Here is a 56461-nt window from a genome sequence, read left to right on the forward strand (position 1 = left end):
GGGCCCAGCCCCGCAGGTCGGCGGCGAGCTTCCAGCCGAGGTTGGCGGCGTCCTGGAATCCGGCCGTCATCCGTCGCCCTTCATCCGTCGCCCGCCGTCCGCCGGCGCCCCACTGGTCCGCCGCCGCCCCGTTCCTCCACTCGTGGGAGAGTGGTAGGCAGCGAAGGGAGCGCGAACGTGCTGATAGACAAGGTGGCGGAGATACTCGCCGAGGCGTCGGCCGAGGCGGTTGAGCCGCGCTTCCGGGCGCTGGCCGCCGGCGAGGTGATGGAGAAGGCGCCCGGCGAGCTCGTGACGGTCGCCGACCGTGAGGCCGAGGCGATCATCGCCCGCCGACTGCACGAGCTGCTCCCCGTCCCCGTGGTGGGCGAGGAGGCCGTCGCCGCCGACCCGGCACTCGCCATGGCGCTCCACGACGAGCCCGCCGCCTGGCTGGTCGACCCGGTGGACGGCACCGCCAACTTCGTGGCCGGCAGACCCGAGTACGCCGTGATGTGCTCCCTGGTCCGCTCCGGCCGGACCGTCGCCTCCTGGATCTGGCAGCCCGCCACCGCCACCGCCTACTGCGCCGAACTGGGCTCCGGCGCCTGGCGCGACGGCGTCCGTCTGAGTCGCCCTCCGGCACCGAAGGACGTCTCGAAGCTGCGCGGCTCGGTGAAGAGCCGCTACCTCGACGCCGAGCACCGCCGCCGGCTCCAGGACAACGTGGCGTCCTTCGGCGAGATCTCCGCCGGTCGGCACGCCGCCGGGATCGAGTACCCGGACGTCGTCGACGGCCGCTCCGACTTCGTCCTCTACTGGCGCACTCTCCCCTGGGACCACGCCCCGGGCTCCCTCCTGGTCACCGAGGCCGGCGGCGTCTCCGCCCGCCCGGACGGCACCCCGTACCGCCCGGAGGCCCCCGGCTGCGAGGACGGCCTCCTGGTCGCCGCCGACCCCGAGACCTGGGAGCTCACCAGGTCGATCCTGCTGGCCGGCTGACCCCGGCCCCGGCCGCCCGGACTCCCCGGCCCGAGCACCCCCACGCCGAGCACCCCGGCACGCGCACCCGCGGCCGGCGAGCACCGGCCCCCCGGTCGCCCTACCCCGCCCGCTCTCCCGCCACCTCGCGGCCGGCGCCCACCACGTCCCGCAGCAGCGCGCCGACCTCACCCACCGTGGTGTGCGGATTCAGCAGCGTGAGCTTCAGCCGGACCCGGCCCGGCCCGTCGCCCGGCAGTTCGGTGCGGCCGACCACCGCCCGGCCGGTGCGCAGCAGCAGCCGCCGCAGCCGGCCGTTCAGCTCGTCCAGCGCCGCCTCGTCCGTCACACCGGGCGGCCGGTAGCGGAAGAGGACGGCGGTGAGCACGGGCTCGGTGTGGAGTTCGAGCGCCGGCTCGGCGCGCACGGCGTCGGCGGCGGCCCGGGCGAGGTCGTGGCAGGTGTCGACCAGCCGGCCGAGCCCGTCGCGGCCGAGGGTGCGCAGGGTGACGGCGAGTTTGAAGGCGTCGGCCCGGCGGGTGGTGCGCAGCGAGCGGCCGAGCAGGCTGGGGTAACCGGCCTGCTCGTCGTCGACCGGGTTGAGGTACTCGGCGCGCCGCGCGAGCGACACGTAGGTCTCGGCGCGGCGCACCAGGAACACCCCGGCCGCGGCCGGCTGCCAGCCGAGCTTGTGCCAGTCGAGGGAGACCGAGTCGGCGCGGGCGATGCCGTCGAGCAGCGGGGCGAGCCGGTCGGAGAGCAGCGCGCCGCCGCCGTACGCGGCGTCCACGTGCAGCCAGGCACCGTAGCGGCCGGCGAGGTCGGCCGCGGCGGCCAGCGGGTCGACGGCTCCGGTGTCGGTGGTGCCCGCGGTGGCGACCACGGCGATCGGGGTCCGTCCGGCCCAGCCGGCCTCGGCCATCGCCCGCTCCAGTTCGTCGGCCCGCATCCGCAGCCCGCGGTCGACCGGGACGGGGATGACGGCCCGCTCGCCGAGGCCGAGCAGGGCGGCGGCGCGCTGGACGGAGAAGTGCGCGGCCTCGGAGGCGAGGATGCACGGCCGGGGCCCGACCGGGATGCCGTCCAACTCCACGATGCCGTCGAGCTTCTGGTCGCGCGCCAGCATGAGCCCCATGAGGTTGGACTCGGTGCCGCCGGAGGTGAGGACGCCGGCGGAGCGCTGCGGGTCGTAGCCGACCAGTGCGGCGAGCTCGGCGAGCAGGGCGCTCTCCAGGGCGGTGGCGGCGGGGGCCTGGTCCCAGGAGTCCTGGGAGGGGTTGAGGGCGCTGACCGCGAGGTCCGCCGCGACGGCGACGGCCAGCGGCGGGCAGTGCAGGTGGGCGGCGCAGGCCGGGTCGGCGGGGTCGGCGGCGCCGTGGGCGAGGAGCTCGGTGAGCCGGGCGAGGGCTCCGGGGCCGTCGGCGGCGGCCAGCGCCTCGTCGACGAGTGCGGCGAGTTCGGCGGGGCTGCCGGCCGGCAGCGGTCCGGAGCGCGTGGCGGCGCCGGTCTCCAGGGCGTCGAGGACGGTGGCCAGCAGCGGGGCGAGGGCGCCCGGTCCGGACGCGCCGCCCGCGAGGGCGTTCGCGGCGGGGCCGTTGCCGGGAAGGCCAGCGGGTTCGTTCCCGGGGAGGCCGGCGGCGCCGGGCCCGCTCACCGGTTCCCCCGCACGGTCCGCGCACCCGCCGGGCCGCGCTCCGGCGCGCTCGCCACCCCGCCGCCCGGTCCGCCGCCCGGTCCGTCCGGTCCGCCCGGTCCGCCCGCGGAGGCCACCGCGATCGCCTCCGCCAGCCGGTCCAGCACCGCCGCCACCTGCTCGTCCGTGATGGTGAGCGGCGGGAGCAGCCGCAGCACCGCGTCGTGGCGCCCGCCGAGTTCGACGATCAGCCCCCGCGCCAGGCAGGCTTCCCGGACCCGGACTGCGAGCGCCGGGTCGGCCGGCCGGGCGCCGCACGCGTCGGGCTCGGCGGCCGGGTCGACCAGTTCGACGCCGAGCATCAGCCCGCGGCCGCGCACGTCGCCGATCATCGGCAGTTCGACCGCGAGTTCGCGCAGCCGGGCGGCCATCCGCTCGCCGACCACGCCGGCCCGCTCGGCCAGCCCGTTCGCCGCGACGTGGCGCAGCGTGGCGGCCCCGGCGGCCATGGCCAGGGTGTTGCCGCGGAAGGTGCCGGTGTGGGCGCCGGGCCGCCAGCCGTCGTAGTCCTCGCGGTACACGACGACGGCGAGCGGGAGGCTGCCGCCGATGGCCTTGGAGAGGACCATCGCGTCCGGGACGATGCCGCTGTGCTCGATCGCCCACATCGCGCCGGTGCGGCCGACTCCGGTCTGCACCTCGTCGACGATCATCGGGATGCCTCGCTCGGCGGTGATCCGGCGCATCGCGCGCAGCCAGCCGTCGGGCGCGGGGACGACCCCGCCCTCGCCCTGGACGGCTTCCAGGATCATCGCGGCGGGCGCCACCACGCCGCCCGAGGGGTCGTCCAGCAGCCGTTCCACGTAGGTCTCGGCGAGGTCGGTGCCCGCCGCGCCACCGACCCCGAACGGGCAGCGGTAGCCGTACGGGTAGGGCAGCCGGGCGACCTCACCGCCGCTCGGCAGCGGTTCCTTGACGGCGACGTTGCCGGTGAGCGCCAGGGCGCCGGCGGTCATTCCGTGGTAGGCGCCGGTGAAGGCCAGCGCGCCGGACCGGCCGGTGGCGGTCTGCATCAGCTTGAGCGCGGCCTCGACGGCGTCCGTGCCGGCCGGTCCGCAGAAGTGCACCCGGGCCCGGGCGGCGAACTCGGCCGGCAGGCTCTCGAACAGCGCGCTGGTGAAGTCGTCCTTCTCGGCGGTGGCGAGGTCGAGCAGGTGCAGGGGGGCGCCGCTGTCGAGGGTGCGGCGGATCGCCTCCAGCACCACCGGGTGGTTGTGGCCGAGGGCGAGCGTGCCGGCGCCGGAGAGGCAGTCCAGGTAGCGCCGTCCGTCGGCGCCCTCGACGGTCATGCCGTGGGCGCGGACCGGGACGATCGGGAAGGAGCGGGCGTAGGTTCTGGCGGCGGACTCGCGGACGCGCTGACGGCGCAGGATGGCCTCACCGGCTGCCGGGGCTCCGGAGGCGGCCTGGACGGGTACGGCTGCGAGCGACACGAGAAACCCCCAGGGGAAGTTAGGTTAGCCTAACTTTACTGCCCTTGACCTGCTGGAACGCCCCGGGGGTCGCAGAACCACCCGGGCGAGTGAACCTCCCCCGGTTCCGCCAACGAGCGTCGCGCGAAAAGGTAACGGCCCGGTCCCCGAAACCCCTCAGGACCGGCCCCTCCACCGATAACAGAGCTCCGGCCGTCCGACGCTCCCGTACTGCGGCTCCCGCACCGCGCACCCCGTCTCCACCAGGTGCTCCAGGTAGCGCCGCGCGGTGATCCGCGAGACCCCGGCCGCCGCCCCCGCGGCCGCCGCCGACAGCCCGGTGGCCGCCTCCCGCAGGACCGAGGCGACGGTGTCCAGGGTGGGCGCGCTCAGCCCCTTGGGCAGGGTGCTGCGCTCCGGTGTGCGAAGCAGGGCGAGCGCCTGGTCGACCTCCTCCTGGCCGGTCGCCTCGCCGGTGCGCCCGAGGCTGTCGCGGTAGCGGGCGTACCGCTCCAGGCGGTCGTGCAGGGCGGCCGCGCTGAACGGCTTCAGCAGGTACTGCACGACACCCGCCGACACCGCCTGCCGGACCATGGCGAGGTCGCGCGCCGAGGTCACCGCGATGACGTCGGTCCCGTGGCCGGCCGCGCGCAGCGTGCGGCAGAGCTGGAGCCCGTGGCCGTCCGGCAGGTAGAGGTCGAGCAGGGTGAGGTCGACGGGCGTCCCGGCGGCGCGGGCCCGGTCCAGGAAGCGGAGCGCTTCGGCACAGCTGTGGACCGTCCCGGCGACGCGGAAGCCGGGCTCCCGCCCGACGTACAGGGTGTGCGCGGCCGCGGCCACCGGGTCGTCCTCGACCACCAGGACGGCGATGCCCGCACCGGCGGCGGTGTCGGCGGCGCCGCTCACAGCCCGGCCCCTTCCCGCTCTCGACCGGCGGACCCGCCGGGACGGCCGGCGGGTCCGCCCGGCTCTGCCGCCCCTGCCGATCCTCCCGGCTCACCGGGCTCACCGCCGGGCCCTCCCGGCCGCCCTGCCAGCGGCAGCCGCACCGTGAGCACCGCCCCGCGGTCGCGTCCGACCTCGACGGTGCCGCCGTGGCGCCGGGCGGCCTGGGCGACCAGTGCCAGCCCGAGCCCGTGCCCGCGGCCGTCCCGCTTGGTGCTCCAGCCGCGCCGGAACACGTCCTCGACCGCGCCCGGGTCTATCCCCGCGCCGGTGTCGGCGACCCGCAGCAGCAGGCAGTCGCCGGACGGCCCCGCGGCGCCGCCGTCAGGGCGGCCCCGGCCGTCGGCGTCCCGGCCCCCGGCGTCCCGGTCGTCCGCGATCCTCGCCGTGACGGTGACCTCCGGCGGGACGGGGCTCTCGGCCGCGCCGGCGATGGCGGCGTCCACGGCGTTGTCGATCAGGTTGCCGAGCACAGTGATCAGGTCGCGGGAGCCGAGCCCGGGCGGCAGCACCCCGTCGTCGATCCGGCTGTCCTCGGTGAGCGTCAACTCCACGCCCCGTTCGGCGGCTTGGGCCGCCTTGCCGAGCAGCAGCGCGGCCAGCACCGGCTCGCTCACCGCCGCGACCACCCGGTCGGTGAGCTGCTGGGCGAGTTCGAGCTCGGCGGTGGCGAACTCCACCGCCTGTTCGTGGCGGCCGAGTTCGATCAGCGAGACCACCGCGTGCAACCGGTTGGCGGCCTCGTGCGCCTGCGCGCCGAGCGCCTCGGTGAAGCCGCGGACCGAGTCCAACTCGCCGCTCAGCGACTGGAGTTCGGTATGGTCACGAAGGGTGATCACCCGGCCGAGACCGGTACCGGTTCCGATGGTGGAGGTGTTCAGCACCACGACCCGTTCGGCGGTCAGGTGCACCTCGTCCCGGACCGGGTCCGCCCGCAGAACGGCCGCCACCAGCGCCTCCGGAAGGTCGAGCTCCGCCACCGGGCGACCATCCAAGTCGCCTTCCAGGCCGAGCAGTTCACGGGCGGCATCGTTGCACAGCACCACCCGGTGCGAGCGGTCCAGCAGGACCAGCCCCTCGCGCACCGCGTGCAGGGTCGCCTGGTGGTACTCGTAGAGGTGGCTCAGCTCGTCCGGCCCCATCCCGTGGGTGTGCCGCCGCAGCCGGGAGTTGGCGAGGTAGGTGCCGACGCCACCGAGCGCGAGCGCGGCGACCGCCACCCCGACCAGGGCGAGCAGCGGACCGCTCAGCTGCGCGGAGATCGACTGCACCGTGAGGCCCGCGCTGACCAGCGCCACCACCCGGTGCCGGTCGTCCAGGACGGGGGTGACCACCCGCACCGAGGGGCCGAGCGTGCCGGTGTACGTCTCGCTGCGGGTCTGCCCGGCGAGCGCCCAGTCGATGTGGCCGAGGTAGAGCCGGCCGATCTGCTCGGGCAGCGGATGGGTCCAGCGCACGCCCTCGGTGTCCATGACGGTGATGAAGGAGACCCCGGTGTCGGCCCGCACCTGCTCGACGTACGGCTGGAGCACCGCGGTCGGGTCCGGGTCGCCGACGGCCGCCCGCACGGACGGCGAGTCCGCGACGGCGTGCGCGACTGCGGTGACCTGGCGGCGGGCGGAGTCCTCGGCGCGGTCGGCGGTGAAGAGGTACGCGAGCACCGCGCCGCCGGCGACCACGGCGGCGACGATCACCACCTGGACGACGAACAGCTGCCCGGCCAGGCTGCGGACCAGCCGCCGGGGCAGGCGTCGAGGCAGGCCTCGGGCCGGGCGCCCGGGCCCGCGGCCCGTCGGCCGGTGCGAACGGCGGCGCGGGGCGGTGGGGGCGGTGCGCTCGGACATGCCTGCCAGTGTGCACCACGCTCCGGGACACCCCCGGGGCCCGTCCGGCCACCGCCTCCGGGGCCCGTCCGGCCCGCACCGCCGGCCCGCACTGTTCGCGGGCCGGGCATCGGGGCCGCCCGCACGGTTCATGAACTCTATGAACGCAAACGTGACCTGCGTCACCTCCGGGCCCATAGTCGGAGCGGCCCATCCCCCGGGGCCACCCAGGACTGCACGGCAAGGGAGCCGCAGATGTCGATCGCTGGAGCCGCCGCGGCGGCGGGACCCAGACGCAAGGACCGGACCCACTACCTCTACATCGCCGTGATCGCCGCGGTGGTCGCGGGTGTGGTGGTCGGCCTGGCCGCCCCCGGTTTCGCCGTGGAGCTGAAGCCGGTCGGCACGGGCTTCGTCAATCTGATCAAGATGATGATCAGCCCGGTAATCTTCTGCACCATCGTCCTGGGCATCGGCTCGGTGACCAAGGCCGCGAAGGTCGGCAAGGTCGGCGGCCTCGCCATCGGCTACTTCCTCGCCATGTCGACCGTCGCCCTGGCCATCGGCATGGTCGTCGGCAACCTCCTGGAGCCCGGCGGCGGCCTGCACCTGACCGCCGCGCTCGCCAAGTCCGGCCACGCCCAGGCGGCCGCCGGCGGCGCCCAGTCGACCACCGACTTCCTGCTCGGGATGATCCCCGAGACCCTGTTCTCCGCCCTTACCCAGGGCAAGGTGCTCCAGACCCTCCTGGTCGCCCTGCTCGCCGGCTTCGCGCTCCAGGCGATGGGCCCGGCCGGCACGCCGGTGCTGCGCGGGATCGAGCACCTCCAGCGGCTGGTCTTCCGGGTCATGTCGATGATCATGTGGGTCGCGCCGATCGGCGCCTTCGGGGCGATGGCCGCCGTGGTCGGCGCCACCGGCACCGCCGCGCTGAAGAGCCTGGCCGTCATCATGATCGGCTTCTACGTCACCTGCGCGCTGTTCGTCGTCGTGGTGCTGGGCGCGCTGCTGCGCCTGGTCGCCGGGGTCAACGTGTTCGCGCTGCTGAAGTACCTCGGCCGCGAGTTCCTGCTGATCCTCTCCACCTCCTCCTCGGAGAGCGCGCTGCCCCGCCTGATCGCCAAGATGGAGCACCTGGGCGTCAGCCGCCCGGTCGTCGGCATCACCGTGCCGACCGGCTACAGCTTCAACCTCGACGGCACCGCCATCTACCTGACCATGGCCTCGATCTTCATCTCCGAGGCGATGGACAAGCCGATGTCGCTCGGCGAGCAGCTCTCGCTGCTGGTCTTCATGGTGATCGCGAGCAAGGGCGCGGCCGGGGTCACCGGCGCCGGACTGGCCACCCTCGCGGGCGGGCTCCAGTCCCACAAGCCCGCGCTGGTGGACGGGGTCGGCCTGATCGTCGGCATCGACCGCTTCATGTCCGAGGCCCGCGCGCTCACCAACTTCGCGGGCAATGCCGTCGCGACCGTGCTGATCGGGCACTGGACCGGCGAGATCGACGCCGAGCGCGCCCGACGGGTGCTGGCCGGCGAGCTGCCGTTCGACGAGCTGACGCTGGTCGACACCCACGCCGCGTCGGACGGCCCCACCGCGTCGGACGGCCCCACCGCGCCGGACGGCCCCACCGCCGACGCGCCCCAGGCCGTCCCCGCCCAGGGCACCGCCCCCGCCGGGGTCTGAGCCCGGCAGCACCCCCGCACTCCCCCGGTTCGGCGCCTCCCACCAACCCCCGGAAACGGCGCCGGACCGGGGGTCTTCGCGTCCTCGCGCTCAGGCCCGGGCGGCGTTCCCGGCCGTCCGACGTTCCCGGGCGTCCGGCGTTCCCGGCCGACCGACGCGCCCGGCCCGGAGGCCCCGGGTCGGCTCGCGCGTCACAGCTCCTGCGAACCGCTGAGCACCCAGGCCACCCCGTCGGCCGGATCCTCCAGCGCGACGTGCAGGTGGTGCAGTCCGGCCGAGGGCTCCTGCCAGGTGAAGCAGCGCATCCGGGCCACCAGCGCGTTCACCTCGCCCCGCTCGACCCCGCCGACCCCCACCGGGCCCTCCGGGCTCTCCGGACCGTCCGGCCCACCGTCCGCCCCGGCCATCGCGGCCAGCGCCCGCCACAGCCCCAGCCTGCCGTGCGCAGAGCCCTGCGCCCGCCCCACCGCCGCGGACCGCACCAGCGCCGGGTAGACCAGCGTGAACGGCAGGTACCCGCCGACCACCCGCCGGTCGCGGGCCAGCAGGGCCGCCGCCGCGGGGGCCTGACCTCGGACGCAGGCCGTCGCCGCCCACGGCGCCAGCTCGCCCAGCCCCGTCAGCGCCCGGACGACCCGGGGCCCGTCCGGCCGACCGACCGACGGCGCCACCGGAGGCAGTTCCACCTCCCCCAGGCCCTCCCGGCTGGCGGGCAGGGTCAGCAGCGCGCTGCGCGCTCCCCCACCCGGCAGGTACTCGCGCACCCGGCCCGCCTCCTCCCATCCCGCCGCCTCCCACGGTTCCAGGCGCATCGGCACGCCCTCCGGGTCGGGCTCGGCCCCGAACGGGAGGTCCTCGCCGAGCAGCGCCCGGGTGTGTGCGACCAGCCGCCGCACCGGGCCCGGGCCGAGCAGCGGGGCCAGCCGCAGCCAGGAGTGCCGGGTCGCCAGCACCTCCCAGAGCGGGCCGGCGTCGTGGTCGTCCACGCCCGCGGCCGTCCCCGCGCCGCCGTCCCGGTCGAACAGCCGGACGGCCAGCTCGGGTGGCGCCGCGTAGGCGATCAGGTGGCCGAGCGGCGCCGTCAGCGCGGCCGCGGCCTCCTCGCCCGCCTCCGCGCTCGCGGCCGCCCGGCCCAGCCGGTAGGCGGCGAGCAGCTCGGACCAGCGGCCGTCCTCGGCCAGCGCGCGCAGGCGGTCGTCCCCGTACGTGATCACGTTTCGCAGGGTACGGGCCGGGGCGGCGCAGCAGCCGACTTGCCGTCGGTTCGGTGCGTCGGGGCGGCGGGCGTGCGCCCGCCTCCGCCGCCGCCGGTCCGCCCGCGCCCCTGGTCACGCCCCCTTTCGCACCTGCCACCCCGTCGCTCCGTCGAGCCCCTCCTCCCACGCGCGCTCCCGCTCCCATCCGTGTTCGCGGTCGCATTCCCGGTCGTGCCCCCTTTCGCGCTCCCGTTCGCGCTCCTGCTGGAGGACGGCGCGCAGCCGGCCGTGGGCGCGGCGCCGGGTGACGGCCAGGGTGCTGCGGTGCAGGCCGAGCAGTTCGGCGGCCTCGTCGATGCTGTAGCCGTCGAGGTCCACCAGCACCACGGCACGGGCCTGCTTGGCGGTCAGGAAGCCCAGCAGGCGGAGCACCTCCCAGCGCGCCTGCAGCTCGGCCATCCCGCCGGCCCTGGGGTCGAGCGCCCCCCGGTCCCGCTCCCCGGCCTCGCCCGCCTCCGGCACCTCGGGCATCGGCACCCGCCGGCGCTCCCGGCGCCACTGGTCGCGCAGGATGTTCACCATGGTGGTGAACGCGTAGGCGTACGGCTGCGGATGGCCGAGGAAGCGCTCCGGCCGACGGGCGATCCGGAGGTACGCGTCGTGGACGACGTCCCCGGCGCCGAGGGGACCACCGGCGAGGGCAGCCGCCGCCTGCTGGAGTCTGGGTAGAAGATCCGTGAACACCCGGTTGAATTCGGCCGATTGATCGTCGCTCCCGCTCGGATCGAATCCCCTTCCCCGTCCGCCGCCCGCACTTCGACCGCTGCGATCCGCCATGCCGCTCTCCCCGGAATCGGCACTCCGAGCACCCGGTTCGCGCTGGCCACACGGGGCGCGGGCCAACCGGATGACTTGTGACACAGGTCACATCATAGTTCGTCGTCTCACCCTGCGCAGTCAATCGTGTGCAACACGTCACCGACCGCGCGGGAGGCGGGAATTCACACCACACGGACATCCCGGCGGCCGGAGCACCGCGCTCGACGAGAACCACTCAGCAAGGAGAACCACCGTGCGAGGCTGCATCACCAGGAAGATCGCCACGTTCGGACTGGCCGCCACGGCCGCCCTGGGCGTGCTCGGGACCACCGCCCCGCCGGCCGCCGCGGCGACGGTCCGGACCCGGACCGCCACTCCGGAGTCCACCGAGACCTGGAACACCGTCGCGTCCGCGACCTACCACTGCGTCATCACCGCCAACTACGGCTGGCGGTGGGAGGGCCACTGCAACGTCTACTCCGGGCGACTGCGCACCATTACCTACTGCGCCAACGGCACGTCCACCACCGGGCTGTGGATCGGCGCGCGACCGGAGGCCTGGGCGGTCTGGGGCAACTGCTCGGGATCCACCTGGACGCGGATCGTGTTCCAGTGGCACAGCTGAACCGCCGACCGCCTGACCGCTCGACCGCCGCCAGGAGCGCCGGAACCGCCGCCACGAGGGCCGCCAGGAGCGCCGCCAGGTCCTGACAGCTGACAGCTGACAGATTTCGAAATCTGTCAGCTGTCAGCTGTCATTTGCACACTGTCCGTCCGCCGGCGCCGCCCGCACGCCTCTTTCTCGGCCCACCACCGCGACCCGCCCACCTCAGCCCACCGGCGCGACGTCCGCGAGCAGGCGGGCGGCGTGCACCCGGCCCGCGTGCTCAACCAGGTTGATCAGCACCTCCTTGCCCGAGGCCCGGCGGCGCGCGTCGCACAGCAGCACCGGCGTGCCCGCGTCCAGGTCCAGTGCGCGGGCGACCTCCTCCGGGCCGAACTCCCGCGTCCCGGAGAAGCGGTTCACCGCGACCACGAACGGGATGCCCCGGTGCTCGAAGAAGTCGACGGCCGGGAAACAGTCGGTCAACCTGCGGGTGTCGGCGAGCACCACCGCACCGAGCGCCCCCTGCGCCAGCTCGTCCCACAGGAACCAGAACCGGTCCTGCCCCGGCGTGCCGAACAGGTAGACCGCCAGCCCCTCGCGAATGGTGATCCGGCCGAAGTCCATCGCCACCGTGGTGGTGGACTTCCGCTCCACACCGTCCAGGTCGTCCGTCCCGCGCCCGGCCTCGGTCAGCCGCTCCTCGGTGCGCAGCGGGCGGATCTCACTGACCGCGCCGACCAGCGTCGTCTTGCCGACTCCGAAGCCGCCCGCCACCAGGATCTTGAGCGAGAGCACGGTGCCGTCGGGATCCTCGGCGCCGAAGGGGTCCGGGCCGCCGGACGGGTCGCGGGCGTCGTACCGGTCGGCCGGGTCCGGCCCGGTGGACGGGTCCGGCCCGGTGGACGGGTCGAGGGGTTCGGACGGGTGGTCAGAGTGCGCGGAGTCCACGGATGACCTCCTGGAGGATGCGCTCGTCGGGGAGCAGGGCGGGCGGGACGGGACGGCGGACCCGGATGAGCCCGGCCGCCAGCAGATCGCCGAGCAGCACCCGCACGACGCCCACCGGCAGGTCGAGGTCGGCGGCCAGCTCGGCCACGGACAGGGGGTTGCCCCGGCACAGCGCGAGGATGTGCGCCTGCTCCGGGCCGACCGGCGGCTCCGGCACGTCCGGCGCGAGCGTCGGGTCGGGCAGCTCGGTGACCACCACGGCGATCAGGTCGAACTGTCGCTCCCCGGCCCCGGTGCGCCCGCGGGTCATCGCGTACGGGCGGACCAGCGGACCGGCCTCGTCGTCGTACCAGCGGGCCCGGTGGGCGGCCGCGAGCGGGTTGCGGGGCTGTCCGTCGGGTGCGGCCCTCGGGTGCTCGGGATGTCGCCCCCGGTGCGGGCGGGGCACCGGGCTCACCGGCCGCCCACCGCCCGTGGCGGGGCACTCAGATGCTCGCCGACCCGGCGGACCAGCCGGGCCATCTCGTAGGCGACCAGGCCGAGGTCGGCCCGGGCGGTGGCGAACACGGCGAGGCAGGTGCCCTCGCCGGCCGCCGCGACCAGCAGGTAGCCGCCCTCCAACTCGACCATGGTCTGGCGGACTTCACCCGCGCCGAAGTGCCGGCCGGCGCCCTTGGCCAGGCTGTGGAAGCCGGAGGCGACGGCCGCCAGGTGCTCTCCGTCCTCCCGCGCCAGGCCGGCCGAGGTGCCCATGGCCAGGCCGTCGGCGGAGAGCATCACGGCGAAGCGGAGCTCGGGGGCGCGCTGGACCAGTTCGTCGAGGAGCCAGTTCAGCTCCCCCGCGCGGTGGGTGGTGGCGATCACGGACGCTCTCCTTCGGGTCGGGACGGGTGTTGGGGGTGACGCGCCCGCGGCGGCTGCGGAGGGTCGGCGGGCTGCCCGTCCCGCCGACGCTCCGGGGTCAGGCCGCGCGCCCATCCGCTCTGGAAGGCGGACATCGCCGCCCGGGCCTCCTCCGGGCTGCGGCCCGCGACACCGAGGCCGTCACCGGAGCCGGGCCCGGCCGGGGCGACGGCCGCCGCAGCCGCAGCCGTACGGCGGTGACCGTGCGCGGACGGGCGGGCCGGGGCCTCGCGCAGCTGCGGCATGAGGCTCGCCTGGCGAGTCCGGCGCGGCAACTCCTCGGGGCCCGGGTCGCCCCGGTGACCGCCGGGCCCGTGGCCCTCCGAGTCCGGTCCGGGCACCGGCTCCGATGGACGTTCCGTCCGGTGCGGCGCCGCGCCGTACGGCTGCGCCGGCCCGGACCGCGGACGGGCGGCCGCACCCGCGCCCCCGTCCGCAGCCGGGCCGGCCGCCCGGGCCGCGGAGGCCCGGAAGGGCGTGCGTCGTACCGGCCCGGGGGCACTGCCCCGGACACCGAACGGCAGCAACGCCCCACCCTCCGGCGGCGGCCCACCCACCGCCGGAAACCCCTCACCCGCTCCGCCGCGCGGGTGCTCCCGGTGGCTCGGGTCACCGGTCGGATCACCGGTCGGGGTGCCGCCCGAGACACCCGCCGGCTCCTGCGCGTGGCCGTGCACCGGCGCGAACTCCCGCTCCGGGCCGCCGTACCGCACCCCCTCGGCGGTCCCGGACCCGGCCCAGGCCCCTGACTCGGTCCCGGACGCGGTCCCGGACGCGGCGGACAGGGGTGCGACCGGCTCGCGGCCGTACCACACGCCCTCCTCCTCCAGCCCGGCCTCCGTCCCCAACTCCGCGTCCAGCCCCGCCTCCGACGCCGCCGTCTCGTCGGCCAGCAGCGTGGTCGGCAGCAGGACCACCGCCGTGGTGCCGCCGTACGCGGAGGTCACCAGCGAGACCTTGACGTCCTGCCGCCGGGCGAGCCGGCTGACCACGAACAGGCCGAGCCGGTCGCTGTCGAAGAGGTCGCTCTGTTCGGCGGCAGAGATCCGGCGGTTGGCCGAGTCCAGCACCTCCGGCCCCATGCCGAGGCCGCGGTCCTCGACCTCCAACGCGAAGCCGTTGCCGACCCGTTCGCCCCGGATGTGCACCCGGGTGTGCGGCGGGGAGAACCCGGTCGCGTTCTCGACCAGTTCGGCCACCAGGTGGGTGAGGTCGGCGACGGCGTGGCCGACCACCGCGGCGCGCGGCAGCGGGTGGACCTCGACCCGGGCGTACTCCTCGACCTCGGAGACGGCCGCGCGCACCACGTCCACCAGCGGGACGGGCCGACGCCAACCCCGCCCGGGGGCGGCTCCGGAGAGGATGATCAAGCCCTCGGCGTGGCGGCGCATCCGGGTGGTGAGGTGGTCCAGCCGGAACAGGTCCGCCAGCTCGGACGGGTCCTCGGTGCGGCGCTCCATCGCGTCCAGCAAGGTGAGTTGGCGGTGTACCAGGACCTGGCTGCGGCGCGCGAGGTTGACGAACACGCCGGAGACGCCGGAGAGCACCTCGGCCCGCTCGACCGCCGCCGTGACGGCCGCCCGCCGCACGGTGCCCAGCGCCCGGTGCACCTGGCCGATCTCGTCCCCCCGCTCGACCGGCAGGGGCGCCTCGGCCTCGATGTCCACCTCCTCGCCCGCCCGCAACTTCCGCATGGTGGAGGGAAGTTTGCGACCGGCCAGGTCAAGTGCCGAGTTGCGCAGGCCGATCAGCTCGGTGACCAACCCGCGCCCGATCTGCACCGAGATCACCAGCGAGGCCACCACACCGATCAGGCCGAGCAGCACGGCCATCCCGGCCGGGGTGAACAGGCCGAGGGCGTACGGGTCCTGACGCTCGGCGGCGAGCCGTCCGGCCCGGTCCTCGACGGCCCGCAGGGCACCCGCCGTGTTGCCCGCGACCATCGCCCAGCGGTCGGCCGGCACCGCAGCGACCGCCGTCCGGCCGTCGGCGGCAGCCCGTACCCGGTCCTCGTACCCGGCCAGTTCACGGTGGTCCGGTCCGCCGGTGACGGCGAGCAGCGCCTCCCGGTCGGCGGGACGCAGGTCGGCGGCGGCGCCCTGCTCGAACTCGCGCCGGGCGAAGGCCGCGCCGGAGAACTCCCGCAGCTGGTCGTCGGCGAGCCCGCCGGACAGCTGGGCGGCGCGCAGCAGGGCGTCCTCCCGGGCGAGCAGTTCGCGGGACCGGGCCAGCTCAAGCAGCACCCGCGCGTCGGAGGCCTCCCGAGGGGCCTGCAGGGGCGTGACGGCGCCGGCTGCGACGAGCGCCCGGTCCACCGCCTCGCCGTACACCGCGTACGCCTCGGGCCAGCCGACACTCCTGGCCAGGACTCGGTCGCGCAGCGCGGGCAGCACCGCGAGCGAGCCGCCGAGGGCGTCCAAACGGGCGGCCGCGTCACCGCCCAGCCCCTGGGCGTCGGCACGGTTGTAGCCCTGGTCGGGTCGGCGGACGTCCGGGAACAGCGGGGTGAGCGCCCGGTCGGTGGCCGCCGCCGCCTCGCGCAGGGCGCTCTCCCTGGCAGCGGTGGGGACGGCCGACGGTGCGGCCAGCAGTTGACCGGCGGCGGTGCGTTCGGCCTGCAGCCCGGCGACCGTCTCCGCGACGGGGGTGAGCAGCGTGCGCTGGGTGTCGCGCTGGCGCATCAGGCTCCAGACGCCCTGGGCGGTGGTGACGGTGGCGAACCCCCACAGGGCGATCACCGAGACGACCGGGACCATCAGCAGGGCGATGATCCGGGCGCGGACGGTCCGGGGTCGCAGCCCACGCAGCCACGGGCCGGGCCGCGGCGTACGGGCGGGCGGCCCGGCGTGGGCACCCCGACGGGTACCGGGGGCGGTACCTCGGTCTTCTCGCATGGGTGAGGGGCCTTTCGGGCGGGGAGAGCGGGCGGGGCGGGCCGGCGCGGAGGCGCGGGCGCGAAGTCGTAGGCGGGGGGTGTGGCGGGGGGGGCGTGGCGGGGGGGGTGGCGGGGGCGCGGGCTCAGGCGGCGCGGCCGTGCCGCTCGCCGTCGGGCCGGCCGGCCCCGTCCGGGCTGGGTTCGGACCGGGCGGGCCCCGGGGCGTCCGTCCCCGGGTGCGGGGGTTCGGCGGGGAACTCCTCGACGACCGGCCCGCCGGCCTCCCGGTAGCCGGCCCGCTCCTGGACGGTCGGCGAGAGCGCCACGAAGGCCGAGGCGAGGAAGAGGAACGAGCCGAGGCCGACGGCCAGCGGGAAGACGAACTCCATCGGGCTGGCCCCGCCGAGACCAGTGCGGGTCGGCTCCAGCCGGACGTGGACGGCGGCCATGCCGGTGTAGTGCATGCAGCTGACGGCGAGGCCCATGCCCATCGCGGCGGCCGCGGCCGCGTACACGTTGCGGATGGTGACGGCGGCCCAGAGCGCCGCGGTGGCGGCACCGACGGCGACGAGCACGGACAGCGCGACCGTTCCGGCGTCGTAGCGCAGGCCGCCGTGCATCCGGAGGGCGGCCATGCCGAGGTAGTGCATCGCGGCCACGCCGAGGCCGGTGGTGACGCCGCCGGACAGCAGGGAGAGACCGCGGTGCCGGCCGTAGCAGACCACGGTCAGGCCGAGGCCGGTGACCAGCACCGCGACCACGAGGCTGAGCACGGTCAGCGGCACGTTGTAGCGCAGTTCGGTGCCGTCGACGGTGAAGCCGAACATGGCGACGAAGTGCATCGTCCAGATGCCGGAGCCGATCGCGGCGGCTGCCGTGACCAGCCAGTTCCGCCGGGCCGGGCCGCTCGCGGCCAGACCGCGCAGTGTGCAGCGCAGCCCGAGGGCCGCGCCGGCGCAGGCCATCAGGTACGAGAGGGCGGGGGTCAGCCAGCCGAGGCTGAGATGGTTGAGGGTGCCCATGGGACCTCCGGTCGACCGGTCGGGCCCGGGGGCGGTACGCGGTGCGCCCGGGCTCCCCGGGCCGGGCGGACTGCATACGAATGGCATATGCCAACCGCATGTGCGCTTCCGGCCTGGGGTGCGTGGGACGCTATCGAGGGTCCGGAATCGGTCAGACAAAGATCTGAAAAGCTGCCCGCGAGGCTCGGATGGTGTGTTCGGATGAAGGGGTCCTGTGCCCGGAGGTCCGCGGGCGCGGCGAACACATGACAGCGGACAGATGACAGAGTCTGAAATCTGTCATCTGTCCGCTGAACTCTGTCAGTTGCACCCCGTCCGCCGAACAGCACCGGTCACCGACCGCCAGTTGTCGACAGCTTCCCGCCGGCCTCTCCCCCGTCAGCCCTTCGCCGTGACCCTGATCCGCATCGGGCTCGCCGCCCGCAGCGTGATCCCCTGGGCGAGCGCCACCCGCCGGTCCACGGCCTCCACCTCGAAGTCCCGCAGCAGCACTCCCAGCGCCAGCACTGCTTCCAGCATCGAGAAGTGCTGCCCGATGCAGGCCCGCGGCCCGCCCCCGAACGGGAACCACGCGTAGCGGTGCCGGATCCGCTCCGCCTCCGGCAGGAAGCGGTCCGGGTCGAAGCGCTCCGGGTCCTCCCAGTGGTCCGGGTGCCGGTGGGTCACCAGCGGCGCGACGACGACCTGCGCCCCCGCCGGTATCACGTACCCGTCGATGACGGTCTCCTCGACCGCCCGCCGCCCGCCCAGGGCCGCCGACGGGTAGAGCCGCATCGCCTCCTTCAGCACCCGGGTGATGTACGGCAGCGCGTCCAGGTCCGCCGCCGTCGGCGCCCGCCCGGTCAGCACGACCCGCGCCTCCTCCCGGGCGATCCGCCGCTGCTCGGGGTGCTTGGCCAGCAGGTGCAGCGCGAAGGCCAGCGCGGTGGCCGTGGTCTCGTGCCCGGCGAGCAGGAACACCAGGACCTGGTCGCGGAGTTCGGTCGGGTCCAGCCGCCCGCCGTTGTCGTCGCGGGCCCGCCCGAGCAGGGTGAGCAGGTCGTCCGCGCCTTCGTCGCCACCGTCCCGCGCTGCCCGTTCGGCCCGTTCGGCCCGTTCGGCGATGATCCGGTCGCAGACCCCGTACAGCGCCCGCTGGGCCTCGGCACCGCGCCGGTTGGCGGGGGTCGGCCAGGTGCGCGGCAGGCGGACCGGAGCGTAGCCGCGGTCCTTCACGTACTCGCCGAGTATCGGGAAGCTGCGGTGGACCACCGCCACGGCCTTCTCCACGTCGGCGCCGAACAGGATGCGCGCGACCGCCCGCAGTGCGAACCGGGACATCTCCTCCGCCGCGTCCACCACCCCGCCGGGCACCGCCCGCCAGCGGTCGGCGAGCGACTGCGCCTCCTGCGCGAGCGCGTCCGCGTAACCGTCGACCCGGCGCCGGGTGAACAGCGGCTGTATCATGCGGCGTTGGCGCTGGTAGACGGCATCCTGGCTGGTCAGCAGCCCGTTGCCGACGCTGCTGCGCAGTTCGTCGTAGAAGGGGTCCTCCTTGCGGAAGTTGGCCGCCTCGCCGGCCAGCACCTGGCGGACGCCCTCCGGCGAGAACACCCCGTAGAAGTCGGCCCGCAGCCCGGGCGGCCCGGCCTGGAAGCGCACCACGTCGCCGTGGTCGCGCCGGGCCGCGAGATAGCTGCGCAGCGGGCGGCGGGTAAGGTCGAACAACGATCCGACCAGGGGGTTCCCGACCGGGACGGGTATCGCGGAGGTGGGGGCGGGCACCGGGCGGGGGGCCGGTACGAGACCCGGGTCGGGGACGGGCATGACTTCGGTGGCCATCGGCACTCCTTCTGTTCAGGGATGCGCCCGCCGCCTCTGGCGACGGGCAGCCGGCACCCGGGTCGAGCCGCGCCCGGACCTGCCCGGCCGGAGCAACCGCACCGCCGGAGCAACCGACCCGTCGGACCAACCGGCCTGCCGGCCTGCCGACGCAACCGAACCGCCGAACCGGCCGGACCGGTTGGGCGGCCACCCGGCCCGGCCCCGGACCCGTCTCACTCGTACTCGGTGCCCCCCTTGCGGGTCAGGTAAGCATCGCCGACCACCTTGACGATCGCCCGCCCGCCGAGCGCGGGACTCCAGCGCTCGGCGACCGGCCGCACCACCACGCCCTCGCGCACGTGCAGTTGACGTCCGGAAACGGTCTCCCTGCCCCGGGCGAACCCCAGCACGGTCTCCGGATCGAACGGCCCGCGCCACAGTTCCGGAACCAACGGCAGTTCTCCGTCCAGGAGTTCGACTGCCGACAGCCAGTTCAGCCGACCGTCCACCACGGCCGACACGTCGAAGGCCGCGTAGCCGGGCCGCTCGGTGCGCGCCGAGGCGCCGTAACTCAGGTCCTGCACGCCCTCGCCGAAGACCTCGCCGAAGATGCCGACCCGCTCGGCCCCGAGGCGCTGCGCCAACCGGGCCGCCACCGCCGGGATGTCGTACGCGCGCACCGCCCGCCAGTAGAGGTTGCGGGTGGACTCGGCCAGCGCCAGCCCCTGCGCTCCGATGCCCTTGGAGGACACCCGCACCTCGCCGGTCGCCGCGACGTACGTGACCAGGCAGCAGCTGCCGTGCAGCTTCTCGGTCAGCACCACCGGCTCGCCGGGCTCGAAGACGTCGGGGTAGCGCTTGAGGTTCTCGATGTCGACCCAGGGCAGCAGGTCCGGTGCGCTGACCACGTCACCGCTCATCGACATCGGCACCGGCGGCTGCCACTTGACGACCCCGAGCAGCTCGGCGAAGTCGTCGCCGCGCTCGGCCGCGGCAGCCAGGTCGACGCCGGACAGGGCGGCGGGCCGGCAGACGATGCCCTGGGACAGCTCGCCGCGCAGCCGCACCGCCTTCACCCGGTTCGCCCGGGCCCCGGCCAGCTTGCCGGTCAGGCCCAGTTCCTCGATCAACTCCTCGGGGAGCACGGACTGTTCGGGGATGTAGACGGCGTGCTCCCCGGTCCGGTACGCGCCCTTCGCGACCACCGCCAGGTAGAGGCCGACCTGGGCGAGTTCCAGGGCGTCGGCGTTCGGGTGCTCCAGGACGATCAGCTTCTCCGCGGTGACGCGCAGCGTGGACATGGACGGACTCCTCCCCTTGGTTCGGCCGCGGCGGCGCATCCGACCGACCCGGCCGCGTGTACGGACGGCGACCACTCTGGCCGTTCCACGGCCGCCGGCGCGACGCCTTTTCCGCGCGCCCCGGGAGCGCCACCAGCCCCCTGCCCTCTCCCCGCCGGGCCCGTTCGCGCCATCCCACAACAGCCCGGAGCCCCGCGGCAGCCCGGCCCTGTGCGAACCGACAGGGGATTTATCGCTCGCATTTGCGGCACTATGATCGCCGTAATGGCCGCACCTGCGACCAGTCCCTCGCGCCCCTCCCGGCGCGCACCCCGGAGGGGAAGCACCGATGAGCACCCGTACGCCCACCACCCGCAGGCTCTCCGTCGCCGCCGTCGTGGCCCTCGCACTCGGCCTCGGGGTCACCGCCTGCGGCAGCGACGGCGGCACGTCCTCCGGTTCCACCGCCTCCTCCGGCGCCTCCGCCGCCGGCAGCGGCGTGCCGAAGGCCTCCGGTACGGTCACCGTCTTCGCCGCCGCGTCGCTCAAGGAGACCTTCACCGAGCTCGGCAAGAAGTTCGAGGCCGCCAACCCGGGCACCAAGGTCACCTTCAACTTCGGTGGCAGCTCCAGCCTCGCCACCAGCATCAACTCCGGCGCGCCCGCCGATGTGTTCGCGGCCGCCAGCCCTGCCACCATGAAGACGGTGGCGGACGCGGGCGGCGCCAGTGGGCAGCCGGTGAACTTCGTCAGGAACACCCTCACCATCGCCGTTCCCAAGGGCAACCCCAAGCACATCGCGGGGCTCAAGGACCTCACCGCCTCCGGCGTCAAGGTCGCCCTGTGCGCGAAGGAGGTGCCGTGCGGGGCCGCCGCCCAGACCGCGCTCAAGGCCGCCGACCTCAACCTCACACCGGTCACCCTGGAGCAGGACGTCAAGGGCGCGCTCACCAAGGTCGAACTCGGAGAGGTCGACGCGTCCCTGGTGTACCGGACCGATGTGCGGGCCGATGCTGCGAAGATCGACGGCGTGGACTTCCCCGAGGCCGACAAGGCCGTGAACGACTACCCGATCGCCGCACTCGCCAAGGCCCCGAACAAGGGCGGCGCCGCGGCCTTCGTCGCGTACGTCCAGTCGCCCGAGGCCAAGCAGGTGCTGACCGCGGCGGGCTTCCAGGCGCCGTGAGCGACCGCACCCCCGGCTCCGGGGCGACGCACCCGGGCCGGGACCATCACCCGCAGGACCGTCACCCGCAGGGCCGGCCGCCGCGAAGCCTGCGCCCGCGAGGCCGGCGCCCGCGAACCAGCCGCGTCCCCGTCACCCTGCTGCTCCCGGCGCTGCTCGGACTGGCGTTCCTGATCCTCCCGCTAGCCGGCCTGCTGGTCCGGGCGCCCTGGAGCGGCCTGTCCGAGCAGCTCACCAGCACCGCCGTCTGGGACGCGCTGCGCCTGTCGCTGATCAGTGCGACGGCGGCCACCGCGGTGTCGCTGGTCCTCGGCGTCCCGCTGGCCTGGCTGCTCGCCCGCACCGAACTGCCCGGCCGACGGGTGATCCGGGCGCTGGTCACCCTGCCGCTGGTGCTGCCCCCGGTGGTCGGCGGTGTGGCACTGCTGCTGGTGCTCGGGCGGCGCGGCATCGTCGGCTCCTGGCTGGACTCGGCGTTCGGGATCACCCTGCCGTTCACCACCACCGGGGTCGTGATCGCCGAGGCATTCGTGGCGATGCCGTTCCTGGTGATCAGCGTCGAGGGCGCGCTGCGGGCCGCCGACCCCCGCTACGAGGAGGCCGCCGCGACCCTGGGCGCCTCCCGGCTGACGGCGTTCCGGCGGGTCACCCTGCCGCTGATCGCCCCGGGCATCGCCGCCGGGGCGGTGCTGGCCTGGGCCCGGGCGCTCGGCGAGTTCGGCGCGACGATCACCTTCGCGGGCAACTTCCCCGGCCGCACCCAGACCATGCCACTGGCCGTCTACCTGGCCATGGAGTCCGACCCGCAGGCGGCCATCGCACTGTCGCTGGTCCTGCTGGCGGTCTCCGTGGCCGTCCTGGTCGGCCTGCGCGACCGCTGGCTGTCGACGCCGTGACCCCACCCGCGCGCATCCCTCCGGACGGCCGCCCGAGCACGCCCCCGGCACTCCCCCCGGCACCGCTCCCGACGTCCCCGGCACCTTCCCGGACACCTTCCCGGACGCCGAGGACACCGGACAGACCCGAACCGCCGACCACCTGGACGCCGCCCCGATGAGCACGGACAGCCGCCCCGAACCTGCCCTGGACGCCCGCCTGCGGGTCGAGCGCGCCGCGTTCGCCCTCGACCTGGCCCTCACCGCCGCCCCCGGCGAGGTGGTGGCCCTGCTCGGCCCCAACGGCGCCGGCAAGTCCACCGCCCTGCGCGCCCTCGCCGGACTGCTCCCGCTCACCGGCGGCCACCTGCGCCTGGACGGACGACTCCTGGAGGATCCGGCCCAGCGCGTGCACACCCCGGCCGAGGAGCGGCCGGTCGGCGTGGTGTTCCAGGACTACCTGCTGTTCCCGCACCTCAGCGCGCTCGACAACGTCGCCTTCGGCCCGCGCTGCCAGGGCCGTCCCAAGCGCGAGGCGCGGGCCGAGGCGGCCGGCTGGCTGGAGCGGATGGGCCTGGCCGAGCACGCCTCGGCCCGCCCAGGCCGGCTCTCCGGCGGCCAGGCGCAGCGGGTGGCGCTCGCCCGCGCCCTCGCCGTACGCCCCCGGCTGCTGCTGCTGGACGAGCCGCTGGCCGCCCTGGACGCCCGCACCCGGCTCGAGGTCCGGGCCCAACTTCGGCGCCACCTGGTCGAGTTCGAGGCGGTGGCGGTGCTGGTGACGCACGACCCGCTGGACGCCATGGTGCTGGCCGACCGGCTGGTGGTGATCGAGGACGGGCGCGAGGTGCAGTCCGGCAGCCCTGCGGACGTCGCCCGGCGACCGCGCACCGACTACATCGCCCGGCTGGTCGGGCTCAACCTGTACCAGGGCCGGGCCGAGGGCACCCGGGTCACGCTCCCGGACGGCACGGTCCTCGCCACCACCGACGAGTTGGACGGCCCGGCGTTCGTCGCCTTCCCGCCCTCCGCCGTGACGCTGTACCGGGAGCGGCCGCAGACCAGCGCGCGCAACCTGTGGCAGGCCGAGGTCACCGGGCTGGACCTGCACGGCGACCAGGTCCGCGCGGAACTGGTCGGCGACCTGCCGATGGCCGCCGACCTCACCCCGGCCGCCGTCGCGGAGCTGGAGCTGGCACCCGGCGTCGCGGTCTGGGCCTCGGTCAAGGCGACCCAGGCGCACGCCTACCCGGCCTGACGGCCTGCCGCCCCGTCGGCCGACCGGCCACCTGTCGCATCGGCCGGCCGGCCACCGGCCCTGTCTCGACGGGGCCGCCTCTGTGGCCCCGCCCCGACGGGATCACGCGGCCGCGATCACTCCGACGGTTCGACGAACCCCGACTCGTACGCCGCGATCACCGCCTGGGTGCGGTCCCGCGCGCCCAGTTTCGCCAGCACGCTGCTGACGTGCGTCTTCACCGTCTGCACGCCGAGGAACAGCCGCTCGGCGATCTCCCCGTTGCTGAGGCCGCGCGCGACCAGCCGCAGCACCTCCGCCTCGCGCTCGGTCAGCGCCGCCCGTTCCATCGCCGCACGGGCGGTCGGGTTGCCGTGCCCGGCCGCCAGGCGGCGGATCGCGGCCGGGAACAGCAGCGACTCGCCCGCCGCCACCAGCCGTACCGCCTGGGCGATCTCGGCCGGTCGGGTGCGCTTGAGCAGGAAGCCGTCGGCGCCCGCGCGCAGCGCCTGGTACACGTAGTCGTCGTTCTCGAAGGTGGTCACGACCAGGATCCGCGGCGGGCACTCCCCCGGTGCGCCGGGGCGCAGCAGCTCGCGGGTGGCCGCCAGGCCGTCCAGCACCGGCATCCGGACGTCCATCAGCACCACGTGCGGGCGCAGCGCCCGGGCCAGGGCGACCGCTTCCGCACCGTCGGCCGCCTCGCCGACCACCCGCAGGTCCCCCTGCGCCTCCAGGACCGCCCGCAGGCCGGCCCGGACCAGTTCCTCGTCGTCGGCGAGCAGGATGTCGGTCGTCCGGGCGGCTCCCGCGGCCGAGCCCGCCGTCACAAGATCGTTCGTCACGAGCCCAAGCGTAGGGGCAACCTGACGGCCAGCACCCACTCCCCGGCCCCCTCCGCGGCCCCGTCCCGCACCGGCCCCGCCGTCGCCTCACCGCCGAGCAGCGTGGCGCGTTCGCGGATGCCGCGCAGTCCCTTTCCTCCCTTGCCCGTTGAGCCCCGGCCCGTTCCACCCGCCGGGGGCCGCGCCGGGCCTGCCGCCGAACGTGCCGCCCCTGGCAGCCGGTTGGCGCAACGCAGCTCCAACCGGCCGTCCCGTACGGCGATCCGGATGTCGAGCGGCTCGCCGGGGGCGTACTTGAGCGCGTTGGTAACGGCCTCCTGGACGATCCGGTACGACTCGCGGGAGAGCACCCCGGGCAGGGTGCCGGACGGCACTTCGACCCTCGCCTCCACCGGGCCACCGGCCGCCCTGGCGGTGTCGAACAGCCCGGGCAGCTGGTCGATCCCGGGCTGTTCGGTGGCCGGGCCGTTCGCTCCGACCGGGGACTCGCGCAACAGCACGAGGGTGCGTTCGAGGTCCTCCATCGCCTGTCGGCCGGTCTCCTCGATGACCTCGAGCGCCTTCGCCACGAAGGCCGGGTCCCCGACCTCGCGCGCGGCTCCGGCCTGAAGCACCGTCACCGTCAAGGCGTGGCCGATCGAGTCGTGCAGTTCCCGCGCCAACCGGTTGCGTTCCAGCAGCCGTTCGGCCCGCAGCTCCGCCTCGGCCAGCCGCTCCGCCGGTGACGGGCCCAACAGCCACACCGCCATGGCGAGTTGGAGGCGGCCCGCGTACACCAGGAACCAGCCGAAGCAGAATGCCGCCGGCGGCACGAGCGGGAGGTACCAGAGGGCGTCCGGACCGGTCAGCAGGTCGAAGGCCCCGGCGATCCCGAAGACCACCGGGAACCCGACCAGCGAACCGAGCACGACCCTCCCGATCAGCCAGCCGGCCGTGCGCCGCCGGTCGGCCCAGGTGCGGGACGGCTCGGTGGCGATGTCCTCCTCACGGTCGGGCACCAGCAGCAGCCGGGCCTGCACCCCCTCGGCCCGGCGCGCCGCCGGGATGAGCGCGGTGAGCGCGAGCAGCACGACGTCCAGCGAGACGCTCGCCACCAGGATCTCGCCGAGGCCCTTGTGGTACGTCCCCGGGTAGATCATCAGCACGATCCCCGCGAAGATCCACCCGACCAGCAGGTGCAGCAGCCGCGCGTACGTGGTGCCGGCCACCAGGGGCGCGAGGAGCCTCGGCACCACGCGGACCGGTGCCGTACGGACGCGTGCCGTACGGCCCGGTGCCGAGCCAACCGACGCCGCGCTTGCGGACACCGCGCTCTTCAGCGCTGCGATCTTGGACATTGGTCCATCCTGCCAGCTCACCCCCGGACACCGGATCCCGCACCGGTCTCCGGCCGCCTCCCTCCCGGGAGGGAGGCGACTCCCCGCCCCGGCGGGATCCGCAGCAGGGGCCCACTCCGGTCGAATGGAGCCACCGCCCGGGGCCCACCACCGAGACCCCGCCCGGCGGAGAACACCGAGACGACAAGACGTCGAGACGACAGGACGAGGGGAGCCGGCCGTGATCGAGATCCAGGGCCTGACCAAGGAGTACGACGGCCGGCGCGTCGTCGACGACCTGACCTTCGAGGTCCGCCCCGGCGTGGTGACCGGCTTCCTCGGCCCGAACGGCGCCGGCAAGAGCACCACCATGCGCCTGGTCCTGGGCCTCGACCGCCCGACCGCCGGACACGCCCTGGTCGGCGGCCGGCCGTACGTCGAACTCCCGGACCCGCTGCGGACGGTCGGCGCGCTGCTGGACGCCCACGCCCTGCACGGCGGCCGGACCGCGCACGGCCACCTGCGCTGGCTCGCCGCGAGCAACGGGCTGCCGGCCCGCCGGGTCGACGAGGTCCTCGGCCAGGTCGGTCTGGCGGACGCGGCCGGACGGCGGATCCGGGGCTTCTCGCTCGGCATGCGCCAGCGCCTTGGGGTGGCCGCCGCACTGCTGGGCGACCCGCCGGTGCTGCTGCTGGACGAGCCCGTGAACGGCCTGGACCCGGAGGGCATCCGCTGGATCCGCACCCTGCTGCGCGACCTGGCCGCCGAGGGCCGGGCGGTACTGGTCTCCTCCCACCTGATGACCGAAATGGCGCTCACCGCCGACCACTTGGTGGTGATCGGACGCGGCCGGCTGCTCGCCGACGCCGCCACCGCCGAGTTCATCGACCGCCACGGCCGGACCCGGATCAGGGTCCGCGCCGTCGCCCCGGCCAAGCTCGCCGCCCTGCTCGGCGATCCCGGCCACGGACTCGACGCCACCGAAGTCGGCGACGGCGCCTGGGAGGTGAGCGGCGCCGAACCCGAGCGGATCGCCGCGCTCGCCGCCGCCCACGGCGTGGTGCTGTACGAGATCGCCGTGCAACAGGACTCCCTGGAGGAGGCGTTCATGCGGATGACCGCCGACAGCGTCGAGTACCGCGCGGAGGCCGCCGCATGAACGCGCCTACGCCCGCGGCGACTTCCTTCGCGACTCCCGCCGCGGCATCCACCCTGGCACCCGTTCCGGCGTCCGCCCGGACTTCCGCCGTCGACGCCCTGCGCGCCGAGTGGATCAAGCTCGCCACCCTCCGCTCGCTCTGGATCACCCCACTGCTCGCCCTGGTGCTCACCGCCGGCATCACCACGGCCGTCGGAGCCGCCCTCGGCGGCAAGGACCACAACCTCACCGACGACCCCGGCGCCGGCATCTTCTACGGCCTCAACTTCGGGCAGGCGGCGCTGGCCTGCTTCGGCATCCTGCTGATCGGCCAGGAGTTCAACACCCGCATGATCGACGTGTCGCTCACCGCCGTACCGCGGCGCGGCCGGCTGTACGGCGCCAAGCTCGCGCTCGGCGCACTCGCCGGACTCGTGGTCGGCGCCGCCGGGACGGCGGGCGCCTTCGCCGGGTACGCGGCCACCGTCCCCGCCGACTGGGACGGACCCGCCATGGTCCGCGCCGCCGCGGCCGGGGTGCTCTACCAGGCCCTGCTGGTCGTGTTCTGCCTCGGAACGACCGCCCTGCTGGGCAACCTCACCGCCGCCATGGGCCTGCTGGTGCCGTCGTTCTTCCTGCTCTCGCCGCTGCTCAGCGGCGTTCCCGGGGTGCGCCGGGTGGTCCAGTTCCTGCCCGACCGGGCCGGCCAGTACGCCCTCCGGTACGCCGACGACCCGCTGGTCGCCTACGGTCACTGGACCGGGCTGCTGATCATGGCGCTCTGGACCGCCCTCGCGGCCTACGGCGGGCTGCACGCCCTGCGACGCGCCAAGTGACCCAGGACGCAAGGGACATGGAGCCAGAAATGGGAGACCGGAGATGGGAGCGACGATGAGCAGCACGACCCACGCCCTGCGCGCCGAGCGGGTCAAGTTCACCACCCTGCCCTCGCAGTGGGCGGCCCCGCTGGTCGCGCTGGCGCTGACCGTCGGCGTCACGGCGGCCGTCAACGCCGCCTACGGGGCGAAGGACCACACACCGGGAGAGGACCCGGCCGTGGCGATCTTCTACGGACTGAACTTCGGCCACGTCGCCGTGGCCTGCCTCGGCATCCTGCTGATCGGGCAGGAGTTCAACACCCGCATGATCGGCACCTCACTCACCGTGGTACCCCGGCGCGGCCGGCTGTACGGCGCCAAGCTCGCGCTCGGCACCGGGCTCGGCCTGCTGCTGGGGCTGGCCTCCACCGCGGGCTCGTTCCTGGCCGTCGGCACCACCGTCGGCCTGGACCTCTCCACCCCGGGCCTGACCCGCAGCTTCCTCGCCGGCGTGCTGTACCACCCGATGATGGTGCTGCTCTGCCTCGGGCTGACCGCGATGCTGGGAAACTTCAGCGCCGCGCTCGGCCTGCTGGCCCCGATGGTGTTCCTGGGCACCACCTGGCTGGCCGCCATCCCCGGCGTTCGCGAGCTCGGCCAGTTCCTGCCCGACCGGGCCGGCCTGTACGCGACCCGCACCCAGCCCGAAGCGGGCGTCCACTACGGCCACTGGACCGGGCTGCTGATCATGGCGGTCTGGACGGCCCTGGCGGTCTACGGCGGGCTGCGGGCGATGCGGCGGTACGAGCAGAGCTGACGGGCCTCTGCCGGCCCGGCGCCCGGCGGCTGGCGGCTGGTTGGCGAACAGCAAACGGCTGACAGCTGACAGATTTCGAAATCTGTCAGCTGTCAGCTGTCAGCTGTTTCCTGTCAGCTGTTCGCCGCGCCCCACCGCGGGCCCGCCGCCGCCCGCCACCCCGTCACCGCAGCCCGGGGTGCTCCGCGATCACCGTGCAGCTGCCCGGGGCGATCTCGGTGAAGCCCGCGTCCTGGACCACCGGCAACCCGCTGCGGACGAGCTCCTCCCACGCGTCCGGCGAGGCCGTCCGCACCGCGAGCGCGAAGCCGGCCTCGGCCCACTCCTTGCGCTGCGCCTCGTCCAGCCGCCACCACGCGAGCTGGGCGGCGTGCCCGGTCTGCGCCATCGTCTTGCCCGCGCTCATCTCCAGCTCGGGGTTGAGCCAGAGCACCGGCAGGCCGGGCTCGGGCGCCCCGACCTCGGCCGTCTCCTCCAGGTCCGTCCCGGACACCTGGAGCTTGGCGAGCTCCTTGGGCCAGCCGTCCAGCGGGACCGGCGGGAACACCCGCACCTCGGCCTCCCGTCCCTGCACCGTGACGCCCGGCAGCTCGCCCGCCCGACGCCATTCCCCGCCCCGGGCCCGCCGGACCACCTTGCGGATCCTGGCGTCCTCCCAGGCCGTGACCCGCTCCGCCCACTCGCCGTCCGCCTCGGTGACCCTCGGGTCGGCCAGCAGCGTGAGCACCGCCCGCGCCGAGGTCTCCAGCGCGTCCGTCCGGCTCGGCGGGGTGGCCCGTTCCAGGCGGACGAGCAGCGGCAGCACGTACTGCGGCCGCTCGTCGCGGTCCTCACGGTCCTCGCGGTCCTCACGGTCCTCGCGCGACGGGGTGTCGCCGGGGCCGGCCTCGGGCGCGGGCGCCACCGGACCCGGAGCGGCGGAAGGAGACGGAGTGGCCAGGGCCGGAGAAGCGGGGGTCGGGACGCCGGAAGGATCGGAAGGAGAAGTCACCTGTCCAGGATGCCAGCACCGCCCCGGCCGACCAGGCCCGCCCCTTCCGCCACGCGCTCTTCCGCGCACGCTCTTCCGCTCAGGCGCTGCTGCGCACCGGCACTCGCCCCGCGCCCCGTCAGCGCCGGTAGCCGCGCTGCGGGTCCCGTTCCTCCGCGTCCTCGTACATCAGGAACCAGCCCTCCGGGTGGGTGGCCGCCAGCAGCAGCTCCGTGCGCTGCTCCACCCCCAGCTCCGGATCGCCGTCGTCCGGTCCGTAGACGCCGAAGAGCTCGTCCTGACAACCGTCCCAGTCGTAGTCGTAGAGGTCGGCCGGGAGGTCGCCCATCATGTCCGCCACGGACTCGGGCTGCGCGCCGAGCAGCGCCCTGGCGTCCACCAGGGCCATCCGCAGCGCGATCTCCTCGGCCAGGCAGCGCGGCAGCGGCCACTCGCCGAGCGCGAGGTCGTCGGCGAGGTCGTCGAAGGCCCGGGCCATCGCGCGGCGCCAGCCCCGGTGCATCCGCCAGGTGCGCTCGGGAAGCCGGGCGAAGACCGTCCAGTCGGCGTCCTCGCCGTCGGCGACCGCGTCGTCCCCGTGCTCGTCGAAGTCGTCGTACGCGGCGTCGGCGAGGCCGAGCAGCTGGGCGTGGAGCAGGCAGGCGGTACGCGGGGTGAGCGTCCAGTCCGCTCCCGCGCCGCCGCTCTCCTCGTCCCCCTCCAGCGGGAAGAGGTCGGCGAAGTCCGGCGTGAAGTCCTCCGTGACGCTGATCTCCAGGGTGCCGCCGATCGCCTCGACGCCAGGGATGGCGGCCACCAGCCGGTCGGGGTGCAGCAGCGCGCCGAGCGCCGCGTTGGCGTCCTCGGCGACCTCGCGCAGCAGTTCGCGGCGTTGGCCGGCCGGGTCGATGCCCTCGAAGTCCAGCTCCTCGACGGCCCTGATCGCGGCCGCGCGCAGGGCCGGCCAGTCGGTGATCCGCAGGCCCAGCACCACCGTCGCCTCGATCTCCTGCGCGCCGGAGTCCTCCGCCGCGCCCGGCCCCTGTGGATGATCGCTTCGCTCGCCCATGGGGCTAACGGTACGGCCTTTCGGTCGCCCGATCACCGGTCCGGACCAGCTTCCGGAAGCGTTCTCGGTCACCCTCCGGCCCCGCCTCTGTCACTCGGACGCAGGAACTTGGCAGGATGAGCCCCATGGCTGACATCAATGAGTACGGCGGCGGGCAGGGCCCGAACGCCGACGTCCTGGTCGTGACCACCAACGACATCCCCGGTTTCCGGGTCGACCACGTGATCGGCGAGGTCTTCGGGCTGACCGTCCGCAGCCGCCACATCGGCAGCCAGATCGGTGCCGGTCTGAAGTCGCTGATCGGCGGAGAGCTGCGCGGCCTGACGAAGACCCTGGTCGAGAGCCGCAACGAGGCGATGCAGCGGCTGGTCGAGCAGACCAAGGCGCGTGGCGGCAACGCCGTCCTGATGATGCGGTTCGACGTCACGGAGGCAGCGGACGTGGGCACGGAGGTCTGCGCCTACGGCACCGCGGCGGTCATCTCCCCGGTCTCCTGACACCTCCGCCGATTCCCCTCCCCCCGATCGGCACTCTCCCCCGACGTGCCCCCGCTCTCGCGCCGGTTCACACGCCCCCGTTCACGAGTCCCGTTCGCGTCGGACGGGCGGAATCCCGACGGGAACACCCGCCCGCCCCGCGATGTTTCACGGGCGTGACTGTTTACGGTGCAACGAACAGCGTTCCGGAGCGGGTGGACGTCCTGGTGGTGGGCGCCGGACAGGCAGGACTGTCCGCCGCCTACCACCTGCGCCGCCGCGGGTTCACCCCCCACCGGGCGGGTGTCGACGGCGGCTTCGTCGTGCTCGACGCCAACGCCGCCCCGGGCGGCGCCTGGGCGCACCGTTCGCCGTCCCTGCGGATGGCCACCGTGCACGGCGTCCACGACCTCCCGGACGCCGAACTCCCGCCGCCGGACCCGGACGCTCCGGCGCGCGAGGTGGTGCCGGAGTACTTCGCGGCGTACGAGGCCCGGCACACGCTCCCGGTCGTACGCCCGGTCGCGGTGAACGCCGTACGTGCCGAGTCCGAGCGCCCGGACTCCCGGCTGCTGGTCGAGACCGACCGCGGCACCTGGTCCACCCGCGCGCTGATCAACGCCACCGGCACATGGACCCGTCCTTTCCTCCCGTACTACCCGGGCCGTTTCGCGGGCCGCCAGCTGCACTACGCCGACTACCGCGGCCCCGAGGAGTTCGCCGGCCGGCGGGTCCTGGTGGTGGGCGGCGGCGCCTCGGCGGTCCAGGTGCTGTCGGAGGTGGCCGCGGTCGGCGAGACCGTGTGGGTCACCCGCTCCGAACCCGTGTACCACGACGGACCCTTCACCCCCGAGTACGGGCGCGCGGTGGTCGCCAAGGTCGAGGAGCGGGTCCGGCAGGGCCTGCCGGTGCGCAGCGTGGTGAGCGTCACCGGGCTCGGCCCGTCCGTCGCCTACCGGCGCGCCGAGGAGCTGGGGGCGCTGCACCGCCGGCCGATGTTCGACCGGCTGACCGAGCACGGGGTGGCCTGGGGCGACGAGGAGCTGGCGGTGGACGCGATCGTCTGGGCGACCGGCTTCCGGCCCGAGGTCGGGCACCTCGCCCCGCTCGGGCTGAGGTCCCCCGGCGGCGGCATCGCCCTCACCGGCACCCGTGCCACCGCCGACCCCCGGGTCCACCTGGTCGGCTACGGCCCGTCCGCCAGCACCGTCGGCGCCAACCGAGCCGGGCGAGCGGCCGTCAACGACCTGGTCGGGCTGCTCGGCGACCCGGCAACCCGGATCCCGACGCCTGGGATCCCGACGCCCGGGTACCCGACGCCCGGCGATCCGGGGACCAGCGACCCGGGGGTCAACGGCTCGAGGAGCGGCGATTCCGGGGTGGGCGCCCCTAATGCCGGTGTCCCGGATGCCGGCGTCCCGGCCATGGTGCCTGCCGCTGTCTGAGACTCAGCGGTCGTAGTCGACGGTCACCCGGTCGGTGACCGGGCGGGCCTGGCAGGTGAGGACGTAGCCGGCGGCCAGTTCCTTCTCCTCCAGCGCGAAGTTGCGCCACATCTCCACCTCGCCCTCGGTGACCAGGGCGCGGCAGGTGCCGCAGACCCCGCCCTTGCAGGCGAACGGCAGATCGGGGCGGGAGCGCTGGGCACCGTCCAGGACCGAGCGGTCGCGCGGGAGGCGGAGCGTGCTGCCGCGGCCGTCAAGAACGACGGTGACCTCGCTCTGCTCGCCCGGAGCGCCGTCGGCGGAGGTGTCCGTCCGGTCCCAGTCCTCGTCGCGCTCCGGGAGCGGCTCGTCCTCCGCGTGGAACAGCTCCTGGTGCACCCGCCCGCCCGGCACGTCCAGCTCGGCGAGCAGCTCCTTCGCCCCGGCGACCATGCCGAACGGGCCGCACAGCCACCAGTGCCCGACGCTCCCGACGTCCACCAGGGCCGCCAGCAGCGCGCGGACCCGCTCCGGGTCCAGCCGGCCGCTGAGCAGCTCGGCGTCCCTGGTCTCCCGGGAGAGCACGTGGACCAGCTGGAAGCGGTCGAGGTAGCGGTCCTTGAGGTCGGCCAGCTCGTCCGCGAACATCACGGTGTCGCTGCGCCGGTTGCCGTAGAGCAGGGTGACGGTGGAGCTGCCGTCGGCGGCCAGCACGGAGGCGGCGATCGACAGCATCGGGGTGACCCCGGAACCGGCCGCGAGCAACACGTGATCGGCCGGGACGCCGAGTTCGGGGGTGAACAGGCCGGACGGCGTCAGCACCTCCACCTCCTCGCCCGGCTCGGCCTCGCGCACCAGCCAGCGCGAGAACAGCCCGCCGGGCACCTCCCGGACGGCGATCCGCAGCGGCCCGCCGACCGGGGCGCAGATCGAGTACGAGCGGCGCTCGTCGGTGCCGTCCACCAGCTTGCGCAGGGTCAGGGTCTGCCCGGGACGGAAGGCGTACTCCTGCGCCAGTCCGTCCGGCACCTCGAAGGTCACCGCGACGGCGTCCTCGCAGAGCCGCTCGACCCGGCCGATCCGCAACCGGTGGAAGGTCGGGCGGCGGGCGGGGCGGACTCCGGTCGCTTCGGGCCCCGCGCCCGCGGCGGAGCCGGAGACGGAAGCCGGGGCGGAAGCGGAAGCGGGGGCGGAAGCCGGGGCGGAAGCGGAAGCCGGGGCGGAGGCGGCAGCCGGGGAAGCGGCGGGGACGGGGGAAGCGGCGGGCATTCAGATCTCCTTGACGCGTTCGAACGGCTCGCGGCAGACCCGGCAGCGCCAGAGCGCCTTGCAGGCGGTGGAACCGAAGCGGGACAGCTCCTCCGTGTCGGCTTCGCCGCAGCGCGGGCACGGCACGGCGGCGTGCGCGGCCGCGGTGCGGGCACTGGTGCGGGTCGGGCCGAGGGTGAGCGCGACCGGCCCGGCCGGGCCGGCGGCGGAGGCAGCAGAGGCAGCGACGGAGGCGGTCGGGCGCGGCGGGGCGATGCCCGCCTCGGCGAGCTTGCGCCGGCCCTCGGCGGTGATCAGGTCGGTGGACCACGGCGGATCCAGCCGCAGCCGCACCCGGACGTCCGGGTATCCGGCCGCACGCAGCCGGCGGTCCACGTCGGCGGCCATCTCGGCGACGGCGGGGCAGCCGGAGTAGGTCGGGGTCAGCCAGGCGGTCACCGTGCCGCTGCCACCGTCCACCTCTACCTCGGCCAGGACGCCCAGGTCGGCCAGGGTGAGCATGGGCAGCTCCGGGTCCGGCACGGCCGCGGCGACCGCCCAGGCCAGGCCGCCCGTCGTCGATGCCGCCGAACCCGCCGCGCCCGCCGGGGCTTCCGGGGCTTCCGGGCTCGTACGGTCCATGGCGACGCCGCCCGTCACCACGTCGCCCCCGGGTGGGCCCGGGCCACCACCTGCAACTCGGCGAGCAGCGGGCCGAGCGCCTCGGTGTGTACACCGTCCCGACCGGCCCGGCCGAGGACGGTGGCCAGCGGCGGTACGTCCGGCACGGTCAGCCCGGCCTCGGCGAGGACGGCGGCGAGCGAGCCCAGCACCGGTTCGCGCAGGGTCGCCGGGTCGACGCCCGCCCGCAGCTCCACCGGGTGCGCGGTGAACAGCTCCTCCAGCAGCGGCCAGACCGCGTCCAGCCCGGCCTGCATCCGCTCGGCGGAGTACGGCGTGCCGTCTCCGAGGCGCAGTGTCCATGCGGTGGCGTACTCCCGGTGGTACGCCAGCTCCTTGACGCCCCGGGTCGCGACCGCGGCCAGCACCGGGTCGGGGTGCGCACTCAACGCCTCGTACAGGGCGCCGCGCGCGGTGGCGAACAGCAGCAGTCGGGCGATCGAGTACGCGAAGTCGCCGTTCGGCGTCTCCACCAGGCGGACGTTGCGGAACTCGTGCTCCTCGCGCCAGTACGCCAGGTCGTCCTCCGTGCGGCCGGTACCGTCCGCCTGGCCGGCCCGGGTGAGCAGCAGCCGGGCCTGGCCCAGCAGGTCGAGGCCCAGGTTGGCGAGCGCGACCTCCTCCTCCAGCTCGGGTGCCCGGGTGCACCACTCGGTCAGCCGCTGCGCGAGGACCAGGGCGTCGTCGCCCAGCATCTGGCAGTAGGCGGCGAGGTCGGCGCCGTCCAGACCGGCGGGCAGCGCGGTGTCCACGCCGAGCAGCGGGTCGGCGAAGCCCGTCCCGTACGCCCAACGGCCCTCGCCCTCGGGGCCGGGTGTGGCGTCGGCGAGGCTGAGGTAGACGTGGTCGTCCTCGCCGGTGCCGGTTGTGGTGGCGGCGGTGCCGGTGGTGGAGGTGGTGTGGTCGTGCACGATGGCTCCCCCGTCAGATGTGCGGGACATCCTCGGGGATGTCGTAGAAGGTCGGGTGGCGGTAGACCTTGTCGCCGCTGGGTTCGAAGAACGGGTCGCGCTCGTCCGGCGTGGAGGCGGTGATCGCGTCCGAGCGGACCACCCAGAGGCTCACGCCCTCGTTGCGGCGGGTGTAGAGGTCGCGGGCGGCGAGCAGGGCCATCCGGTCGTCGGCGGCGTGCAGCGAGCCGACGTGGACGTGGTTCAGCCCGCGCCGGGGACGCACGAACACCTCGTACAACGGCCAGCCAGCCTTGGACCCGGCCGGGGAGCCAACCTGGGGGTCGGTCACTTTCCGTTCTCCTCTTCGGTGGCTTCGGTGGTGCCGGTGATGCCGGTGGCGTCCGTGGCACCGGCACCGGCACCGGCGGCGGCTGTGGCACCGGCGGCCTCGGCGGCGCGCTTGGCCGCGTAGGCGACGGCCGCCTCGCGGACCCAGGCGCCGTCCTCGTGGGCGGCTCGGCGGCGGTCGACCCGCTGGGCGTTGCAGGGACCCTGGCCGTGGATGACCCTGGTCAGCTCGGACCAGTCCGGCTCGCCGAAGTCCCAGCCGCCGCGCTCCTCGTTCCAGCGCAGCTCGGGGTCCGGGAGGGTCACGCCCAGGTGCTCGGCCTGCGGGACGGTCATGTCGACGAAGCGCCGGCGCAGCTCGTCGTTGCTGTGCCGCTTGATCCGCCAGGCCATCGAGCGGGCGGTGTTCGGCGAGTCGGCGTCCGAGGGGCCGAACATCATCAGCGACGGCCACCACCAGCGGTCCACGGCGTCCTGCACCATCCGGCGCTGGGCCTCGGTGCCTCGCATCAGCGTCATCAGGAGCTCGTAGCCCTGGCGCTGGTGGAAGGACTCCTCCTTGCAGATCCGGACCATCGCGCGGGCGTACGGACCGTAGCTGCACCGGCAGAGCGGGACCTGGTTGCAGATCGCGGCTCCGTCCACCAGCCAGCCGATCACGCCGACGTCGGCGAAGGTGAGGGTCGGGTAGTTGAAGATCGAGGAGTACTTCTGGCGGCCGGAGATCAGCTTCTCGGTGAGCTCGGCGCGGTCGACGCCGAGGGTCTCGGCGGCGGCGTAGAGGTAGAGGCCGTGGCCGGCCTCGTCCTGGGCCTTGGCGAGCAGGATGGCCTTGCGGCGCAGCGACGGGGCCCGGGTCAGCCAGTTGCCCTCGGGCTGCATGCCGATGATCTCGGAGTGGGCGTGCTGGGCGATCTGGCGGATCAGGGTGGCCCGGTAGGCGTCGGGCATCCAGTCCCTGGGCTCGATCCGCTGTTCGGCGGCGACGACCGCCTCGAACCGGTCCTCCGGCGTCTGCGCGGGGACCGCCTCGGCCACCTCTGCTGTCACCACGGTCCCCTCTCGTGTCCTGCCCGGTCGGCGCCCCGGGGGCGTCAACCGACTGACCGTTCGGTCGGTACCATTCTGCGCGGCAGGGTGGAGGGATGGCAAGGTGCGAAACAGATAACAGCTGACAGATTTCAGAATCTGTCAGCTGTTATCTGTCGGCTGATCTCTGTCGGTTGATCTCTGTTCGCTGCTACTTGTCCGCTACTACCTGCCTGCTGCTGTCGCCGCTACGGCCCGCCGTTGCGGCTACGCACCGCGCCGTGACCCGCGTACCGCGACCCACCAGGCGAGACGCGTCGACTGCCGGCCGTCAGCGACTCACCGCCGGATCACCCCTCCGCGCGGTCGCGCAACCGGGGCAGCGGAACGGCGAGCAGCGCCGCCAGCAGGGCGATCCGGGGAGCGATCTGGTCGAGCCGGATGTGCTCGTGCCGGGCGTGCGCCCCGGCGCCCACCGCACCGAAGCCGTCCAGGGTCGGGAGCCCGCGCGAGCCCGGGAGGTTGGTGTCCCCCGCCCCGCCCGCGGGCGCGCCGTCCACCTGCTGGCCGAGCACGGCGGCGAGCGAACGCACGTGCCGCAGCAGCGGGTTGCCGGTCCGCTCGGGCCAGGCCGGACGGCTCGACAGCACCTCCGTACGGACCCGGGCCCCCGGGCGCAGCGCGGTGAGCCGGGCGAGGTTGTCCAGCGTACGGCGCTGCGCCTCGCCGGTGGCGAAGCGCAGCCCCAACTCGGCCTCCGCTCGGCCGGCGATCACATTGGCCCGCGAACCACCGCTGATCCGACCGGCGTTGAGCTCGGTTCCGGGCTGGCCGGCCAGGTCGCGCACCAGCACGAGCTGGTCCACCAGCTCGTCGACCGCGGACACCCCGTCGTGGGCGTCGTTGCCCGCGTGGGCTTCCCGGCCGGTCACGGTGAGCCGGACACGGGTGCTACCGCGTCGCGCGGTCTTCAAGCGGCCGTCAGGGTGGGGCGGTTCTAGCCCCAGGACCGCGGCGGCACCGCGCAGTTGGCGCTCGACCAGGCGCCGCCCGTCGGGACTGCCCACCTCCTCGTCGGAGACCACGACCAGGCGGACGGTCCGGTGCGGGCGCTCGCCGAGGTCCGCGAGCAGCGCCAACGCGCTCTCCAGAATGGCGAGTCCGCCCTTCATGTCGACCACGCCGGGGCCGGTGAGCCGGCCGTCCTGCTCGGTCACCGGCCAGTCCGCGAGGGTGCCGACCGGCCAGACGGTGTCGTGGTGCCCCACGATCAGCAGGTGCGGCAGGGACTCGTCCCGGCCCTCCCACTCCAGGACGAGGTGGTCGCCGGCCGGTCCGGGCTCCCGCCGGGCGGTGGCACCGGTGGCGCGGAAGCCGGACTCCAACTCCTCCGCGAGGGCGTCGAGTCGGGGAGCGTCACCGCTGGGCGACTCGATCCGCGCGAGGTCGGCGCAGCGCCGCCGGACGGTTCCGGCGAGGGCGCGGGCACGGGTGCTGAGCGCCTGAGGCACCCCGGGCAGGGCCGTGGTGACGGCGGCGGCACCGGGGGCAGCGGGAATGGCGGGGGCGGCGACCCGGCCTGTCGAGGGCTTCGTGACCGAGGTGTTCGCCACCGCGGTCTTCGCCACCGGAGCCTTCGCGACCGACGTGTTGGCCACCGAGGTGTTGACCGCCGAGGTGTTGACCGCCGCCGTCTTGGCGACGACGGGATGGGTGAGGTCGGACTTCGAGAGGGCGGGCTTGGTGGCCGCGGCCCGGGTGACGGCCGTCTTGGCCACCGCGCTCGTCGCGGCGTTGGCCGTGGCCGCTGTGGCCTGCACCGGCGCGGCGGCAACCGTAGCAGCCGCGGCCACAGGGGCAGTTGCCGTTCCGGCGGCGTTGCCGGTGGTGGCTGCCGCGGTGGCGGTTGAGGTCGCGGCCGGAATGGTGGCCGAGGTGGTGGCCGAGGTGGTGGTCGCAGCGGCGGTGGCGGCCGCGGTGCGGGCCTCGCCGTCGGTGGCGGCCGGGACGGTGACCGGCGTCGGGGCGGGTTCCGCGGCGGCGCCCGGCACGGCGGGCGACCCGACGGTCTGGGGACTCAACGCTCGCCTCCGCGGCCGCCGCCGGTATAGAGCGGCCGGACCGGCCGACCGCTCCCGCCCGGGTAGCAGGCACGGCCGGACCGCACCGGCCGACCGGGATGGTGAGCGGTCCACCGAACCGGCCCGTCTGGCCCAAGTACGGTGGAACGGCTGGTCGGCGTGCTTGGCATGTGCGTCCTCCTCGCTCGATCCGGTGGCCCCGGTCCGCCCGGGACCCCGTGGACGGCGGCTTCCTGGCAGCGGGCGCAGTGGCCGCACTGCCGCAGGGAAGCCGAGATGTGAGCCTAGAAGAACCGTTCGGTTTCCTGCGAGGTGGCCCTGTTCCCAGCGTGCCGACATCGGGCCCCGCTTCGGAGGTTGCCCGTCCGCATTCGGCGCGGGCGCTCGGCGCGCGGGCCTGGATCGGCGCGCGGACGCGGTCGCCGGATCGCGCCCATCTCCACCATGGACCCGCCGCCCGAGTTCGGCAGCGCAAACGGCCAAGGCACGGCTTTTCCACGCCGGATGGGTGACAGCCGCTCAGCATGCGATACGAACCGGGAGCACGCGGCGGCTCAGGGAAGCTCGGTCCGGCACCGGCCCCGACTCCACGGGAAAGTCCGGGGAACGCCCGTGTGAACACCGGAGGGTGCCGTGCCCCGATGTGCCCCTCCGAGCCCCGGCGCGCCTCGACTGCCGCCCTCGGGTGGGAGCGGGCCCTACCCGAGGAGCGCAGCGGCCGCACCCGGGGCGCAGCGGGCCGGCGCCTGGGCCTCGGGCATGGCAGTCTCCGTCGTCCGCGCTCAGCCGGCGTCGCCCACCAACCCCGCGTCGCGCGCGAGCAGCGCCGCCTGGACCCGGTTGCCGACTCCGAGCCCGCTCAGGATCCGGCTGACGTGCGCCTTGACGGTGCTCTCCCGCATCCCGAGCACGCCGGCGATCTCGGCGTTCGAGAGCCCGTCGGCCAGTTCGCGCAGCACGTCCGTCTCCCGTGGGGTGAGCCCGGCGACCCGGCTGCGGGCGGCCACCGACCGGGGCGCCCCGACGCGGTGGTAGCGCTCGATCAGCCGCCGCGCGGCCGCCGGGTGCAGCATCCCCTGACCGCCCGCGACGACGTGGACGGCCCTGGCGATCTCCGCGGGAGGGGTGTCCTTCAGCAGGAAGCCGTCCGCCCCGGCCGCGAGTGCCTGGTACACGTACTCGTCCAGGTCGAAGGTGGTGAGGGCGATGACCCGCGGACCGTCGGTGAGTTCGCGCAGCCGGCGGGTGGCGGCGATCCCGTCGAGCCGGGGCATCCGGATGTCCATCAGTGCGACGTCGATGCGGTGGCGGCCGGCGAGTTCGACGGCCTGCAGCCCGTCGGCGGCCTCGGCCACCACGGTGAGCGCCGGGTCCTGGGCGAGCAGGTCGACCAGGCCGAGGCGGACCAGTGCGTCGTCGTCGACCACCATTGTTCGGATCATGCGGTGTCCTTCGGCTGCGGCTTCGGTTCTTGCTCCGGGAGCTTCGACGGCTTCCGTTCCTTCGTCATCCACGGCTGCTTCGGTCGCGTCGACGGCTCCGGCCGGTACACCCCCGGCACCCCCAGCGCTCCTTCTGCCTCTTGTATCCCCTGTGTCCCTTGTCTCCCCCGCACCCCGTCCTGCGGCTGCCATGTTCCTCCCGGCCGGCGGTCCGGCGCGGGTAACCGGGCGGAGAGCCGGAAGCCGCCGCCACCGTCCGGACCGGCGTCGAGGTGGCCGCCGAGGGCATCGACCCGTTCGGCCAGCCCCACCAGCCCGTACCCGCCGCCGCTGTCCGGCCCGTCCGGCAATGCGGTGCCCGGGCCGTTGCGGACCTCCACCGTCGTCGGCGCACCGTAGTCGACGCGGACGGTGACGGGGGCGGTGTGTGCGTACTTGCGGGCGTTCGTCAGCGCCTCCTGGACCAGTCGGTGCACGGCCAGCCGGTGGGTGGTCGGAACGGTCTCCGGGTCTCCCGAGAGGGCGAGTTCGACCCGCTGACCGGCCTGGGTCGCCTCGCCGACGAGCTCGGTGAGGTCCCGTAGGGCGGGCGCCGGGACGGACCCGGCTCCGGCGGGCACGGACGGCTCGGCTCCCGCGGCGGGCGGGTCCGGCGGCTCGGCCCGCAAGGCGCCCAGGACGTCGCGCAGGTCGTCGAGCGAGCGGGCCGCGGTGGTGCGCAGCAGCTCGAGGCGGTGGGTGAGCCGGTCGGGATCGGCGGCGACGGTGCCGGCCCTGGCCTGGTCGCGCAGCACGCCGGCGTGCAGCACCAGGAGGCTGAGCCGGTGGGCCAGCACGTCGTGCATCTCCCGGGCGATCCTGGCGCGTTCGGCGGCCCGGGCCTGTTCGGCGCGCAGCTCCCGCTCGCGGCGCAGCGCGTCGACCTGCTCGTGCAGGGTGCGGATCAGCACCCTTCTGCCGTGCAGCCAGAGCCCGACCGCCAGGGTGGCCGCCTGGACCAGGAGTTGCGACCCGGTGGTGCCCGCCCAGTCGACCAGCGAGTCCGCACCCGCCGCGCTCACCACGGCGATGACGGCGCCGCCGGCCGTCGCCGGACCGGTCCGGCCGAGGTAGGCGAGGTGGAAGACGCTGAACAGGCCGGGGAAGGCCCGGTTGAACAGCCCTCCGATGAGCACCGGCAGCACCGCCGAGGCCACCGGGTGGCGGCGGGCGAGGAAGAGTGAGAGCGACGCGAGCGCGGCGACGATCGTGCGCGGCACGCGCCACGGACCGTCGTGGCGCACCCACTGGACCAGGGCCTCCTCGACGGCCAGTCCGAGCAGGCCGAGCAGCAGCAACGTGTCCGTCGCGGCCCGGCGGTCCGGCCCGTACCAACCGAGCACGCTCCTGCGCATGACGTTCCTCCTTCCCCGCTCTCCTCGATCCTTGCCCGTTCGCCTTCGGTTGCTTCGGGCTCGATGCTAGGGGCGCTCGGCCGCGGGCCGCCTCTGTCTTCCGGCTATCCGCACCCTCGACTTTCGTCAGGGGTCGGCGCCGCTGACCGGCCGATTCGCGGCCGCTCCGCCCTGCCTAGCGTCGACGGCATGACCGACGAGAGGCACCACCACCGCCCTGACCCCCCTTCAGCCCGGTACGGTTCGCCCGTCGGCGGGGACCACCTGCTGTTCCTCGCCGAGGCCCTGCGCACCTTCCACGACACCGGCGCTCTGGCCCCCAGCGGTCCGGAGCTGGTGAACGCGCTGGTGGTGCCGGTCACCAGCCGCCCGAACCGTCCGATCTCGGTGCTGGAGGTCGGCGCCGGCACCGGCGTGGTGACCCGCCGGCTGGCCCGGGTGCTCCGGCCCGGCGACCGCTTGCACGTCGTCGAGGCCAACCCGCGGTTCGCCGAACGGCTTCGGGAGGACCCGGTCCTCGCCGCACGCCACCCGGGGGTCGGGCTGCGGTTGTCGGCCTGCCGGGTCGAGGAGCTGCCGGAGTGCCGCCCACCGGCGCCGGAAGGGGCCCTGCCGGAAGGGGCCCCGCCGGAGGGATCCGCGCAGCGGTACGACGTGATCGTGTCCGGGTTGCCGTTCACCAACTTCGAGCCCCCGCAGGTACGCGACCTCCTCGACCTCTACCTGCGGCTGCTGGCACCGGGCGGCGAGCTGACGTACTTCGGGTACCTCGGCACGACGACCGCGCGCACCCTCACCGCCGGCCCCCGGCGGGGCGCCTGCCACCGGTCGGTGGTGCGGCTGCTGCGGCGGTTCGAGGAGGCGTACGGGCTCGGCGAGCGCACGGTGTGGCGCAACATGCCGCCGGCCCGCGCCCACCTGCTGCGGGCGCCGGGCGGGCGCGAGACCTGGACGCCGGCCGGGAACCCGGCCGTCGAGCCGGCGGGCGGGGCGGCCCCGGTCGCTCGATGATGGACCGGGGCCGGGCCCGGCTCCGACTCTCCGGCAGTGAGGAGCCGCGATGACCGTCTCGGTACGTGACGTGGAAGCCCAGAACCGCTTCGAGGCCTGGGAGGACGGAAAGCCGGTGGGCTTCGCCGAGTACCTGCGCAGCGACCGGCTGGTGGTCTACCCGCACACCGTGGTCGAGCCCGCCTTCGAGGGCCGGGGCGTCGGCAGCGCGCTGGCCCGCGCCGCCCTGGACGACGCCCGCGCCCGCGGCCTGTCCGTGCTGGCCACCTGCCCCTTCATCAAGGGCTGGATGCTCCGCCACCCCGAGTACACCGACCTCGCGTACGAGAACCGCAGCCAGGTCGCCGACTGAGCGCCCGCCGGGCCGGCTCCGCGCCCGGCCCGGCCCGACACCCGGCAGGCCCCGCGCCCGCGGCCGTAGCTGCGCCCGCGCCCGCGCCTGCACCTGTCCGAACAAATGACAATCGACAGATTTCAACTTTCAGATAACAGACGACAGCGAACAGATTTTGAAATCTGTTCGCTGTCGTGCCACAGTGGCACTCAGGTCACCCTGCCCCTGCCTCCCGGCAAGGGGCACCTACTGCCCTTGGAGTACCCGTGTCCACGCGCACCCGCCCCGCCCGGCGCACCCTGGGCACCACCGGGCCGGTCACCTCTGCCCTCGGCCTCGGCTGCATGGGCATGTCCGACCTGTACGGCCCGGCCGACGAGGCCGAGAGCATCGCCACCATCCACGCCGCGCTCGACGCCGGGATCACCCTCCTCGACACCGGCGACTTCTACGGTATGGGCCACAACGAGCTGCTGATCCACGAGGCACTGCGCGGCCGCGACCGCGAGAGCGTGCAGATCAGCGTGAAGTTCGGCGCCCAGCGCACCCCCGACGGCCAGTGGCTCGGCTACGACGCGAGCCCCGCCGCCACCAAGACCGCGCTCGCCTACACCCTGCGCCGCCTGCGCACCGACCACGTCGACGTGTACCGCCCGGCCCGTCTGGACCCGGACGTCCCGATCGAGGAGACCGTCGGCGCCATCGCCGACCTGGTGAAGGCCGGCCACGTCCGCCACATCGGGCTCTCCGAGGTCAGCGCCGACACCCTGCGCCGGGCCGCCGCGGTCCACCCGATCAGTGACCTCCAGATCGAGTACTCGCTGCTGTCCCGCTCGATCGAGGCCTCCGTCCTGCCCACCGCCCGTGAGCTCGGCATCGGCGTCACCGCGTACGGCGTGCTCTCCCGCGGCCTGCTCAGCGGCCACTGGGGCCGGGACCGCGCCCTCGCCGGCACCGACTTCCGCGGCCACAGCCCGCGCTTCCAGGGCGAGAACCTGGACCACAACCTGGCGCTGGTCGAGGCCCTGCGCGGGATCGCCACGGCCCGGGGCGCGACCGTCGCCCAGGTCGCCATCGCCTGGGTCGCCTCGCGCGGGCAGGACGTCGTCCCGCTGGTCGGCGCCCGCCGCCGGGACCGTCTGGCCGAGGCCCTCGGCGCACTCGACGTCACGCTGACCGAGGCCGATCTCGCCGCCGTCGAGGCCGCCGTTCCCGCCGGCTCCGCCGCCGGTGACCGGTACGCTGCCGCACAGATGGCCCATCTGGACAGCGAGCACTGACCGCACCACCGGCGCCATCGCCGCACGACCCGACCGCACGACCTAAGGACGGACCTCCCCGTGACCACGGACACCACACTCACCGCCGAGCAGATCCTGATCGCGGCGGAGGACGTCCTCCGGCGGTTCGGCCCGGCCAAGGCCACCGTCGTGGACGTCGCACGCATCCTCGGGGTCAGCCACAGCAGCGTCTACCGCCACTTCCCCAGCAAGGCCGCGCTGCGCGAGGCCGTCACCCAGCGCTGGCTCGACCAGGCGCACTACGAGCTGGCGGAGATCTCCAACGAGGGCAGCCCGGCCGCCGACCGGCTGCACCGCTGGCTGAGGACGCTGTTCGCGGCCAAGCGGAAGAAGGCACTGGACGACCCTGAGCTGTTCGCCACCTACATGGTGCTGGTCGAGGAGAACAGCGGCCTGGTGGACGCCCACGTCGACACCCTGGTCGGCCAGATCGCCCAGATCGTCCAGGACGGCATGGAAGGCAAGGGCGGCAAGGAGGCCAAGGAGGCCAAGGACGGCAGGGAGTTCAGGCTCGCGCACATCCGCAACACCGCCCGCGCCGTCTTCGACGCCACCGGCCCGTTCCACGACCCGGCCTACGCGTCGACCTGGTCCACCCCCGGGATCGACGACCGGTTCGAGGCCGTCTGGAAGCTCGTCCTCGGCGGCCTGAAGGCGAAGTGACCACCGGCCGGTGACCGGGGCACTCGACGACCGGGGCACTCGACGACCGGGGCACTCGACGACCGGGGCTCCGGCGCGCCTGATGCCAGGCGCGCCGGAGCCCGCCGGTCAGCGCCGGGTGGTGATGAAACGGAACACCTTGTAGGCGAGGAGCAGGACCATCGCGCCGCCGATCGCCGACACCCAGGTCGCGACATCGAGGAAGCCCAGCTTCACCGTCCCGTGCATCCAGTGCGAGACGATCCAGGTGCCGATGTAGGAGCCGGTGATGCCGATCAGCGTGCTGCCGATCAGGCCGCGTTCCCCCCGCGACATCGCCATCCTGGCCAGCGTCCCCGACACCAGGCCCAGCACGATCCACGCCATCCAGCTCATCCGCCGCCCCTTGCGTCATCGATGTGACGACCCTGCCGAGCCTCCGGGTCCGACCGGAAGGACGTACGAGGGCCCCGCACCGTTCCTGTGCCCGGCAGAACCGGTCCGAACCGGCCGTCCGCGCACTGCGGTCCGCGCGCTGCCGTCACCGGACGGCGGAGCACCCTCGCGGCGCGGCGGGCCGCCTCCCCGGCGGGCGTCCGGGCCTGGCCGGACGCCCCGGCCACCCCGAACGACCAGGTCAGCGGCGCGAGTTGCCGAACAGCAGCCGGTAGATGATCAGCAGCACCAGGGCACCGCCGATCGCGGACACCCAGGTCGCCGCGTCGAAGAAGTGCGCGGTGACCGAACGGTGCAGGAAGTGCGACGCGATCCAACCGCCGACGAAGGAACCGGCGATGCCGATCAGGGTGGTCACGATCAGGCCGCCCGGGTCCTTCCCCGGCAGCAACAGCTTGGCCAGCCCACCCGCGAGCAGGCCCAGTACGATCCACGCAACGATGCTCATCCGTCATCCCCTCCCGTCCGAGGCCCGACGGGCCCCGTCCCGTCCGCTCTGCCCGCAAGGACGCCGCCCGGCGCCGAACGGTTCCGCCCGCCGCTCCCCCGGTCCGGCCGACGGCGCCGGACCGCCCGCGCGGCCGCCGCGCGTGGCGCCCTTCCGGTGGGCGGCCGACGCCGAAATACTGCGGCCATGCGCATCCTGATCGCCACCGCCGGCTCCCGGGGGGACGTCGCCCCGTTCACCGGGCTCGGTGCCCGTCTGCAGGCAGCCGGGCATCAGGTGGCCGTCGCCACCCATGGCACCTTCGCCGAGTCGGTGCGGGCCGCCGGACTGGAGTTCCGGCCGCTGCCGGTCGATCCGCGCGCCGAACTCGCCTCCGCCCAGGGCCGACGCCTGCTACGGGCCGGCAGCGGACCGGCCTCCGTCCTCCAACTCCTACGACTCGGCCGGAGGTTCATGCCGGCACTCGGCGACGGCATCGCGGACGCCACGGCGCTCGGCACCGATCTGCTGCTGACCACCAGCACCACCACCGCGCTCGGCCAGGTCGCCGCCGAGGCCGCGGGCATCCCCAGCATCGGGCTCTACCTCCAACCCCTGGCTCCCACCCGGGAGTTCGCGCCCGCCGTCACCGGCTCCCGCCCGCTCGGCCGGGCCGGCAACCTGCTGGCGGGACACGCCGTCCAGGCCGCGACCGACCAGCTGTTCGTCCCTGCCGTCCGCCGGCTGCGCCGCCGGCTCGGCCTGTCGCCCCTCGGCATCTCCCGGGCCCGGCGCAACTCGCCAGTCCTGCACGGTTTCTCACCGCTGGTGGTCCCCCGGCCCGCTGACTGGCACCCCCGGCTGGACGTGGCGGGCTACTGGTGGCCGACCGACCGGACGGCGTGGCAGCCTCCGGCCCGGCTGCTCGACTTCCTCGCCGCCGGGCCGCCGCCCGTCTTCGTCGGCTTCGGCAGCCTGGTCGTCCCCGACCCCGAGCGGCTCACCACGACCGTCCTCGCCGCCGCCCGCGCCGCCCGGGTGCGCCTCCTCCTCCAGTCGGGATGGAGCGAACTGGCCGCCGAGGACTCGGACTCCGTCCTGACCATCGGCGACACCCCGCACGACTGGCTCTTCCCCCGAACCGCCGCCGTGGTCCACCACGCGGGCGCCGGCACCACGGCCGCCGCCCTCCGCTCCGGCACCCCCGCCGTTCCCGTGCCGGCCCAACTCGACGCACCGTTCTGGTCCGCCCGGCTGGCACGACTCGGCGTCTCCCCGGGCCCCGTTCCCCTGCACGCCCTCACCCCCGCCCGCCTCGCCACCGCCATCCTCCAGACCCTCGACGACCCCCGCTACCGCACCCGCGCCCAGGCCGTCGCCGCCGCCCTGGCCGCCGAGGACGGCACGGCGAAGGTCCTCGCCGCCGTGGACCGGGCGGCGGCAGCGGCTTGGTGACGGGGCGGGTGACGTGTGACGGGTGACGGGGCGGAAGGGTGACAGCCGACGGCGAGCAACGGACAGCGAACAACCGACGGCAGACAGATAACAGATGACAGATTTCGAAATCTGTCATCTGTCACCCGCCCTCCCGTCAGCCCTCCCCCTCCCCCTCCGCCCCGCGCCCCTCCCGAACACCGCGCTCAGCCCCAGGTACACCACGGCCGCCGACGTCAGACCGACGGCCCAGCCGTAGTCGGCGAGCGGCTTGAGGGCGGGGATCAGGCCGTCCGCCGGGAACGGCCCCTGTTGCGCGCCGCCGGCGTCGACGGTCGAGTACGAGCCGCCGACGGCCAGTACGCCGCCGACCAGCAGCGCCGCAACGGCCCGCCAGTTCCACCCCGCCGCGTACCAGTACGCGCCGCCGGGGCGGTAGAGCTCGGCGAGTCGGAGACGGGTGCGGCGCAGCACCCAGTAGTCGGAGATCAGCACCCCGCCGACCGTACCGAGCAGACCACCGACCACGCCCAGCCAGGTGAAGATGTACACGTGCGGATCGGAGATCAGCCGCCACGGGAAGATCACGATCCCGACCACCCCGGTGATCAACGCACCGGTCCGGAAGGTGACGAAGCGGGGCAGTAGGTTCGCGAGGTCGTACGCGGGCGAGACGACATTGGCGGCGATGTTCACCGACAGCGTCGCCACCAGCACGGTCAGCAGCGCGAACAGGATGCCGACCGGGTTCTCCATCTTGGCGGCCAGCTGGATCGGATCCCACACCGGCACCCCGTAGACCGCCTCGGAGCCCGAGGTGACCAGCACGGACAGGAACGCGAAGAGCGTCATCGTGGTCGGCAGGCCCAGCGCCTGCCCGCGGATCTGGGCCCGCTGGCTGCCCCCGAAGCGGGTGAAGTCGGGGATGTTCAACGAGAGCGTGGACCAGAACCCGATCATGCCCATCAGGGCCGGGAAGAAGACCTGCCAGAAGCCGCTGCCCCACCCAAGCCTGGACGGCTGGTCGAGCAGCGGCCCGAGCCCGCCCGCCTTGACGGTGATCCACACCAGCAACGCGAGCGCACCGACGATGACGAACGGTGCCGCCCAGTTCTCGAACCGCCGCAGCGCCTCCATTCCCCGCGCGATGATGGCCATCTCGATCAGCCAGAACAGCAGGAACGAGAGCCACTGCGTCCACGGGTAGCCGCCGAACTCACCGGCCGTGCGCCAGGATTCGCCGAAGAGCTTGCCCGCCAGCAGGAAGATGCCCTCCCCGCCGATCCAGGTCTGGATGCCGAACCAGGCGCAGGCCACCGCCGCCCGCAGCAGGGCGGGCAGATTGGCGCCGCGCAGCCCGAAGGAGGCACGGGCGAAGACCGGGAACGGGATGCCGTACTTGGTGCCGGCATGACCGGTGAGCAGCATCGGGACCAGCACGACGAGGTTGGCGAGCGCGATCGTCAGCACCGCCTGCTTCCAGTCCATGCCGAGCGTGACCAGACCCGAAGCCAGCGTCCAGGACGGGATGTTGTGGGCCATGCCGACCCAGAGGGCGAGGAAGTTGTACGTGGTCCAGGTGCGTCGCGCCACCGGGACCGGCCGCAGGTCGTCGCTCGTGAAGCCGTTGGGGGGCAGCTCCCCGGCGGCCGGGTCGAGTTCGACCCGCCCGTCGGGATGGTACCACTGTCTGCCGCCGCTGGTCGCGGTGTCGGGCATGGGCAACTCCCGTCCGCCGCGAGCGGATCCCGCGGCTGAGCTCAGGTCGGTTTCGCCGGCACAGGTTTCACAGGCGCGGGTTTCACAGGCCCGGGTGTCACAGGCACGGGTGTCACAGGTGCGGGATGACGTCCGTCCCGTACGCGTCGATGGTGGACTCGATGGCGTCGTGCATGGCGTAGACGGCGAACTGGTCGACGCCGAGCGAGCGGAGCTCCGCGAGCCGGTTCCGCTGGACCTCCGCCGGTCCGATCAGGCAGAAGCGGTCGACGATCCCGTCCGGGACGAAGGCCGTGTCCGGGTTGCCGGCCCGCCCGTGGTGGCTGTAGTCGTAGCCCTGGCGGTCCTTGATGTAGTCGGTGAGCGCCTCCGGCACCAGGTCCGAGTGCTCGCCGTAGTGGCTGACCAGGTCGGCCACGTGGTTGCCGACCATCCCTCCGAACCAGCGGCACTGCTCCCGGGCGTGGGCGAGCGCCTCGGGCGAGTCGTCGGCCGTGACGTAGGCCGGGGCGGCGACGCAGATCGTGACGGACTCCGGGTCCCGGCCGGCCTCGACGGCGGCGGACCGCACCGCCTTGACCATGAACTCGGTGAGGTAGGGGTCGGCCAACTGCAGGATGAATCCGTCGGCCTGACGTCCGGTCAGGTTCAACGCCTTGGGGCCGTAGGCCCCCATCCAGATCGGCAGGGAGGCGCCGGCCCGGACCCACGGCAGGTGCATCTCGGTGCCGTCCACCTCGGCGGTTCGCCCCTCGGCCAACTCCTTGATGGCATGCATGGCTTCGGAGAGCCGGGCGAGGGTGGCGGGGCGCCGTCCGGCGACCCTCATCGCCGAGTCGCCGCGGCCGATGCCGCAGACGGTCCGGTTGCCGTACATGTCGTTGAGCGTGGCGAACGTGGAGGCGGTCACCTCCCAGGTGCGGGTGGAGGGGTTGGTGACCATCGGCCCCACGGTCATCCGCTCGGTCTCGGCGAGGATCCGGCTGTAGACGACGAAGGGCTCCTGCCACAGCACGCAGGAGTCGAAGGTCCAGCCGTGGCTGAACCCGGCCCGTTCGGCGCGGATCATCCGGTCGATGAGCAGCCGGGCGGGCGGGTCGGTCTGGAGGACGAGGCCGATGTCCATGAGGGGCTCCAGGTAGGGGATTTGTACGCCGCGACCCGGTCGCCGGTCGGCACGGAGCGGCGGGCACCGCGAGCGGTGCCCGGGCAGCGACCGGGCGGCGACCGAACCACGACCGCGTGACCACCGAGCGAAAGGCGAGCAGAGGGCGAACGGCGACCGGGCGGCGGCAGGCGGACGGCGACGAGCGGAGGGTGTGTGCAGCGGGAGGAGGGTCAGACCAGGTACTGGCAGGTGTCCCGGCGCAGGAAGGTCCCGTGGCCGGCCCGGCCGAGCCAGTGGCCGTCGTCCAGCACGACGGTGCCACGCGACATCACCGTCCGTGCCCGGCCGGTGAGTCGGCGGCCCTCGTAGGCCGAGTAGTCCACGTTCATGTGGTGGGTCGCGGCGGAGACGGTCTGCACCGCGGCCGGATCGTAGACCACCAGGTCGGCGTCGGCGCCCGGCGCGATGGTGCCCTTGCGCGGGTGCAGGCCGAACATCCGGGCCGGCGTGGTGCAGGCGATCTCGACCCAGCGGCGTCTGCTGATGTGCCCGTCCACCACGGCCTGGTGGAGCAGGTCCATCCGGTTCTCCACGCCCGGCAGGCCGTTGGGGATCTTCGAGAAGTCGCCCCGGCCCAGCTCCTTCTGGCCGACGAAGCAGAACGGGCAGTGGTCGGTGGAGACGACCTGGAGGTCGTTGGTCCGCAGCCCGCGCCAGAGCGCCTCCTGGTGCTCGCGCGGCCTGAGCGGCGTGCTGCACACGTACTTGGCGCCCTCGAAGCCGTCGGCGCCCTCCTCGGCGAGGTTGTCGGTGGAGAGGAAGAGGTACTGCGGGCAGGTCTCGCCGAAGACGTTGAGGCCGGCGTCCCGGGCCCGGGTGAGTTCCGCGAGCGCGGCGGCCGCGGAGACGTGCACCACGTAGAGCGGGCTGCCGGCCACCTGGGCGAGCTTGATCGCCCGGTGGGTGGCCTCGGCCTCCAGCAGTTCGCGGCGGACCTCGCCGTGGTAGCGGGGCGCGGTCCGGCCGGCGGCGAGCGCCTGTTCGACCAGGACGTCGATGGCGATGCCGTTCTCCGCGTGCATCATGATCAGCCCGCCGTTGGCGGCGCCGCGCTGCATGGCCCGCAGGATGCGGCCGTCGTCGCTGTAGAAGACGCCGGGGTAGGCCATGAAGAGCTTGAAGGAGGTGGACTCGCCGGAGTCCACGAGGGCGTCCATCTCCTTCAGCACGGCGTCGTTGACGTCGGAGACGATGGTGTGGAAGGCGTAGTCGACGGCGCAGTTGCCCTCGGCCTTGGCGTGCCACGCGTCCAGTCCCTCGCGCAGCGAGCCGCCGACCGGCTGGACGGCGAAGTCCACGATGGTGGTGGTGCCGCCCCAGGCGGCGGCCCGGGTGCCGGTCTCGAAGGTGTCGGAGGCCGCGGTGCCGCCGAACGGCAGCTCCATGTGGGTGTGGGCGTCGACGCCGCCCGGGATGACGTAGTGGCCGGTGGCGTCGATGACGGTGTCGGCGGTCCAGGCCTCGGCGGCGGAGCTGCCGGTGGCGGCGAGGGCGGCGACGCGCTCGCCCTCGATCAGGACGTCGGCGTGGAGTTCCTCGGTCGCGGTGATGACGAGGCCGCCGCGGACGACAGTGCGCCGGTGCGGGTCGCGGGTGGCGCTCACCTCGCTGGTGGTCATCTCGCTGCTCCTCACGCCTCGGCGAGCGGTCCGTAGGCGTCGGGGCGGCGGTCGCGGTAGAACGCCCACTGCTGGCGGACCTCTTCGATCAGGCCGAGGTCGAGGTCGCGGACGACGAGCTCCTCCTCCTTGTCGGAGGCGACGTCGCCGACGAACTGGCCGCGCGGGTCCACGAAGTAGGAGGTGCCGTAGAAGTCGTTGTCGCCGTACTCCTCGGTGCCGACGCGGTTGATCGCGGCGACGAAGTACTCGTTGGCGACGGCGGCCGCGGGCTGTTCGAGCTGCCAGAGGTAGCCGGACAGTCCGCGGCTGGTCGCGGAGGGGTTGTAGACGATCTGCGCGCCGGCCAGGCCCAGGGCGCGCCAGCCCTCGGGGAAGTGGCGGTCGTAGCAGATGTAGACGCCGACCTTGCCGACGGCGGTGTCGAACACGGGCCAGCCGAGGTTTCCGGGCTTGAAGTAGTACTTCTCCCAGAAGCCCTTGACCTGCGGGATGTGGTGCTTGCGGTACTTGCCGAGGTAGCTGCCGTCGGCGTCGATGACGGCGGCGGTGTTGTAGTAGACGCCGGTCTGCTCCTCCTCGTAGACCGGGACGACCATCACCAGTCCGAGTTCGCGGGCGAGGTCCCGCATCCGGCGCACGGTCGGGCCGTCGGGGACGGCCTCGGCCCAGCGGTAGTGCTCGGCCTCCTGGACCTGACAGAAGTACGGGGAGTTGAAGACCTCCTGGAAGCCGATGATCTTCGCTCCCTGGGCGGCGGCCTCTCGGGCGTACCGCTCGTGGAGGGCGACCATGCTCTCCTGGTCACCGGTCCAGCGGGTCTGGACGAGCGCGGCACGGACGATCTGCGACATGGGTACCTCCGCAACTCCGCGGCCCGGCCTGGCGGTCGGACCCGCGGTCTGAGGGTTGACGGGGCGGGTCTCGTCTGCGGGTCCGCTCGGGGAACCGCAGGGTCTACGTGCGTAGAAAGCGATCTTTAGACGGTAGGGCCGGCCTCGGTGGCCTGACAATACGTCGGCGGAAACACGTCTCGGGCGATCTCGTTGCGCGGACACGCGGGCGGCCCCGGGTTGCGGTCCCGGGGCGCGGTCCTTGGGGCGAGGTCCCCGGGTGGGATGAGAAGCTGATCTACCCCGGGAGTCGCTCTCTTACGCGTTCGGGGTGAAAGCGGGCACCCTGGACGCGCACCCGACGGGCGCCCGACGGTCACCCCGACGGGCGCCCGCCGCCGTCGACCCGGCTTGACTTCCTCCGGTTCGCTCGGGAAGGATCCGGCGCATGGACTCCGGCGCCACTCTGGTTTGCCGCCTGCACGTCGATCTGCGACGCCAGGCGAGTTCCATCTGTGCCTGTTGACCTTGATCTCCCCCGCCGGTCCCGCCCTGTGACGTCTGCCAGGGCCCAGGCCGCGTACCCGTACCCGCAGTCCTGATCCCGCCCCCGCCCCGGCGCACCCGCGCGTGCCGGGCCGCTCCGCCGGCCCGCGCCCGTCCGCCGCCGGACACCGGGCGCTTCCACCGACGTTCCCGCCGCACCCGAGGACGCCCTCATGAGCCCGAGCCCGAGCATCAGCCCCGACACGACCACCACAGCCACCGGCACCGGCACCGGCACCGCCACCGCCAGCGACGCGGTGAGGCCGGCGAGCGCCCCCGAGCCACCACCGACGCCACCCGCCGGGGACACTCCGGCGCCGCTCACCCCGAGCACCCTGCGGACCATCGTCCGCGAGCTGGCCGAGCGGCCCGAGCAGTGGATCCACCACGTCCGCCTCTCCACCGAGGAGCGCTGGTACCGTCGCCTGGCCGCGGACGAGGACCACGAGGTGTGGCTGATCAGCTGGCTGCCCGGTCAGTCCACCGGCTTCCACGACCACGGCGGCTCGCGCGGCGCCTTCACCGTCGCCCTCGGCGAGTTGGAGGAGCTGTCCCTCGGCGGGCCCGAGCAGGGCCTGCTGATCCGCCGGGTGCCGGCCGGCACCACCCGCGCCTTCGGCCCTGAGTACGTGCACGACGTGCGCAACACCGCCGTCGGCCCCGCCGTCACGCTGCACGCCTACTCGCCGCCGCTGAGTTCGATGGCGCACTACGACCTGCGGGCCGGCGGGCTCGTCCGCACCTCCGAGGAAGGACCGGAACAGTGGTGACCACGATCGACGACCTGGTGGAGCGGGCCCGGGAGGGCGTCCACCGACCGCGAGCCCGCGAGGCGTACCAGTCCCAGGTGGACGGAGCGCTGCTGGTGGACATCCGTCCGGCGGCGCAGCGGGCCGCCGAGGGGGAGATCCCCGGCTCACTGATCATCGAGCGCAACGTGCTGGAGTGGAGGCTCGATCCGACGGGCAGTCACCGGATCCCCGAGGCCTCGGGCTACGACGTCGAGGTGATCGTGGTCTGCTCCGAGGGCTACGCCTCCAGCCTGGCCGCCGCTTCCCTGCGCGAGCTGGGACTTCACCGGGCGACCGATCTGGACGGCGGTTTCGTCGCCTGGGCGGCCTCCGGTCTGCCGACCCGTCAGGGCGGCTGAGACCACAGTCGCACCGCGTGCCGGGGCGGTAAATCAAGGACAGGAGATGATGCAGGTCATAGTCTGATCAGAGTTTCCGCCGGTCCAAAGCTGGGCAGCCACGCGGGCGGAAGTACGCCCGGGCGCTTGAAACCGCCGCCATCGAACGACCCGACCGAACGACCGAACGACCCAGGCGCCGCCTCCCCGGGGCGCCCTGACGAGGAAACTCCACGTGATCAGATTCGAGGGCGCGGGAAAGCGCCACCCCGACGGCACCGTCGCGGTCGAGGGCCTGGACCTGGAGGTCCCGACCGGTCGGATAACCGTCCTGGTCGGACCCTCCGGCTGCGGAAAGACCACCCTGCTGCGCATGGTCAACCGGATGGTCGAGCCCACCTCGGGCCGGGTCCTGCTGGACGACACCGACGTCGCGGACCTGGAACCCGCCAAGCTGCGCCGCGGCATCGGGTACGTGATCCAGCAGGCCGGACTCTTCCCGCACCGCAAGGTGATCGACAACATCGCCACCGTCCCCTACCTGCTCGGCTGGGACCGCAAGAAGGCCCGCGCCCGCGCCGCCGAACTGCTCGAACTGGTCGGGCTCGCGCCCGAGACCGCCAAGCGGTACCCGTTCCAGCTGTCCGGCGGCCAGCAGCAGCGGGTCGGCGTGGCGCGCGCGCTGGCCGCCGACCCGCCGGTCCTGCTGATGGACGAGCCGTTCAGCGCCGTCGACCCGGTGGTGCGGGCCGGGCTCCAGGAGGAGCTGCTGCGGCTCCAGTCCGAGCTGCACAAGACCGTGCTGTTCGTCACCCACGACATCGAGGAGGCCGTCCGGCTCGGCGACCAGGTGGTGGTGCTCCGCGAGCACGGCCGGATCGCCCAGCTGGCCGATCCGCACACCCTGCTCACCACGCCCGCCGACGAGGGCGTGGCCGCCTTCCTCGGGCGCGACCGAGGCCTTCGGGGCCTCGGCCTGCGCCCCGCGAGCACCGTCATGCTCCGCCCGGTGGCCGATGGACTCCGCTACGGGGACTGGGAGTTGGCCGTGGACGACGATCGGCGCCCGATCGGCTGGATCGACCGCGACGCCGTCACCGCCGAACTGCAGCCGGCGGCCGGATTCCGTCCGGACGCCGACACCCTGCGCACCGCCCTGGACGCCGCTGTGCTCTCCCCCTCCGGGGTCGCGGTCGCGCTGGACGCCGACGGCCGGGTCACCGGCACCGCGAGCCGCGAGGCCGTCCTCGCCGCACTGCGGCCCGACGGCTGGAGCGGAGCCACCGGTACCAGCGGTACCACCGGCATCACGGGCACGAGCGGCACCAAGGGCTTGGGCGGCACCGGCACCACCGGCAGCACCGGCGGCACCGACGGAACGAGCGGCACGGACGAAACGGGCGGCACCGACGGAACGAGCGACACGGACGGAGCCGACGGTGGACGATGAACCGATCGTCCGCTGGTACTGGATCGGCGACCACCTCGGCTACCTCGGCAACCTGCTCGCCGACCACGCCCTGATCGCCCTCGTCCCCGTGCTCATCGGCCTGCTGCTGGCCGTCCCGCTCGGCCTCGCCTGCGCCCGCTATCCCCGGCTCTACCAGCCGCTCTCCGCCGTGTTCAACATCGTCTACGCGCTGCCCTCGCTGGCCGTGTTCGTGGTACTGATCCCGTACACCGGCCTCGCCACCCAGGCGACCGTGATGATCCCGCTCACGTTCTACGCCCTCGCCGTACTGCTGCCGACCACCGTGGACGGGCTTCGCGCCGTCCCGGACGCCGTCCGGCAGGCCGCCACCGCGATGGGGTACGGGCCGTGGCACCGGCTGGCCTCGGTCGAGCTGCCCGCCGCCGTGCCGTACCTGATCGCCGGGCTGCGGGTGGCGGCGGTGTCCAGCATCTCGCTGGCCAGCGTCGGCGCGCTGGTCGGCCGCGGCGGACTCGGCTACCTGTTCGTCGACGGCTTCCAGCGCACCTTCCCGACCCCGATCGTGGCCGGCATCGTGCTGATCGCCGTCCTCGCACTGGCCGTCGACGTGGTGCTGGTGGCCGCCCGGCGGCTGCTGGCGCCCTGGGCCGTCCGGGAGAAGGGGGCCGGTTCGTGAACTGGTGGAACTGGCTGAGCGACTTCTTCACCTCCCCGGAGCACCGCAGCGGGCCGGACTCGATCGTGCACCGGGTCTCCGAGCACCTGCTGTTCTCCGGCGAGGCCCTGCTGTTCGCGGCGCTGCTGGCCGTGCCGCTCGGGCTGCTGATCGGCTACACCGGGCGCGGCGTCACCGTGGTGACCGCGCTCGCGGGCGCGGCCCGCGCCCTGCCCACCCTCGGGCTGGTGACGCTGGCGGTGCTGCTCGCCGGGGTCGGCGACACCGCCGTACTGATCCCGCTGGTCGCGCTCGCCGCGCCGCCGCTGCTGGTGGCCGCCGTCGAGGGGGTGCGCGGCACCGACCCGGACGTCCGGGACGCCGCGCGCGGCATCGGGTTGACCCACCCCCAGGTGCTGCGGCAGGTCTGCCTGCCCTCGGCCGCGCCGACCCTGCTCGCGGGTTTCCGCACCGCGACCGTGCAGGTGATCGCGACCGC

The 56461-nt window shown here is 74.3% G+C and carries 53 protein-coding genes (1 of these 53 cut by a window edge); 22 read left to right on the plus strand and 31 right to left on the minus strand.

Features of this window, described 5'->3' with window-relative positions; genetic code table 11:
- Window positions 1–177 precede the first annotated feature (177 nt).
- Complete coding sequence (locus ACWD4P_RS18720; RefSeq protein WP_449780299.1) at window positions 178–981, plus strand: inositol monophosphatase family protein; 804 nt, start codon at window positions 178–180, stop codon at window positions 979–981.
- A 100-nt stretch (window positions 982–1081) separates the two neighbouring features.
- On the opposite strand, the gene ACWD4P_RS18725 is transcribed toward ACWD4P_RS18720, so the two are convergent.
- The 4 genes from ACWD4P_RS18725 to ACWD4P_RS18740 all read right to left on the minus strand — a co-directional run bounded on the left by ACWD4P_RS18725 (window position 1082) and on the right by ACWD4P_RS18740 (window position 6854).
- Window positions 1082–2497 (minus strand): pyridoxal phosphate-dependent decarboxylase family protein, encoded by a 1416-nt coding sequence (locus ACWD4P_RS18725; protein ID WP_449780341.1) that lies wholly within the window; start codon window positions 2495–2497, stop codon window positions 1082–1084.
- 113 nt (window positions 2498–2610) lie between these two features.
- Window positions 2611–4086 (minus strand): diaminobutyrate--2-oxoglutarate transaminase family protein, encoded by a 1476-nt coding sequence (locus ACWD4P_RS18730; RefSeq protein WP_449780300.1) that lies wholly within the window; start codon window positions 4084–4086, stop codon window positions 2611–2613.
- Window positions 4087–4242: 156 nt separating this feature from the next.
- Window positions 4243–4971 (minus strand): response regulator, encoded by a 729-nt coding sequence (locus ACWD4P_RS18735; RefSeq protein ID WP_449780301.1) that lies wholly within the window; start codon window positions 4969–4971, stop codon window positions 4243–4245.
- The gene (locus ACWD4P_RS18740) at window positions 4968–6854 is read right to left on the minus strand and encodes a sensor histidine kinase (RefSeq protein ID WP_449780302.1); all 1887 of its coding nucleotides are present in this window, start codon (window positions 6852–6854) and stop codon (window positions 4968–4970) included. Before ACWD4P_RS18740 ends, ACWD4P_RS18735 begins: the two co-directional genes overlap by 4 nt.
- Window positions 6855–7088: 234 nt before the next feature.
- On the opposite strand from ACWD4P_RS18740, the gene ACWD4P_RS18745 reads away from it, so the two are divergent.
- Window positions 7089–8519 (plus strand): cation:dicarboxylate symporter family transporter, encoded by a 1431-nt coding sequence (locus ACWD4P_RS18745; RefSeq protein WP_449780303.1) that lies wholly within the window; start codon window positions 7089–7091, stop codon window positions 8517–8519.
- Between the two features lie 191 nt (window positions 8520–8710).
- On the opposite strand, the gene ACWD4P_RS18750 is transcribed toward ACWD4P_RS18745, so the two are convergent.
- A complete protein-coding gene (locus ACWD4P_RS18750; RefSeq protein WP_449780304.1) occupies window positions 8711–9733 on the minus strand; it encodes a hypothetical protein in 1023 nt (340 codons plus the stop codon).
- A 114-nt stretch (window positions 9734–9847) separates the two neighbouring features.
- Window positions 9848–10459, minus strand: coding sequence for an RNA polymerase sigma factor (locus ACWD4P_RS18755; protein ID WP_449780305.1), 612 nt, complete (start codon window positions 10457–10459; stop codon window positions 9848–9850).
- Between the two features lie 328 nt (window positions 10460–10787).
- On the opposite strand from ACWD4P_RS18755, the gene ACWD4P_RS18760 reads away from it, so the two are divergent.
- Window positions 10788–11159 carry a hypothetical protein gene (locus tag ACWD4P_RS18760; RefSeq protein WP_359819340.1) on the plus strand — a complete coding sequence of 124 codons (372 nt, stop codon included), beginning with the start codon at window positions 10788–10790 and terminating at the stop codon, window positions 11157–11159.
- Window positions 11160–11363: 204 nt separating this feature from the next.
- On the opposite strand, the gene ACWD4P_RS18765 is transcribed toward ACWD4P_RS18760, so the two are convergent.
- The 7 genes from ACWD4P_RS18765 to ACWD4P_RS18795 all read right to left on the minus strand — a co-directional run bounded on the left by ACWD4P_RS18765 (window position 11364) and on the right by ACWD4P_RS18795 (window position 19993).
- Complete coding sequence (locus tag ACWD4P_RS18765) at window positions 11364–11936, minus strand: GTP-binding protein (RefSeq protein ID WP_449780342.1); 573 nt, start codon at window positions 11934–11936, stop codon at window positions 11364–11366.
- Between the two features lie 133 nt (window positions 11937–12069).
- Window positions 12070–12417, minus strand: a complete 348-nt coding sequence (locus ACWD4P_RS18770; protein WP_449780343.1) for a DUF742 domain-containing protein — start codon at window positions 12415–12417, stop codon at window positions 12070–12072.
- Between the two features lie 125 nt (window positions 12418–12542).
- Window positions 12543–12953, minus strand: a complete 411-nt coding sequence (locus ACWD4P_RS18775) for a roadblock/LC7 domain-containing protein (RefSeq protein ID WP_449780306.1) — start codon at window positions 12951–12953, stop codon at window positions 12543–12545.
- Window positions 12950–15886 carry a sensor histidine kinase gene (locus tag ACWD4P_RS18780; RefSeq protein WP_449780307.1) on the minus strand — a complete coding sequence of 979 codons (2937 nt, stop codon included), beginning with the start codon at window positions 15884–15886 and terminating at the stop codon, window positions 12950–12952. The genes ACWD4P_RS18775 and ACWD4P_RS18780 overlap by 4 nt, the downstream gene beginning before the upstream one ends.
- Window positions 15887–16010: 124 nt before the next feature.
- Complete coding sequence (locus ACWD4P_RS18785; RefSeq protein ID WP_449780308.1) at window positions 16011–16889, minus strand: MHYT domain-containing protein; 879 nt, start codon at window positions 16887–16889, stop codon at window positions 16011–16013.
- Between the two features lie 378 nt (window positions 16890–17267).
- Window positions 17268–18710: a cytochrome P450 gene (locus tag ACWD4P_RS18790; RefSeq protein WP_449780309.1), complete on the minus strand. Its 1443-nt coding sequence runs from the start codon at window positions 18708–18710 to the stop codon at window positions 17268–17270.
- 215 nt (window positions 18711–18925) lie between these two features.
- On the minus strand, window positions 18926–19993 hold the full coding sequence (locus ACWD4P_RS18795) for an RNA ligase (ATP) (protein ID WP_449780310.1): 1068 nt from the start codon (window positions 19991–19993) through the stop codon (window positions 18926–18928).
- 328 nt (window positions 19994–20321) lie between these two features.
- Here ACWD4P_RS18795 and modA point away from each other — a divergent pair, with 328 nt between their 5' ends.
- The 3 genes from modA (at window position 20322) to ACWD4P_RS18810 (ending at window position 23288) form a co-directional block, all read left to right on the plus strand.
- A complete protein-coding gene (gene modA, locus ACWD4P_RS18800) occupies window positions 20322–21158 on the plus strand; it encodes a molybdate ABC transporter substrate-binding protein (protein WP_449780311.1) in 837 nt (278 codons plus the stop codon).
- 89 nt (window positions 21159–21247) lie between these two features.
- Window positions 21248–22054: an ABC transporter permease gene (locus tag ACWD4P_RS18805; protein WP_449780344.1), complete on the plus strand. Its 807-nt coding sequence runs from the start codon at window positions 21248–21250 to the stop codon at window positions 22052–22054.
- A gap of 157 nt (window positions 22055–22211) precedes the next feature.
- Window positions 22212–23288, plus strand: coding sequence for an ABC transporter ATP-binding protein (locus ACWD4P_RS18810; RefSeq protein WP_449780312.1), 1077 nt, complete (start codon window positions 22212–22214; stop codon window positions 23286–23288).
- 116 nt (window positions 23289–23404) lie between these two features.
- Here the strand turns inward: ACWD4P_RS18810 and ACWD4P_RS18815 are convergent, their stop codons facing one another.
- Both ACWD4P_RS18815 and ACWD4P_RS18820 read right to left on the minus strand, forming a co-directional pair.
- Complete coding sequence (locus ACWD4P_RS18815; RefSeq protein ID WP_359825607.1) at window positions 23405–24112, minus strand: response regulator transcription factor; 708 nt, start codon at window positions 24110–24112, stop codon at window positions 23405–23407.
- Complete coding sequence (locus ACWD4P_RS18820; protein ID WP_449780313.1) at window positions 24109–25449, minus strand: histidine kinase; 1341 nt, start codon at window positions 25447–25449, stop codon at window positions 24109–24111. The genes ACWD4P_RS18815 and ACWD4P_RS18820 overlap by 4 nt, the downstream gene beginning before the upstream one ends.
- A 220-nt stretch (window positions 25450–25669) precedes the next feature.
- Between ACWD4P_RS18820 and ACWD4P_RS18825 the strand changes: the two genes are divergently transcribed.
- Genes ACWD4P_RS18825 through ACWD4P_RS18835 form a run of 3 tightly spaced genes read left to right on the plus strand, consistent with a single transcriptional unit; the run spans window position 25670 to window position 28201 of the window.
- The gene (locus tag ACWD4P_RS18825) at window positions 25670–26587 is read left to right on the plus strand and encodes an ATP-binding cassette domain-containing protein (RefSeq protein ID WP_359825603.1); all 918 of its coding nucleotides are present in this window, start codon (window positions 25670–25672) and stop codon (window positions 26585–26587) included.
- Window positions 26584–27402, plus strand: a complete 819-nt coding sequence (locus ACWD4P_RS18830; protein WP_449780314.1) for a hypothetical protein — start codon at window positions 26584–26586, stop codon at window positions 27400–27402. The genes ACWD4P_RS18825 and ACWD4P_RS18830 overlap by 4 nt, the downstream gene beginning before the upstream one ends.
- A 55-nt stretch (window positions 27403–27457) precedes the next feature.
- The gene (locus ACWD4P_RS18835) at window positions 27458–28201 is read left to right on the plus strand and encodes a hypothetical protein (protein ID WP_449780315.1); all 744 of its coding nucleotides are present in this window, start codon (window positions 27458–27460) and stop codon (window positions 28199–28201) included.
- A gap of 163 nt (window positions 28202–28364) precedes the next feature.
- Here the strand turns inward: ACWD4P_RS18835 and ACWD4P_RS18840 are convergent, their stop codons facing one another.
- Together ACWD4P_RS18840 and ACWD4P_RS18845 are read right to left on the minus strand one after the other, a co-directional pair.
- Window positions 28365–29141, minus strand: coding sequence for a peptidyl-tRNA hydrolase (locus ACWD4P_RS18840; protein WP_449780345.1), 777 nt, complete (start codon window positions 29139–29141; stop codon window positions 28365–28367).
- Window positions 29142–29310: 169 nt separating this feature from the next.
- Window positions 29311–30240: a hypothetical protein gene (locus tag ACWD4P_RS18845; protein ID WP_449780316.1), complete on the minus strand. Its 930-nt coding sequence runs from the start codon at window positions 30238–30240 to the stop codon at window positions 29311–29313.
- Window positions 30241–30365: 125 nt separating this feature from the next.
- Here ACWD4P_RS18845 and ACWD4P_RS18850 point away from each other — a divergent pair, with 125 nt between their 5' ends.
- Window positions 30366–30737 carry a YbjQ family protein gene (locus ACWD4P_RS18850; protein ID WP_359825593.1) on the plus strand — a complete coding sequence of 124 codons (372 nt, stop codon included), beginning with the start codon at window positions 30366–30368 and terminating at the stop codon, window positions 30735–30737.
- Window positions 30738–30892: 155 nt separating this feature from the next.
- Window positions 30893–32161 (plus strand): NAD(P)-binding domain-containing protein, encoded by a 1269-nt coding sequence (locus ACWD4P_RS18855; protein WP_449780317.1) that lies wholly within the window; start codon window positions 30893–30895, stop codon window positions 32159–32161.
- A gap of 3 nt (window positions 32162–32164) precedes the next feature.
- Here ACWD4P_RS18855 and paaE read toward each other — a convergent pair whose 3' ends face one another.
- The 8 genes from paaE to ACWD4P_RS18895 all read right to left on the minus strand — a co-directional run bounded on the left by paaE (window position 32165) and on the right by ACWD4P_RS18895 (window position 41256).
- Window positions 32165–33226, minus strand: coding sequence for a 1,2-phenylacetyl-CoA epoxidase subunit PaaE (gene paaE, locus ACWD4P_RS18860; protein ID WP_449780318.1), 1062 nt, complete (start codon window positions 33224–33226; stop codon window positions 32165–32167).
- 183 nt (window positions 33227–33409) lie between these two features.
- Window positions 33410–34030 (minus strand): 1,2-phenylacetyl-CoA epoxidase subunit PaaD, encoded by a 621-nt coding sequence (gene paaD, locus ACWD4P_RS18865; RefSeq protein WP_449780319.1) that lies wholly within the window; start codon window positions 34028–34030, stop codon window positions 33410–33412.
- 14 nt (window positions 34031–34044) lie between these two features.
- Window positions 34045–34980, minus strand: coding sequence for a 1,2-phenylacetyl-CoA epoxidase subunit PaaC (gene paaC, locus ACWD4P_RS18870; protein ID WP_449780320.1), 936 nt, complete (start codon window positions 34978–34980; stop codon window positions 34045–34047).
- A 13-nt stretch (window positions 34981–34993) separates the two neighbouring features.
- Window positions 34994–35311, minus strand: coding sequence for a 1,2-phenylacetyl-CoA epoxidase subunit PaaB (gene paaB, locus ACWD4P_RS18875; RefSeq protein WP_359825581.1), 318 nt, complete (start codon window positions 35309–35311; stop codon window positions 34994–34996).
- On the minus strand, window positions 35308–36363 hold the full coding sequence (gene paaA, locus ACWD4P_RS18880; protein WP_449780321.1) for a 1,2-phenylacetyl-CoA epoxidase subunit PaaA: 1056 nt from the start codon (window positions 36361–36363) through the stop codon (window positions 35308–35310). The genes paaB and paaA overlap by 4 nt, the downstream gene beginning before the upstream one ends.
- Window positions 36364–36689: 326 nt before the next feature.
- Window positions 36690–38420 (minus strand): M20 family metallopeptidase, encoded by a 1731-nt coding sequence (locus ACWD4P_RS18885; RefSeq protein ID WP_449780322.1) that lies wholly within the window; start codon window positions 38418–38420, stop codon window positions 36690–36692.
- Between the two features lie 782 nt (window positions 38421–39202).
- Complete coding sequence (locus ACWD4P_RS18890) at window positions 39203–39862, minus strand: response regulator (protein WP_449780323.1); 660 nt, start codon at window positions 39860–39862, stop codon at window positions 39203–39205.
- Entirely contained in the window at window positions 39859–41256 is a 1398-nt protein-coding gene (locus ACWD4P_RS18895) for a sensor histidine kinase (protein WP_449780324.1), read from the minus strand. The genes ACWD4P_RS18890 and ACWD4P_RS18895 overlap by 4 nt, the downstream gene beginning before the upstream one ends.
- 189 nt (window positions 41257–41445) lie before the next feature.
- On the opposite strand from ACWD4P_RS18895, the gene ACWD4P_RS18900 reads away from it, so the two are divergent.
- The 4 genes from ACWD4P_RS18900 to ACWD4P_RS18915 all read left to right on the plus strand — a co-directional run bounded on the left by ACWD4P_RS18900 (window position 41446) and on the right by ACWD4P_RS18915 (window position 44565).
- Window positions 41446–42267 carry a class I SAM-dependent methyltransferase gene (locus ACWD4P_RS18900; RefSeq protein ID WP_449780325.1) on the plus strand — a complete coding sequence of 274 codons (822 nt, stop codon included), beginning with the start codon at window positions 41446–41448 and terminating at the stop codon, window positions 42265–42267.
- 49 nt (window positions 42268–42316) lie between these two features.
- Complete coding sequence (locus tag ACWD4P_RS18905) at window positions 42317–42619, plus strand: GNAT family N-acetyltransferase (protein WP_359824901.1); 303 nt, start codon at window positions 42317–42319, stop codon at window positions 42617–42619.
- Window positions 42620–42867: 248 nt separating this feature from the next.
- A complete protein-coding gene (locus ACWD4P_RS18910; RefSeq protein ID WP_449780326.1) occupies window positions 42868–43881 on the plus strand; it encodes an aldo/keto reductase in 1014 nt (337 codons plus the stop codon).
- Window positions 43882–43941: 60 nt separating this feature from the next.
- Window positions 43942–44565, plus strand: a complete 624-nt coding sequence (locus ACWD4P_RS18915; RefSeq protein WP_449780327.1) for a TetR family transcriptional regulator — start codon at window positions 43942–43944, stop codon at window positions 44563–44565.
- A 108-nt stretch (window positions 44566–44673) separates the two neighbouring features.
- On the opposite strand, the gene ACWD4P_RS18920 is transcribed toward ACWD4P_RS18915, so the two are convergent.
- Window positions 44674–44940, minus strand: coding sequence for a GlsB/YeaQ/YmgE family stress response membrane protein (locus ACWD4P_RS18920; protein WP_359824896.1), 267 nt, complete (start codon window positions 44938–44940; stop codon window positions 44674–44676).
- A 241-nt stretch (window positions 44941–45181) separates the two neighbouring features.
- Window positions 45182–45448 carry a GlsB/YeaQ/YmgE family stress response membrane protein gene (locus tag ACWD4P_RS18925; RefSeq protein ID WP_359824894.1) on the minus strand — a complete coding sequence of 89 codons (267 nt, stop codon included), beginning with the start codon at window positions 45446–45448 and terminating at the stop codon, window positions 45182–45184.
- 186 nt (window positions 45449–45634) lie between these two features.
- On the opposite strand from ACWD4P_RS18925, the gene ACWD4P_RS18930 reads away from it, so the two are divergent.
- Complete coding sequence (locus ACWD4P_RS18930; RefSeq protein WP_449780328.1) at window positions 45635–46882, plus strand: glycosyltransferase; 1248 nt, start codon at window positions 45635–45637, stop codon at window positions 46880–46882.
- A gap of 114 nt (window positions 46883–46996) precedes the next feature.
- Here the strand turns inward: ACWD4P_RS18930 and ACWD4P_RS18935 are convergent, their stop codons facing one another.
- The 4 genes from ACWD4P_RS18935 to ACWD4P_RS18950 form a co-directional block, all read right to left on the minus strand.
- Window positions 46997–48580 carry an NCS1 family nucleobase:cation symporter-1 gene (locus tag ACWD4P_RS18935; protein WP_449780329.1) on the minus strand — a complete coding sequence of 528 codons (1584 nt, stop codon included), beginning with the start codon at window positions 48578–48580 and terminating at the stop codon, window positions 46997–46999.
- Window positions 48581–48692: 112 nt separating this feature from the next.
- Window positions 48693–49706, minus strand: coding sequence for a TIGR03842 family LLM class F420-dependent oxidoreductase (locus ACWD4P_RS18940; protein ID WP_449780330.1), 1014 nt, complete (start codon window positions 49704–49706; stop codon window positions 48693–48695).
- Between the two features lie 212 nt (window positions 49707–49918).
- A complete protein-coding gene (gene hydA / locus ACWD4P_RS18945; RefSeq protein WP_359824883.1) occupies window positions 49919–51367 on the minus strand; it encodes a dihydropyrimidinase in 1449 nt (482 codons plus the stop codon).
- Between the two features lie 11 nt (window positions 51368–51378).
- Window positions 51379–52221: a nitrilase-related carbon-nitrogen hydrolase gene (locus ACWD4P_RS18950; protein WP_449780331.1), complete on the minus strand. Its 843-nt coding sequence runs from the start codon at window positions 52219–52221 to the stop codon at window positions 51379–51381.
- Window positions 52222–52648: 427 nt separating this feature from the next.
- Between ACWD4P_RS18950 and ACWD4P_RS18955 the strand changes: the two genes are divergently transcribed.
- From ACWD4P_RS18955 to ACWD4P_RS18980, 6 genes are all read left to right on the plus strand, one after another.
- Window positions 52649–52726 (plus strand): putative leader peptide, encoded by a 78-nt coding sequence (locus ACWD4P_RS18955; RefSeq protein WP_107086570.1) that lies wholly within the window; start codon window positions 52649–52651, stop codon window positions 52724–52726.
- 193 nt (window positions 52727–52919) lie between these two features.
- The gene (locus ACWD4P_RS18960) at window positions 52920–53516 is read left to right on the plus strand and encodes a cysteine dioxygenase (protein WP_449780332.1); all 597 of its coding nucleotides are present in this window, start codon (window positions 52920–52922) and stop codon (window positions 53514–53516) included.
- A complete protein-coding gene (locus ACWD4P_RS18965; protein ID WP_359824876.1) occupies window positions 53510–53896 on the plus strand; it encodes a rhodanese-like domain-containing protein in 387 nt (128 codons plus the stop codon). Before ACWD4P_RS18960 ends, ACWD4P_RS18965 begins: the two co-directional genes overlap by 7 nt.
- A 214-nt stretch (window positions 53897–54110) precedes the next feature.
- Complete coding sequence (locus tag ACWD4P_RS18970; protein WP_449780333.1) at window positions 54111–55325, plus strand: ABC transporter ATP-binding protein; 1215 nt, start codon at window positions 54111–54113, stop codon at window positions 55323–55325.
- Entirely contained in the window at window positions 55315–55983 is a 669-nt protein-coding gene (locus tag ACWD4P_RS18975) for an ABC transporter permease (RefSeq protein ID WP_359824872.1), read from the plus strand. Before ACWD4P_RS18970 ends, ACWD4P_RS18975 begins: the two co-directional genes overlap by 11 nt.
- On the plus strand, window positions 55980–56461 hold the 5' portion of the coding sequence (locus ACWD4P_RS18980; protein WP_359824871.1) for an ABC transporter permease. The gene runs 196 nt beyond the window's last position; the window shows 482 of its 678 coding nt (coding positions 1–482); its start codon is at window positions 55980–55982; its stop codon lies beyond the right edge, outside the window. The genes ACWD4P_RS18975 and ACWD4P_RS18980 overlap by 4 nt, the downstream gene beginning before the upstream one ends.

Source organism: Kitasatospora sp. NPDC002543, assembly GCF_053594915.1.

Excerpts from the sequence above, each read along its gene's own strand:
- ACWD4P_RS18740 (WP_449780302.1), bottom strand. The coding sequence starts at position 6,854 with ATGTCCGAGCGCACCGCCCCCACCGCCCCGCGCCGCCGTTCGCACCGG.
- ACWD4P_RS18745 (WP_449780303.1), top strand. The coding sequence starts at position 7,089 with ATGTCGATCGCTGGAGCCGCCGCGGCGGCGGGACCCAGACGCAAGGAC.
- ACWD4P_RS18780 (WP_449780307.1), bottom strand. The coding sequence starts at position 15,886 with ATGCGAGAAGACCGAGGTACCGCCCCCGGTACCCGTCGGGGTGCCCAC.
- ACWD4P_RS18785 (WP_449780308.1), bottom strand. The coding sequence starts at position 16,889 with ATGGGCACCCTCAACCATCTCAGCCTCGGCTGGCTGACCCCCGCCCTC.
- ACWD4P_RS18790 (WP_449780309.1), bottom strand. The coding sequence starts at position 18,710 with ATGGCCACCGAAGTCATGCCCGTCCCCGACCCGGGTCTCGTACCGGCC.
- ACWD4P_RS18795 (WP_449780310.1), bottom strand. The coding sequence starts at position 19,993 with ATGTCCACGCTGCGCGTCACCGCGGAGAAGCTGATCGTCCTGGAGCAC.
- modA (WP_449780311.1), top strand. The coding sequence starts at position 20,322 with ATGAGCACCCGTACGCCCACCACCCGCAGGCTCTCCGTCGCCGCCGTC.
- ACWD4P_RS18810 (WP_449780312.1), top strand. The coding sequence starts at position 22,212 with ATGAGCACGGACAGCCGCCCCGAACCTGCCCTGGACGCCCGCCTGCGG.
- ACWD4P_RS18820 (WP_449780313.1), bottom strand. The coding sequence starts at position 25,449 with ATGTCCAAGATCGCAGCGCTGAAGAGCGCGGTGTCCGCAAGCGCGGCG.
- ACWD4P_RS18830 (WP_449780314.1), top strand. The coding sequence starts at position 26,584 with ATGAACGCGCCTACGCCCGCGGCGACTTCCTTCGCGACTCCCGCCGCG.
- ACWD4P_RS18835 (WP_449780315.1), top strand. The coding sequence starts at position 27,458 with ATGAGCAGCACGACCCACGCCCTGCGCGCCGAGCGGGTCAAGTTCACC.
- ACWD4P_RS18845 (WP_449780316.1), bottom strand. The coding sequence starts at position 30,240 with ATGGGCGAGCGAAGCGATCATCCACAGGGGCCGGGCGCGGCGGAGGAC.
- ACWD4P_RS18850 (WP_359825593.1), top strand. The coding sequence starts at position 30,366 with ATGGCTGACATCAATGAGTACGGCGGCGGGCAGGGCCCGAACGCCGAC.
- paaD (WP_449780319.1), bottom strand. The coding sequence starts at position 34,030 with ATGGACCGTACGAGCCCGGAAGCCCCGGAAGCCCCGGCGGGCGCGGCG.
- ACWD4P_RS18890 (WP_449780323.1), bottom strand. The coding sequence starts at position 39,862 with ATGATCCGAACAATGGTGGTCGACGACGACGCACTGGTCCGCCTCGGC.
- ACWD4P_RS18895 (WP_449780324.1), bottom strand. The coding sequence starts at position 41,256 with ATGCGCAGGAGCGTGCTCGGTTGGTACGGGCCGGACCGCCGGGCCGCG.
- ACWD4P_RS18900 (WP_449780325.1), top strand. The coding sequence starts at position 41,446 with ATGACCGACGAGAGGCACCACCACCGCCCTGACCCCCCTTCAGCCCGG.
- ACWD4P_RS18905 (WP_359824901.1), top strand. The coding sequence starts at position 42,317 with ATGACCGTCTCGGTACGTGACGTGGAAGCCCAGAACCGCTTCGAGGCC.
- ACWD4P_RS18920 (WP_359824896.1), bottom strand. The coding sequence starts at position 44,940 with ATGAGCTGGATGGCGTGGATCGTGCTGGGCCTGGTGTCGGGGACGCTG.
- ACWD4P_RS18925 (WP_359824894.1), bottom strand. The coding sequence starts at position 45,448 with ATGAGCATCGTTGCGTGGATCGTACTGGGCCTGCTCGCGGGTGGGCTG.
- ACWD4P_RS18930 (WP_449780328.1), top strand. The coding sequence starts at position 45,635 with ATGCGCATCCTGATCGCCACCGCCGGCTCCCGGGGGGACGTCGCCCCG.
- ACWD4P_RS18935 (WP_449780329.1), bottom strand. The coding sequence starts at position 48,580 with ATGCCCGACACCGCGACCAGCGGCGGCAGACAGTGGTACCATCCCGAC.
- ACWD4P_RS18940 (WP_449780330.1), bottom strand. The coding sequence starts at position 49,706 with ATGGACATCGGCCTCGTCCTCCAGACCGACCCGCCCGCCCGGCTGCTC.
- hydA (WP_359824883.1), bottom strand. The coding sequence starts at position 51,367 with ATGACCACCAGCGAGGTGAGCGCCACCCGCGACCCGCACCGGCGCACT.
- ACWD4P_RS18950 (WP_449780331.1), bottom strand. The coding sequence starts at position 52,221 with ATGTCGCAGATCGTCCGTGCCGCGCTCGTCCAGACCCGCTGGACCGGT.
- ACWD4P_RS18955 (WP_107086570.1), top strand. The coding sequence starts at position 52,649 with ATGGACTCCGGCGCCACTCTGGTTTGCCGCCTGCACGTCGATCTGCGA.
- ACWD4P_RS18960 (WP_449780332.1), top strand. The coding sequence starts at position 52,920 with ATGAGCCCGAGCCCGAGCATCAGCCCCGACACGACCACCACAGCCACC.